The sequence below is a fragment of the Sediminibacterium sp. genome (genome assembly GCF_051861365.1).
Taxonomy (GTDB): Bacteria; Bacteroidota; Bacteroidia; order Chitinophagales; family Chitinophagaceae; genus Sediminibacterium.
In genome coordinates, this window is sequence record NZ_JBHYCW010000024.1 from 1 (window position 1) to 55,840 (window position 55,840).

Sequence of the window (55,840 nt, forward strand, 5' to 3'; positions counted from 1 at the left end):
AGCTAAAAAACTCAATGATCCACTACTGAAAGCTTATGATTTGATGTTTGCGGAAAATAATCCATCCGGCGTTAAAGCATTTATGTTTGAACAGGGATTGATACAAAATGAAGTTCGACTTCCAGTTGTTCCATTGAGTGGTGGATTACATGATGCTATAAAAAAGTATTTGGGTAAATAGGTTATCCATCTTTAAAATAATAAAAGAAGCCGCCTCAATTAGTTAATTAGGCGGCTTTTTATTGATCGGTCTTTTAAAATAATTGATGATGGAGCCGCTGATTTTTTATGATTGTTATGATATGCGCAGATATAAAATCATAACCCATCATATTCAATGGATTCCTATGGAAAAAACTGTGCCCCATCAGCATATCACTGATACCTCTACCCCTTTTGCAACTCAAACAAAGTAATCTCCGGTCTTACATTCAATCGCACCTGCCATAAATGACCCAATGCTCTATTGATATATAAAGTCCTGTCATTACTCAACGAAAATTGTCCGGCTGAATATTTTCTGTTTTTCACCGGAAGTATCAACGGAGGGAGAAAGGGCGGCTTTACTTGTCCACCATGGGTATGGCCTGATAATATCCAGCTATTATATTGTCCCCATATATCTACATCGCATACATCAGGATTATGGCATAATACAATTGTTGCTTTTGTTGGGTCGAAATGTTGCATTGCTTTTTGAGGATTGAAATTCAATCCCCAATAATCATCAAAACCAATAAAATGTAAGCCGCTGATTGCTGTGGTTTCATTTCGTAAGACCTTAACGCCATTATTACTGAGCTTGGAGACAATATGATCTGCTACATCAGCCTCCGCCCATTTGATCCCATAATCATGATTACCTAAAATACCAAGGGTGGCTATTTTTCCTTTTACCAAATGTCCGAATACCTCATCCAATACATGGTAGAGCACTTTGCCCTTATGTGTACTTACATAATCACCGGTATACACCACAAAATCGGGATTGAAGGCTTTGGCTTTATTGAATGATTTGATGATAAATTGATGATCAAATTTTTTACCCACATGTATATCACTGATCTGCATGAGCGTTTTACCAACCAGATCATCCGGTAAATTTTTTATAGGCATTTTAACCTTTACAAATTCCAACCAAAAAGGCTCTATTTGCCAAGCATATAAACCAGTTACCAATCCAACACCGGTTAGTCCGAAGAAAGTTCGTTTAATGAATTTACGTCTGTTCAAATGCTGATAATTTGATGCTGCTATAACTCGTACTAGCAATTTACCTATATATCATTTAGCATGAACAGATGAAAGAAGATATCAGCTCGTAAGCTATTTTTTTAACGCTTCCTTTAGCGTTTTCTGCAGATGTGAGTATGCTTTTGCCATTAGTTTACTATACGATACGTCTTCGAAACATGTGATCATGGCTGTTTCTCTATGAATGAGATTCATCACCATGATATCATTTTCTTTCATAGAAAGATCGATATGATAGTATTTGAGAATCGCTTTTAACTTGGTGGTATTGCGCATTTGATATTCAGTTGACCCAGCGCAAGTTAATCGCTTATGATTAATTGTCTTTTTTTACCGGAGCTATTTTATAATCACTCAAATTAATTCCTTTCACGCCCTTTCCTTTTTTTGGAGTAGTATCTGTAATAATGGGTGTAGGTAATTTTTTGGTCTCATTGATAGCAGCGGAGACAGGAGATTGAATCACAGGCTCCGGTTCTTTGGTAAAGTTGGCAGCAGGCTCGGGCTCTGCAACAATTACAGGTGTGGAATCTTTGGATAATGCAGGATCCTGAATAGACATATCTGCCTTATCGGTGAATATGACTTCACTATCAGCATTGTTCGCCGGACCTTTCAGACTGTTAACAGAATCCATGATTTCAACGGGTTGCTGACGATTGGTTTCTGATGCTTCATTTTGAATTGCATACGGACGTGTCAAGAAATAAATACCCGCTACAGCAGCGAGAAAAATATAGAAAAATTTATTGCCCGGAAAGAAGAAACCCGGGTGTGATGAAGCCCCGGTATCTGTTGAACCGTATTCATCGGTAGGCATTTCCACATCCAGCTGCTGCTCTATTCGAGCCCAGATCGCATCGATCTTTGCGGGCGCGGACAGTTCCTGCAGTTTGGCTGCTATCAGCTGTTCGTATGTGGTAGGTTGATTCATTTTATTTAATAAGTGTGATCGCTTGTTGTAATTTTTTTCTGGCTTCACTCAAGTGCCATTTGGATGTTCCTTCACTGATCTGCAGCTGCGCTGCAATTTCACGGTGATTGTACCCTTCAACTGCATACAACACAAAGACGGCATGTGTGGCAGGCGGCAATTTTTGTATCAATTCCATTAATTCTTCCACCCCCATTTTTTCGAGTGCTCGATTATCAATGGCGGATTCTTCTACAGTTTCCAATTCTACATTTTCACTGAATCGCTCTCTGGACTTAATATGATCGAGTCCTTCATGCACAACTATTTTTTTGATCCAACCATGCAAAGAACCTTTTGCTGCATCGAATGTGTGGAGATATTTAAAAATTTTCACGAAAGCATGACTCATGATATCTTCTGCATCCGCCTCATCGCGCGAGTAGCGTAATGCAATATTCATGGCAAATGAATAAAATTCACGGTATAAGGCTTCCTGTGCTTTCCTTTGATTGGCAACACAGTCTTTGATCAATAAGCCGATATCGTCTATTGCTGTTATCATTACTGCATTATACCTGAATCGCGTTCCAGGAAAACATCCTGTTTTCTTTTTAATAAAATGGCTGAAGCCAGTGAAGAAATAATCATTTTATCGGAAGCCTCTAGATCATTAACAATCCAGATTTGATTATCCATGATATCAATAATACCTACTACCCCATCCTCCCATTTCAATTCATAGCCGGTATGAATAGGTCCGCCTAAAACTTTACCTTCTTTACCCGAATTGGTTTCTCTCTTGCTGAGATACAAGGGTTTTATTTCTATGCGATCTTTACCATTGGTAGCATAGCCAAGATCACGTGTTTGTGGACGTTCGAACAACTTTTGTTTGTCTTTTTTTGCATCAAACTGATTTACCATCACCAATGACCAGGCTTCTCCTTTATTGAAGTTAAGTGGAACAATAGTAGCAGAAAAAGCATAGTCATAACTATTGGTTCGCGAAATATTATTCAGCCAATCAATATTTGATTTGTAAATAATTTGCTTCTCCGAAAATTTTTCTTGAGCAAATACTTCTGTAATCAGTTTGGCATCTTGAATCGTATATTGAAAACGATTTTTTTCATTAAAGCGGGCTTTATCTGAATGAATATCAAATGCACTGAGAATAATATCTTCCGGCTTGATACTAAATCTAGTGAACCGATTACCGGATGAAAAATCCCAACCTCTTTGTACCGTAGAAGTTACATAGCTGCCAAAGCTGAGTTGTTCATTGAACTTCCAGCCATTCAATCCATATACTTTCATTTTCGTAGCCTGAGAACTGAATTGATCTGGCACGGCAACTTTTACGGCAGTACAAGAGACCAATGTAAAAGTGCTGACTAGTATGATAATTAGTTTGTTCATTTTTTTGAGTTTGCAAAGGTATCTGTGAGAAAATGAACAGGGAACAAGTTCCCTGTTCATGGGTAATTAATAGTGATAAGTGGTTTTTGTAGTGTATAAAATATTGGTTGAATTGTACGCTTTATGATCTTTTAACAATTCTATCGGATATCCATCACCATCATACATGTATCTATAGTTAACTGGATCTGATATCGGATAACTGCCATAATATTCCTTGGATGACCAGTTCACATTATTTTTAGACTGTCTGGAAAGAAATATATCCGGCCAGTTCATGTGTGCATAGGGATTGATATTGGTGTCGTAGTTATATCTGCCAATCTCGCTGTTATGATGATTGGTGGTAGCCACTCCCTGACACAAATTTCCTCTGTTGAATAACATAGCATATTGCATTGTAATGTTATTGTGAGAGTATTGGTAAGAGATATTGGTTTCAACTCCATTAGCTGTTGGCATTCTTGTTACCGTAGCCCTTGTAATTACACCTGAGATATCATCTTTTCGCATCGCTATAATCTTCCCTTGTTGATCATAGTTGAAAGAAAGTTGCTCTACCAAAGTACTAGCAGAATCAAATTTATTAATCCTAGTCACTTGATTACCCGTATAGGTCAACCATTCAGACATAGCAGTGTAAATAACACCTTGCTTATTTTTTTTGTAGTACATCACTCTTTCTAATTTCCCTTGCGTATCGTAGATGTATTCTGTACTGCTTTTTGCGACGTACTGTCCATTGATCAACACATACTCCATTTCCTTTTTTAGCTTTCTGGCTGCTTTTCCGCCACCAATCAGATACAGCATATTTTCTTGAACATTCGCTTTATCCAATACCATTTTATCACTCATGTTCCACTTTATCAGTTCCAATTCATGGTGAGAAGACTGTCTATGAATCTTAACTTCATTTGCACCCGGTTTCAATGAAATTTGTTGAACACGTGCCTTACCATTATCCCATGAAATGATATTGAGTCTTGCAGGCACACTATCATAGGTGATATCTCCAATACGAATAACGGCTCTCACCTGAATGGTGATCAAACTATCTGCTTCGTTCTCGTTCCCACCATTACCTGGTTGTTGTGTGGGTTGTCCGGGTATGGGTTTTTGAGGTGTAAATACATCTCTCTTATTACAGGCTGTCATGGCCAACACGAGTATTAAGACTTTTAAAATGTTAATCATCATCTTTGTCATTTTTGCTCTTTTTTACGATTGAATAATTGCTTTTATTATCATAGTACCTGAGCTGAATGAAAAAGGGTTGGGTAGTTTTTTCTTGTTAACATAATTTTAACAAAAGACCTATAATTATAAAAAAGACCCGCTTTTCAGCGGGTCTTGGCATTAAGCAATTGGTATGGTTTAAGGGAGATTAACGAATTTTCATTAACTGCACTACTTTTCTGTCTGTCCCCTGTGTCAACTCAACAAAATAAGTACCCGGTGCATATTGATGACCGATTTGGACAGTACTATTGGGTTGGTTATTTGCCCTGCTATCTACCATTCTTCCGGTTGCATCAGTAACACGCAATTGAATTGTTTGTGAGCGCTGACTTTGCAATTTCAATGTGAAGAATGAGGTAGATGGATTACCGATTACCTGAACGGTAAATGGATTCTCCTTTTTCTTTTCTTCATCAGAAGTAAATTGAATAGAAGTAAAGCCATTGGAAACATATACTGGTTGTGAGCCACAGGTATAACTGCTCCATATAACATAAGGAATCGTACTTTGAATTTCTTCAGCGATAAAGAATCCGCTCATGCTAACATTAGCATTCATGTTATTGTTCCAACCCTTTTCACTGGATAAAAGGATGGCGCCATTAGGTAGGTACACATTTCCGGTGAATTGTATATTCGATCCTTTTACATTAAAAAATTCATCATCGCTATTCAGATCACCTAGATAAAATGTTGCTTTATGTTGATCAGGATTCACGCGTGTGTTCCCACTGATCTGAACTTTATTACTGATGCGTATACTGGTTCCATTAGCAAAACGAACTGTTGTAAAATTGGTCTGTACACCTGCCTGCACATTGAGTTCAGCAATATCCAATACTGTTTGTGTAAATCTTACTTTTGCTCCTTCTTCTATATTGATGATTCCAAAAATATTGCCATTCAATATTACATCTGCACCTTTTCTAACAGTCAAACTATTATAATTAGCAGCTAAGGTCACAACAGTATTCCTATTGACTGTATAATTAGAAAGACTTCGTGTAGATACTGTATTTTTTTGCATAGTGGGTAATGTTACCAATGCAGTTCCAGTAATAACGGAAGCCAGTTGAATACCTGAACCATTGCGAACAATGGCAGGCGCTTTTACAAATGATCCGGAAGAAGCTACACTACTATTCGCTTCAAAACTAGCTACTCCATTGGTACCGGATACACCTACACTACCACTGGCAACTCTATTCCCTACCCCCAATGCTAGTTTAGTGGAAGCCAGTAAAGTATAATTTCCTGCAACTGTTTGTTTTTGATAAGCATAAGTAACAGGAGTAGATACACAACCATTCTTATCCGTGACTTGAAGTTGATAAACACCATCAGGATTCGTGAGTCCTAAGTTTAGGATGGCTTGTGTACCGACGGTATTGCCGGCCAAACTCCATTGATAGGAAGACCATGATGATCCATTTACCGTTAATGAAAGTTGATTACAAAATGCATCCGGACTGCTTACTGTATAAGTAGCTGCGGCAGCAGGTTGTATGGTAACATCATAAGCATACGATCTGCTGTTACCATGAATATCAGTAACAGTATAGGTTACGGTAGAAACTCCGATATTGAAGACTCCACTTGCTTCTACTCCTGTACCGGTTCTATTGGTAGCGCCGGAAACGATATAGTTGATACTACTGATCCCACAATTATCGGACACGCTCAATGCAGGTAATGTATAAGAGCCTGTTGCATTTGCACAACTTACAACCGGTGTAACCGGATGAATCGTTGGATTCTGGTTATCAATTACGGTTACAAATTGCCAGGCGGTATCGGTATTACCGTGAATATCGGTAACTGTCCAGATAACTTTTGTGGTACCAACTTCAAAGAGATTACTACTATGTACATCATTGGTGATAGACGCAATAACAGTATTACAAAAAGCTAATGGCGAGGGAACTTGAAGCTCTACCACTGCACCACAGGTATTAATATCCGATACTACACTGTAATCGAACAGTTGCGGTAAACTGGCAAGTGCTGATGGACCAGTAGCAATATTAAAAGATGTTCCCAAAACTTGATTCACAGTTGCAGCTTGCGTAGCATCACGGTAGATCGTGTAAGTATTTATGCTACCTGTACTATAACCAGAGGTAAATGCTGCCCCTCCATCTGGAAATGAATTCGCTTCTAATACTCCGGTGATAGAAGAAGGATTTGCACCGGTCAATGGATCTTGGTCAAAGAAAAAAATATGTGTTGCGCTGGTACCCAGATTACGGTTATAAAAAGTATTACAACTGATGCTTGTTGCATTGCCACGTGTACGAAGATTGGAGCCGTCAGTAGTAATACCGTCAAAAATATTTCCGGAGATCGTAGCTCCAATGACATCGATGGTTACTTGTGTATTGCCTTGTATACAACCGGAAGCACTGTTATACCCACCTGTTATTCCGATGATTTTATTATTGGTGAAGATTACATTTTTTGTTGCTGTGGTAGTGGGTCCACCACCTAATACTACCATCTGACGTGGAACATTATTGTTAGGTGCGAATTGAGTTGTCGTCGAAAAATCACAGCCTCCCGGTTCTGCTCCTACAAATGTTTTGCCGGAGAAGATGTTATCGTTAATAACAAGATTGTCAATTGCTGCATTGTATTTTGAACCTAATCCATGCTCTCCATTTGCAACGATTGTATTCCCTTCGATATAAATATTATTATGTGAGCCGTCTAGGAAAATCGCACCCGTTTCACTACCGCCATCTCCATCAAAACCTGTAATGGTGAATCCCTTACCGGATTCACCGATGGTTACATTATTAATGCCAGTGGCAATAGCAACTGTACCCACACCGGCAGCTGTGGAAGGATTGATGAATGTCACGGTTGCTCCTTCTGTAGATACCAGTTTAATACCTTGTTTATTGATATTGACTTTCTCAGTATAAGTGCCGGGTGTAACATGAATCACATCACCTGCGGCGGCGGCAGTCAATGCAGCATTGATGGTAGCCTTGGCGGAGCCTAGAGATCGTCCATCATTTGTATTGTTACCATTGATGGCAACATAGTAATGATTTTGAGCTGAAACAAGGGAAGTCAATAGCAATAATGCCAATAGACTAGGTAGTTTGCGTAAAAAAATTCTCATAAGTTGTCAATTTAGGGTTAGTAATGCAATGCACTATCAATCAATTGCATATTATTCTTTTATTCAATGGGGAAAAAACGGTTTTTTATGTGGAAAACCTCGGGTTTTTAACGGAGAAACCAATCATTAAACGATTGATACTCGTATTGTTAAGACTAAGTAGGGTGATCGTCAATTCTATAAATTAAAATGAAATATCTACAAATTTAGTAGGACTTAAGTTTTAATTAATAAAAAAATAATCTTTAAAAGATTGATTATATCATTATATATAAATTATGTAAAATAATATATATTCATTTTTTTGACAGCATTTAAGTTTTATTAACATTTACACCCGCTTGTGCAGCATTTTAGACCGATAATGGTCTTTATTTATGTGCTGACTCTTCGATTTTGCTAAACGAATGTAACAATCGACTTATTGTTAGTAAGTGTTAGAATATGAGATATAAGATGTAAAAATGAGGAACCGATTTAGAACTCGATTGTACAGAAGATTTCCTATAAAACAATGATTGATTGAGGAGACATCAAATGAAAATGATCACTGAATTTAATACCCCATAATAACCAAGACTTTTTTTCATCTAAAACAAAATGTAACCGCTACATTCTTCATGAACATGCCTTAAATTTTAAAAACTAGAACAAATGAGAAAATTCCTATCACTCTTGGGAGTCTTGATGCTATTTATAGCAACGGCTTCCGCACAAAACAAAAATGTTACCGGTAAGGTAACTGAGGCTAATGGTTCCCCTATCTCAGGTGCTACCATTAAAGCAAATGGAAGAGCCGTTGGTGCAACCAATGCTACCGGCGACTTTACCATCAGCGTTCCAAACGCTACTACATCTATTATTGTTTCATCTCTTGGATTCAACGATCGCAGCGTTACCTTAACCGGGGGTACACTAGCTATTACTTTAACGAACGCTGATGCCAATAGCGTATCTGAGGTAGTTGTAACCGGTTATACCAGCATTCAACGTAAGAAATTCTCTGGTGCTATTGCTACGGCTTCAACTAATGAAGTTAGAAAACAACCATTCGGTTCTTTTGATCAGGCACTACAGGGACAAGCTTCCGGTGTGTCTGTTGTAGCAAACTCTGGTCAACCAGGTTCATTCGCACAGGTTCGTATCAGAGGTAATGGTTCTATCAGTGGTGGTAACGTACCGCTCTATATCCTAGATGGTATTGAAATCTCTGCTGCCGATTTCGCTAGTATGAACCAGGGCGACTTTGATCGCGTGGACCTATTGAAAGATGGTGTTGCTTCTGCCATGTATGGTTCTCGTGGTGCCAACGGTGTAATTGTAATTACTACTCGCCGTGGTCGTGCCGGTACTTTACAGTTTAGTTATGATGCCCAAGTTGGCTTTAGTGATTTGCCAAAAGACAGATTACCGGTAATGAATAGTGACCAGAAAATTACTTATGAATTACAGCGGGGTAATCCATATGGTTGGACTACAGCTGAAGCAGATAGTTTACGCAAAGTAAATTTCAACTGGACTGATGCATTGTTCAGAACAGGTGTAACACAACAACACCAGTTAAGTGTAAGTGGCGGTACTGCTGCTAGCAGATTTTATGCTTCGCTTTCTTATTTAGACCAAGAGGGGATTGTAAAAACTACTGGTTTGAAAAGATATACGGCAAGAATCAATGTCGACAACAATATTAAGAATTGGAGATTTGGTGTGGGTTTACAAGCAGGTTTTTCTAAATTAAAAGGAACACCTGAAGGTAATACTGCATTGGCTAGCCCATTGAATGCTGCCCGTTGGTCAAATCCTTATGAGCGTGATAAAGATCCTCGTACAGGTCAATACCAGCAGTTTGGAGGTCCGGGTTATTTGACTTCCGGTCAACCCAATGGTGCCATGGAATTATTCTTAGATTACAATGAATCTATTCAGTTAAAGACTGTGGCTACTTCTTATTTGGAATTCCATTTCCCTTTTCTGAAAGGATTGTATGCCAGAACCAACTGGGGTATTGATTTCACCGCTAATGAGAATGTGAACTTTAATGATCCACGTACTGCGGGTGCACAAGCCAGAGCGGGTGCATTTGTAAAAGATCAAAATAGAAATTTCCGTTATACAGGAACTACTTCATTGAACTACAAACAAAATTTTGGAAAACATGAAATAGAAGGTGGTTTGTTTACGGAAGTGGTGAAAAATGATTTCAGAAGCTTTGGATTTACTGCTTATGGTTTTACCAATGGTTTTACCAATGAAGCAGGTATTACACAAGGTAGTGTTGCCAATGCCAACTTTATTCCTACTGTACGTGGTTTTGGTACCGACAATGGTATTCTTTCCTACTTCGGAATTTTTAACTATGGTTACGACAGTAAATATTATGTGACTTTAGTAGGCCGTCGTGATGGTTCATCTCGTTTCGGTTTGAACAACCGCTTTGCTAATTTCGGATCAATAGGTCTAACTTGGGTTGCTTCAAGTGAAAAATTCATGGAAAATACCAAGCTCTTTGATGACTTGCGTGTTAGAGCTAGTATCGGTACAAATGGTAATAATAATATCCCGAATAATATCGGTGATTATCCTATTCCACAATTTAGAGGTGCTACTTACGCTGGGATTAGTGGATGGACGCCGGGACAGCCTGGAAACCTCGATTTCCGCTGGGAAACCAACCGTACTATTAACTTCGGAATCGACTTTTCTATTTTGAAAAGAAGATTGAGCGGTAGTATCGAATTGTACGATAGAAAAACATCTGATCAGTTCTATAATATTACTGTTGACCCTGCTAGCAGTGGTTTTACAACCATTCCCAGTAACGTAGGTGTTCTTCGTAATCGTGGTATAGAGTTAACACTTCGCGGAGAAGTGATTAAGGCTAAAGATTTCAACTGGACGATCAGTGCTAATATTACTTATAACCAAAACAGAATTGTAGAATTATCTCAAGACTCATTGGTTCAGGGATTAACCATACTAAAAGTAGGTAAACCTTTGAATACCTTATTCCTGGTTCCATATGCAGGTGTTAACCCGGCAAATGGTAATGCACAATATCAAAAGAGAGATAAATCCATCACAATGGTATATACTCCTGCTGATAAAGTGTATCAAGGAACTTCAGATGCTCCATGGTTTGGAGGTATCACTTCTTCTTGGTCTTACAAAGGTTTTGACTTAAGTGCACAACTGAACTTTTTCCTTGATCGTGTAGTGTACAATAATGATAAAAACAACATTGTTAACCCAACTTATTACTTCGATAACATGTGGGTTGAATTGTTGAAAGAATGGAGAAATCCGGGTGATATCACCAATGTACCAAGACCTTCTTCCGGTACACTGGGTGGAACAGCTCCTGCCAATCCTTATCAGTCTCAGGTTACTCGTTTTCTTGAAGATGGTAGTTTCTGGAGATTGCGTAACGTAACCTTAGGTTATACTTTCCCAACAAAAATGCTGGGCAAAACAGGTATCCGTTCCGCAAGAATTTTTGTTCAGGGTCAGAACTGGTGGACAGCTACAAAGTATGAGAGTTTCGATCCAGAATCAACCGGTACAGCCTTGGTTGGTGCACAATATCCTGCTCTTGTACAAACAACTGTTGGTTTAAACATTGGATTTTAATCACCCTCAAAACGAATGAACATGTATAGTAAAATAATAAAAAATTCCATCGTTGCACTCGCAGCTATTACGGTGATGCAGGGGTGCTCTAAAAAGGACGTCATTGAATTGACGCCAGACTTTGCTCTCGATGCCATTACCAACCCATCGAGCATGAAACAAGTAGAAGAAGTGTTGATTGGTGCTTATGCTAGCTTAAGAGCGAATGATTATTACGGTTCTGGTAGTGGTACCGGCGCTTGTTGGTCTTTAATGCCTGATGTTATGAGTGATAACCTCTATGAGGTTTCTGCAGAAACATTGGCAAACTCAAGAGCCATGGCAGACTGGATTTATAACCAATCTACCGGTCAAATCAGAAGTATGTATACTGCTCCTTACGCAACCATCGCAAACGCGAATATTGTATTGCGTGATGTTGATAAGTTTACCACGTCGCTCAATCAGGGAGTGTCTAACAGAATTAAAGGTCAGGCTTATGCACTGCGTGCGTTAGCTCATTTTGATCTGCTGCGTTATTTTTCTCCAAAATATGATCGTAGTAGTACTACTGATTTAGCAGTGGCTTATATTAAGGAATTTGTGGTTTCTACTTCTGTAAAGCCAACAAGGGCTACTAATAAAGACTTTTATGATAATCTTTTTGCTGATATCAACCAAGCCATTACACTATTAGGCAATGTTGATAAGCCTGTTAATCCAACCAGCGGTCTGAGTCGCCCATATATGGACAGAAATGCAGCATATGCACTTTTAGCTCGTATTAATCTGTATGCAGGCAACTGGGCTGAAGCAGCTACTGCAGCAACCAATGCAATCAACGGTCGTCCATTAGCTACTACACAAGCTGCTTTCTCCGGTATGTACAACCAAACCAATGTTGGTGAACTGATTTTCAATGTTCAGTTTGAGTCTGGTCAATTTGGACCTTCATTTCTGGTATTTTTCGCCACCAGTAATAGAAGCTATTTTAGACCTGTGCCCGATATTGCAACTGCTGCCGGTACAAGTGGTTTGATTCAGAATAATGATGTACGCTATCAGGCCTATTTTACAAGTGTTCCTGCAGCAGGTACCACTACTCCAAATCTGGCTGTAACTAAGTATAGAGGAAAAGCCGGTTTGGTAGACGGAACCGCTAACTATCCTGTATTCCGTACGGGTGAAATGTATTTGATCCGTGCTGAAGCCAATGCCCGTTTAGGGGGTGCAAATGAAGTTTCTGCATTGGCCGATTTGAATACATTACGCGCAGCTCGTATCAGTGGGTATACACCTGTGGTATTAACAGGTACTGCATTGATCAATGCGATTGCTGATGAAAGAAGAAGAGAAATGTTTGGTGAAGGTCATCGCTTTTTTGATCTGAAACGTACTACAAGAACTGTTTCTCGCGGTGCTCCTTGTGGAACAAATATTTCTGCTTCAGGTGCTTGTACACTTGCAGCAACTGCAAGAGAATGGGCAATGCCAATCCCAGAAGATTTTTTGAATGCTAATCGTAGTCTTGTTCAAAATCCAGGATACTAATTAGATTTAAAAATTGTTATAATAAAACCCCCGTTCACTATGTTGAACGGGGGTTTTATTATAAGACCTACGAACAAAAGGCATGCACTACTATCGTACTTTCTCCCATACTGTATAAGACTTTTTATTTAAAAATTCCCAAGTACCCACAATCATAGCCAGATTCGCCCACACAAAATAAAAAGGCAAATAAAAGAAACGCGGAACAAATTTGAATTGGATGAGTAACCCTCCCAATAATGCCCATCCATAAAATACAAAACACCAAAAAAGTAATCCCGACAATGGAAGCGCAATCCCATCGCTATCCATGAATGCAACAATAAGCGGCATGAGCACTACTAAATAAGGAACTACCAGCCAACGTAACAATTTTCGGTTGATGAATTGTAATATAGGAATCGGTCTTTTGATCAAAAGACTCCACCAATGAACCATCTTTAGCATTTGTATACTACCCGCAGCAATACGAACTTTTCTTTTCCACTCTTTGGATATTGAAAAGGAATAAGCCTCCACCCCATAAGCTTTTTCTTCATAAGCAATACGATATCCTTGATCTATCACTTGTAGACTCATGTAGAGATCATCGCAAATAATACTTTCAGGCATTGGCTTTACTAATGCCGTTCTGAGCGCAAACAATTCACCTACCGCTCCTGTAACAGAATGAACAGATGCATCTGATTTTCTTATGATAGATTCATATCTCCAATACAATCCTTCCACTGCTACTGCACCCTTCTCTTTACCATCTGACACTTTTTTTTCACCTGCCACCGCTCCTACCAAAGGATCCTTAAAATGATGTACAAGATGATGTAAAGCATCTTTGTTCAATAATATATTGGCATCCGTAAATATCACAATGCCCGGTAATACAGCAGAAAGTACACGATTGATTGCGGCTGCTTTTCCATGACGGTCTGGTTGATGAAATAATTGTACTTCCGGATAATGAGCTAGCAATTTTTCGGAGCCATCTGTTGATCCATCAGTGACTACCCAAATAGATTTCTTCTCTTTAGGATATTCGAGCGATAAGGTATTTTTAATCTTAGCTTCCAAATAATTCAACTCATTATAAGCCGCAATAATGATCGTTACCATTGGAGAATCCAGTGAATCATCAAACTTTTTTACTTTCCACTTACGAAATGGCTCTACCATTTTCGAAACTAAAAAAATCAAAAAAGGATAGCCTATATAAGTATAAGCGATGATCCCAATTGATATGTAAAAAAGGTTTGCCATAATTATGCTAATGGAGGCATGAATATATAATCTACTACATCTTCACCCTGATAGGAAACCAGTAGCCCCTGCATATTGACATACATCACACGATAACCCAATGATGTTAGTAAATGCAAACATTGTTCCTTTTTACGATCATTCCACAATTCAGCCATGATAAGAGGTTGATACTTTTGAATGGTTTGAATTCCGCCTTGAAGCACTTCCCATTCATGATTTTCGACATCGATTTTTAAACCTATTAAGATTTCATCAGGGTACTGCTTCATCAACTGATCCAACGTAATTGCAGGTACTTGGTGTAACTCCCCTTCTCTCTCTTTTTGTATTTCCAATGAGGCCAGTCCATGTTGCAGTACCCCCTCTTTCAATGGAACTTTCATTTCTGCCCATCCATCTTTATCACTGATTGCTTTTTTAACAATATCAATATTCATGATTTTTTTATACCTAAAAAACCGTTTGATAACAGTTACATGTAATGGTATGGGCTCAATAGCTATGATTTTCCAAGAACTGTTTTCTTGAGCCAAATAAGCAGACATAACTCCCAAATTAGCTCCGATATCCAAAACAAGTCCACGATCAGGTAGCAGATGGGAGAATGCTCGAAAAGTGCCTTCATAGTGCTTACCCCGCATGCGTGTTAAATTGATATGAGCCATGAATAAAAGCCAGTTTTCCCTTCCCAATATTAGCTGGCCGGCCCTGAACAATACCCTCTTTATATGCCTATTTGTAAGCATCAACAATATTAAGTAAGATTTCCCCTCAAATACCGGCCTGTTTGAAGAATATCCACATAAAGCAGCAGCTACTACTTCGGGGGCAGTCTTTATTTATCTTTACCCACTAAACTTAACTTTTGCTATGCTTAAAGTAGGCGTATTTGGCGTTGGTCACCTGGGCAAATTTCACCTGAATAACTGGAAAGAAATCAAAGACGTAAAAATCGTTGGCTTCTTTGATCCGAATAATGACAATGCAAAAATTGCAGTAGAAGAATATGGACTGAAAAGATTTTCCGATGAAGAAAAACTCATTGACGCATGTGATGCCATAGATGTGGTAACGCCTACCGACCATCATTTTGCTATTTGTATGATGGCCATCAGAAAGGGCAAACATGTCTTTGTTGAAAAACCTCTGGCACATACTATTCAAGAGGGTCGGGATCTTGTGAATATGGTTCGTGAGGCCAATGTGAAATTACAAGTTGGACATGTAGAAAGATTCAATCCTGCTTATCTGGCCATTCAACAGCATCCATTAAATCCGATGTTCATAGAAGTACATCGTTTGGCCCAATTTAATCCTCGGGGTACTGAAGTGAGTGTGATATTGGATTTAATGATCCACGATATTGATATCATCCTCAGTCTAGTAAAAAGTGATGTCAAACAAATTTCAGCCAGTGGCGTTGCCGTCATGACTGAAACACCTGATATCGCGAATGTGCGTATTGAGTTTCATAATGGTTGTGTGGCTAATTTGACAAGTAGTCGTATCAGTATGAAGAAAATGCGCAAAATGCGTTTATTCCAGAAAGATGCATATATCGGTATTGATTTCCTCGAAAAGAAAACAGAAATCATCAAACTGAAGCAGCCGGATGATCAACACGTATTTTCTTTTGATATCGATACACAACAGGGCAAGAAAACCATTGCTATAGCCAGTCCAATCGTACCTCAAGCCAACGCCATCAAACTGGAGTTAGAGTCCTTCACAGATGCAATATTGAACAATAAGCCTACTGTTGTGAGCGAAATTGATGGCTTCCTTGCTATGGAAGTAGCACATCAAATACTGGATAAAATTAATAATACCAGTATCCTGGTTTAGAACATGTACAGGCGCAATAACAAAATAGCTTGGTGGTATATCCTCTCCGACTACTTGTTTGCAGCTTTGAGTACCTATATTTTTAGCATTGCTGTTTCAAAAGAAATTTTGATTACTTCTTTTGAAACACAAAATCATGGGTCATATACAACAATTATTACCCCATTTTTCTGGTTGCTGTTTTTTGCATTCGTAGGGAGCTATCAACAATCATTGTATGAAAAATCTAGACTGAATGAAATGACAGCCACGTTCATTCATGTGCTATTGGGGACTTTTATTATATGCACCATCACTGCTGTAGACACAACAGATTTCTTTGCTTATTTCCTCTCTTATTTTACAATTAGCTTTCTTTTATTATTCACAGGTAGGCTCCTCATTCTTCATACAGTTAAAAGAGCGATTCTAAAAGGTAAAATCATCTTTAATACACTCATCATTGGTAACAACCAATACGCAGTTCAAGCCTATCGAGAGATACAAAAAAATTTCAGGTACTTAGGTATCCATGTCACAGGTTATATTACCACGGGTGCTGACAAAGGAAATGGGCTCAGTAAATGGTTACCGAATTTGGGCACGATCGCAAATCTTCAAGTATTGATTACAGAAAAACAGATCGATAAAGTGATATTGGCACTTGATAAAAATGAACAGACTGCTATTGACGATATACTCTATCGATTATCAGATAGTGAAACTGATATCAAATTAGTAGCAGATACTTTAGACATTCTTTCCGGGTCTGTTAAAACCAACAATGTTTTTACCGCTTCGCTGATTGATATTCGAACCAACCCATTAAGCCCCTGGCAACAAAATGTAAAACGATTAATAGATATTCTGATTTCGTTAATAGTATTGATTTTATTATCACCTCTGTATGTATTTATTGCTATACGAATAGCAGTATCTTCAGAAGGTGATGTCTTTTATACACAGCAAAGGATCGGATATAAAGGAAAGCCATTCTTGATTTATAAATTCCGGAGTATGGTAGCCGACGCAGAAAAACAAGGTCCGATGTTATCCAGTGATAATGATCCTCGTATTACAAAATGGGGAAAGTTTATGCGGAAATGGAGACTCGATGAATTACCTCAGTTCTGGAATATTCTGAAAGGCGACATGAGTTTGATTGGACCCCGACCTGAGCGTAAAGTTTACATCGATCAGATCAATATTAAAACCCCTTATTATCGGTATTTGTTACAAATGAAACCCGGACTCACTTCCTGGGGAATGGTACAGTTTGGTTATGCTTCTTCAGTTGAAGAAATGATTGAAAGAATGAAGTATGATCTGATTTATATTGAGAATGCTTCCCTCTTACTTGATTTTAAAATCATGATACATACTTTGAGGATTATTCTTTCCGGGAAGGGGAAATAGATTGCCACTGAGGAAACAGAGAAGCACTGAATCGTTCTGTGTATTTCTGTGCCCTCAGTGGCAATAAATTATAAAACCCCTTTCGTCGAAGGCAAATGATTCGAGAATGGATCCCGCTTCACAGCCATACGAATGGCTTTAGCAAATGCTTTGAAAATAGCTTCAATCTTATGATGCTCATTATCACCTGAGCAAGAAATATTCAGATTACACTTAGCTGCATCACTAAAAGATTTGAAGAAATGAAAAAACATTTCAGTTGGCATTTCTCCTACTTTTTCTCTTTTAAACTCAGCATCCCAAACAATCCAGTTTCTTCCTCCAAAATCAATCAACACTTTAGCTTCTGCCTCATCCATTGGTATCGCAAATCCATACCGCTCCATACCGCGCTTATCAATCAACGCTTTTGCAAAAGCCTCGCCCAACGCTATACCGGTATCTTCAATGGTATGATGATCATCTATATGTAAATCTCCGCTTGTATGAATGGTCAAATCAATCTTTCCATGTCTAGCAATCTGATCCAGCATGTGATCAAAAAAACCAAGACCGGTATGGATATCAGCACGTCCTGATCCATCCAGATTCAATGCGATATTGATCTTTGTTTCATTGGTATTGCGTTCATGATGCACAACACGTATTCCCAATTTCAGAAAAGTATAAATCTCCTGCCAGCTATCTGTTTCCAATGCAATCACAGGTCTTAATGTTTGCTCTTGCTCGGGTGTTAATTCATGCAAGGGTGATTTCAGATAAATGGCTTTACAGCCTAGATTTTTAGCCAGCTGAATATCGCTCCAACGATCACCAATCACAAAAGATCTGGTTAAGTCAAATTGATCTGTATTGAAAAAATGTTGTAGTAAAGCAGTACCCGGTTTACGTGTGGGTTGATTTTCAGCGGCGAAAGTTCTATCAATGATCATCTCATCAAAAACAAACCCTTCTCCTTCCAATGTCCGTAACATGAGATTGTGATAAGGAAAAAAAGTTGCTTCCGGATAACTATCCGTACCCAATCCATCCTGATTGGTCACCATCACTTTGTAATAATCAAATGATGCAGCAATCTGTGACAACGCACTGATACTCCCCTTTACAAAAGAAGTTTTATCAATACTATCAATTTGAAAATCAATCGGTGGTTCTTGCAGTACCACACCATCTCGGTCAATAAATAATACCGGTCTCATTGTTTATTTAATTTTTGTTCTGGCCGCTTTTACTTCTACTGCCGTTACAAGAGAAGCTTTGTTACCCCAACTATTCCTGATATAATTTAATACATCAGCAATTTGTGTATCTGTCAAATCAGGATTGGCAGACATATTATTATCATAATACTCTCCATCAATCTCAACTCGATCCGTCATACCCTTGATAATGATACGCACCAATTTTAATTTATCATTTCCTTTCACAGTAGATGCCCCATCCAATGGCGGATTGAGTCGCGGAACCCCACTTCCATCTGCTTGATGACAAGCCATACAGCGTTGCAGATAAATGATTTTACCCCGATCCATAGAGGCTTTGATTGCAGGCTGAACTGTATTTGTAGCCGACCTACTTACAAGTGCTGAACTTAATACGAGAATCAAACTCAAGCAATACACATATTTCATATGATTGATTATTTGGCGTTATATACAATTCTGTAAATGGTTCCTTTAACATCATCAGATATATAGAGCGATCCATCAGGACCTTCTGTCAATCCGCAAGGTCTGTGTTTGGCATCACGTGGATTTTTAACCATTTCTGTACCGGAAAATCCATTTGCAAATACTTCCCATTGTCCGGAAGGTTTGCCATTCTCAAAAGGAATAAACACTACATAATATCCTTCCTGTGGCAAGGGTGAACGGTTCCATGATCCATGAAATGCAACAAAAGCCCCATTCTTGTATTTTGCCGGGAATTGATTTCCGGTATAAAACAACAGTGCATTTGGAGCCATATGAGCAGGGAAAGCTACAATTGGGTCAATAGCTTTTTCTCCTCCTGCTTTCTTTCCATCACCACCATATTCAGGCGACAATACTTTCTTTTTTTGAAAATGATCATAATACACATAGGGCCACCCTGCATCATCGCCTTTATTAATCGCATACATGGTTTCAGAAGGAAGTTCTGCGCTTACAGTAGTATCGAACATGTCGGGATACAAAGTGTACAACATATCTCTTCCATGCATGGTCACATACAGCTTGTTTTGTTGTTGATTCCAATCAAGTCCTACAACATTTCTCAATCCCGTTGCATACCGCACACCATTGTGGTATCCTTGATCTGTCTGATCAATTTTAAACTGCCAAATGCCTCCGGCTGAATCCAGAATGGGACAAGGATACATTCCTTTCGAACCTTTGGTACGATCTACTTCTTGGCAAGAATTAGAAGGTGCTCCGATATTCACATAAATATTACCGGCATTATCCAAAGCAATGGATTTGGATGCATGTTGACGTTTATCCCATAGACCTTTTACAATTCTTTGAGGGTTATTAGGGTTAGTAACTTTCCCATTTTCATCTAATTGATATCGAAAGACATCTTCATTCGAAGATGCATACAAATAATTGTCTTTTATGGCGATGCCGGTTCCAATATAGTTGCCAAAACTTGTTTCGATTTCCATTTTACCATCCTTATTTGCATCTGTGAGATAAACAATTCCTTTGCCTCCTACCAATCGTTCCAACTTGACATAAATTCCACCTTGCTTGGTCGCTACAATATGTCTGGCTCTACCCAAATTATCCGCAGCAATCAAAGCACCAAATCCTGAAGGCAATGTAAGTCCTGCATTATCTGCATCAGCTACTGCCTGATTAGTAATATTAACTTTTGTAGAATCATTCGCATTTGATACAAATGATAAGGAAGTAAGTAAGAAAATGAGAAACATTTTTTTCATATGATGCTGAATTTGAGATGAATTTACAAATGAAAACATAGAGTTGATTAGTTTGTTTGCGAAACATACCATTCCTGCATGGCATCTACCAATTGGGTATTTTCTTGTTCAGTGCCGACTGTAATCCGTAAACAGTTGTCACATAATTGTACATTGCTTCTATCGCGCAATACAATACCCTTCGTCAATAGGAACTCGTACACTTTTCTTGCATCTGCAATTTTTACCAATATAAAATTGGCATCAGAAGGATATACGGTTTCTACAGTTGGCATAGAGGAAAAAACTTCTACCAATGCCTCACGCATATCTACCAATAACTTGATCATATCATTCACCTGCCCTACTTCCTCTAGTGCTTTTAATACAAGTTCTTGTGTAGCTTGGTTAATATTGTAAGGCGGCTTTACCTTATTCATGACTTCAATAATTGCTTTAGATGCAAAAGTCATTCCAAGCCGCAATCCCGCTAATCCCCAGGCCTTACTAAGCGTTTGTAAGACAACCAGATTGGGGTATTCTTTTAATTCCTGTACAAACGATTTTTGTCTAGCGAAGTTGATATAGGCCTCATCAATCACCACAATTCCATTAAAGTTATTCAAGACCATTTCAATATCGGTACGATTCAAAGAATTACCAGTTGGATTATTGGGTGAACAGAGCCAAATGAGCTTAGTGTTTGCATCGATCAAATTTTCTAAATGAACCAGATCCAATTGAAAATCCGGTAGCAATGGTGCCTTACGAATGTCAACATCGTTAATATGTGCACTCACTTCATACATACCGTATGTAGGTGGACAAATAATCACATTATCTTTTCCCGGTTCACAAAAGCATCGAAATAAAATATCAATACATTCATCGCTACCATTCCCTAGAAAAATATGTTCAGGCAGTATTCCTTTGATTGTGCTCAGCTTTTGTTTAATGAGTTGCTGATGTGGATCCGGATATCGGTTATACCATTTCAGCAATGGTGATCCCAAACTATTTTCATTAGCATCTAAAAATACTTTCGCTTCACCACTAAATTCATCACGTGCTGATGAATAAGGCGTTAACTTTTTAATATTTTCTCTGGTGAGTTGATCCAGGTTAAACATATTGCTGAATTATAAATGATGTTAAATTTATAAACGTATCGTTACTGCTTTTTTATGTGCATCCAATCCTTCTGCAGCAGCCATGGCTGTTACAGTAGGTGCAATAGCTGTTAATCCCTCTTTCGTAAGTCGCTGGTAAGTGATCTTCTTGACAAAAGAATCCAAGCTCACACCACTATATGCTCTTGCAAAACCATTGGTTGGTAAGGTATGATTGGTTCCGCTGGCATAGTCGCCAACACTTTCCGGGGAATAATTACCTAAGAACACAGAACCTGCATTGGTAATTTTTTCAGCGATCCATTCATCTTGCTCGCAAGCTATGATCAAGTGTTCAGCAGCATATTCATTGACCAGATCAATTGCGTCATCCATATTCTTGACAAAAATAGCTTTGCTGTTTTCCAACGCTTTAGCCGCCATCTCTTTTCGTGATAACTGTTTCAATTGTACTGACAGCTCTTGTATGACCGCATCAATCAACTGGTTATCTGTTGATACCAATAATACCTGACTATCTGCACCATGCTCAGCCTGACTCAACAAATCTGCCGCAACAAAAGAGGGATTCGCACTCGCATCCGCAAGTACACAAACTTCACTAGGTCCGGCAGGCATATCAATGGCGGTTCCTTCCTGTTGTACCAATTGTTTGGCGCAGGTTACATATTGATTACCCGGACCAAATATTTTATACACGCTCGGAACCGTTTCAGTACCATAAGCCATCGCAGCTATAGCTTGAACACCACCCACTTTAAAAATCTTATGAACCCCTGTTAAACTAGCCGCATATAAAATAGCAGGATTTAATTTGCCTTCCTTATCCGGTGGTGAACAAAGAATTACTTCCTTACATCCTGCAATTTGGGCAGGAATGGCGAGCATCAATATGGTAGAAAACAACGGTGCGGTACCACCGGGAATATATAATCCCACTTTATCTATTCCTACCGACTTTCTCCAGCAGCGAACACCTTTCATGGTTTCCACCACTTCAATAGCAGCTTTTTGCTTCTCATGAAAAACACGAATATTGTTGGCTGCTTGTTTAATCGCTCTTTTCAGATCATCGGGTACTTGTTGTATAGCTGATGCAATTTCTTCATCCGTTACTACAAGTGATGATAATTGAACACCGTCAAATTGGCGGGTGAATTGCAATACTGCTTTATCACTATCCTGTTTTACGACATCCAACACTCCTTTAACTTGCTGCTCCAATGTAGCCGTGTCAATAACAGGCCGTTGAAGAATATGACCCCATGTACTTCTTTCTGGCAATTCAATTCTTTTCATACTTCTCTTTTAGCTATACAATCATTTTTTCAATCGGCACTACTAATATTCCCTGGGCACCTGCTGCTTTCAATTGCTCAATGATATCCCAGAACTCATTTTCATTGAGTACACTATGAACACTACTCCATCCCGGATCAGCCAATGGCAATACGGTTGGACTCTTCATACCGGGTAGTAAAGCGATGATTTCAGCAAGTTTATCATTCGGTGCATTCAACAAAATGTATTTATTGTTTTTTGCTTTTTTTACTGATTGAATGCGGAATAACAAACGATTCAACAATTGTGTTTTGGCATCCTCTAATCCATTGTTACGGATCAATACTGCCTGCGATTGTAAAATGGTTTCAGCTTCTTTCAATCCATTCATGAAAAGCGTAGAGCCGCTGCTCACCAAATCACAAATAGCATCTGCCAAGCCAATACCGGGTGCAATTTCAACACTACCACTGATTTCATGTATTTCGGCAATAACATTTTTCTCCTTCAGAAAGTTTTCTACAATCACTGGGTAACTGGTGGCGATCTTTTTACCATTGAGAAAAGAGGCATCCGTATATTCTTCGCCCCTACGTACTGCCATGCTCAAGCGGCATTTACCAAAACCCAATTTCTCAACAACAGTTACTTTTTTTCTTTTTTCATACACCACATTCTCACCAACAAACCCAATATCAGCTACAGCATCTTCCACATATTGCGGGATATCATCATCTCTCAAAAAATATACTTCAATGGGAAAGTTGGTGGCTTCAGCTTTGAGTTTGTTTACACCATTACTGATATCGATACCACATTCCTTCAACAAACGAATGGAATCATCGTGTAAACGACCACTTTTTTGAATTGCGAGCTTTAGTTTCATAGTATTCTGTTAAAATAAAAAAGGCTTACCTCTTGGTAAGCCTTTCAATGTTTTATGTTTGGCACAAAACACCAACAGCCTACCCAATGGGTAAGTAATGATGGTGGTGGATATGTGCGAATTGTTTCATGAGATGCAAAAGTACAGGCATCTTCATTCCCCTGCAAATTTTTTTCACCCGATCATCCATTTGACCGGTATTCCTGCCCCGTAATACCTAACTTACAAGTCCCAAATTGCAGCCTATGTTAAAAACAATGTTATTTGCCGTTCTGTCATTGACCTGCTTGACAGCTATTTCCCAGAAAAGAAAGTTGATTTGGAGCGATGAATTCAATAAAAATGGCCTGCCCGATTCTACCAAATGGAGCTATGATGTTGGTGGACATGGATGGGGAAATAATGAATTGCAATACTATACCTCCCAACAGCTGAAGAATGCAAGGGTTGAAAAAGGCATGTTGGTTATAGAAGCCCACAAAGAAAAAATGGGTGAGAACGATTATACTTCTGCCCGACTTGTTACCAAAGGAAAAGCCGATTGGAAATATGTACGTATAGAAGTACGTGCCAAATTACCCAAAGGAGTAGGTACCTGGCCTGCAATATGGATGTTAGGTACCACGCCAAAAATTACCTGGCCTGATGATGGAGAGATCGATATTATGGAACATGTTGGTTATAACCAAGGAACGATTCATGCTTCCACACATACAAAGAAATATTTTCACAGCATCGGTACCCAGATGACTGCTACTGTGAGTGTTCCCGATTGCAGTGAGAAATTCCATGTATATGCTTTAGAATGGAATGAAGAAAACATCACTGTACTCGTAGATAACAAGCCTTACTTCACTTTCAAAAATGAACATACAGGAAATGATGCATGGCCATTTGACAAACCCTTCCATTTACTCTTGAATATTGCTGTAGGGGGATCATGGGGCGGACAAAAAGGGGTAGATGAAAAAGTATTTCCACAGAAAATGTGGATCGACTATGTACGTGTTTATCAATAATGACAAATTTTCAAAACCAACACCGATAAAACCAATTATTATGAGAAAATTGTTCTTTAGTTTTCTTATCACAGGTGCATCTTTTACAGCATTATATGCACAGGATGATAACAGCTATCGCACACCTGCCAAAGAAGTGATGGAACTGTTACTGGCAAAACCAACTCCTTCTGTAAGTATTGATGGTAAAGCAGAATGGATATTGCTTAGTGAGCGGAACAGTTATCCAACCGTAGAAGAACTCGGACAACCGGAGATACGTGTTGCCGGATTAAGAATCAATCCCAACAATTTTGCTCCTAGCAGACAAAATTTTATCAATAATTTTTCCCTACAGAATATCAAAACAGGTGTAAGTACACAGGTTACCGGTTTACCTGCCAATTTATTAGCGGGCAATGTGAGTTGGAGTCCTTCTGAAACCAAAATTGCATTTACTAATACTACAGGTTCTAGGGTAGACCTCTATGTGATTGATGTAGCCAGCAAAAAAGCGACTAAAATCAATAAACAAGCATTGAATACGGTTTTGGGAACCTCTTATACTTGGGTAGATGATAATACTATTATTTATAAAGCAGCTACACAATCTGCATCCAATGCTCCAAAGCGTCCTATCACTCCTAAAGGACCTACCGTCCAACAGAATTTAGGTAAAGCAGCACCAAGTCCTACTTATCAGGATTTGATCAAATCGCCTTTTGATGAACAACTTTTTGAATTTTATGCGAATGGTCAACTGATACAAAATAAAAACGGAATAGAAACCAATCTGGGTAAATCAGGTATTGTTTCAACATTCAGCTTATCTCCGGATAAAAAATATATGATGGTAAGAACCATTCGTAAACCATTCTCTTATTTGGTTACGGCCAATGGATTCCCTTCTACCATTACTATCCAAGATCTCACAGGAAAAGTGGTTAAAGTATTAGCTGAATTACCTTCTTCTGAAGGAACACCGTCGGGCTATGATAATACACAAAATGTTCCGCGTGGATTTGATTGGAGAGATGATGAGGCTGCTACCATTACTTGGGCTATGCCGCTGGATAGTGGATTGATCAAAAAACAAGTGGAGTATCATGATGCTGTTTATGCATTGAGTACACCTTTCACAGGTGAAGCCAAAGAATTGTTTAAAACCAAAACACGTTATGCCGGTACGACTTGGGGTGATGCTACGCTAGCATTGGTGCAGGAGGTATTGAGATCAAAACAAACTATTCGTGTTAGCCGATACAATAGCACAACAGGGGCTTTGGAATTATTGATTGAAAGAAATCAGACCGATGCTTATAATAATCCGGGATCACCTGTATTAACCAAGAATAAATTCGGTAGATCGGTAATTCAAACCACCGATAATGGTACTAAAATTTTGATGAACAATACCACCGGTTCTTCTCCAAAAGGTGATCTTCCTTTCCTTGCTAAATTTGATTTGTCTACCAAGAAAAACGAGATCATATGGCGTTGTGCCGAAGGTGTTTATGAAACCGTGAATGAAGTGATTGATGCCGATAAACTGGTTTTATTAACACGTCGTGAATCACAAACAGAAGTACCCAACTACTATATTAAAAATTTGGTTCTACGCATTGCCGACAGAGCCATTACGAAGTTCGCCAACCCGTATCCACAACTGGAAGGTGTAACCAAGGAAAAAGTAAAGTACAAAAGAGCAGATGGCGTAGACCTTACCGGTGAACTATATTTACCAAAGGGCTATAATAAAGAGAAAGACGGTCCATTGCCATTGATTATTTGGGCTTATCCGCGTGAGTTCAACAGCGCTGCTGATGCTGCTCAAATCAGAGGTAGCCAATATCGTTTTACTACTTTAAGCTGGGGCTCTCCTATTTATTATGTAACTCAAGGTTATGCAGTATTAGACAATGCTGAAATGCCCATCGTAGCAGCTTCTGCGGATAAAAAACCGAATGATAATTTTGTTGCTCAGTTAAAGATGAATGCAGAAGCAGCGATTAATCATTTATCTGGATTGGGTGTTGCCGATAAAAATCGTGTGGGTGTAGGTGGACATAGCTATGGTGCTTTTATGACTGCTAACTTATTAGCACATACCAACTTGTTCAAAGCAGGTGTTGCCAGAAGTGGTGCGTATAACAGAACCTTAACTCCTTTTGGCTTCCAGAATGAAGACCGTACTTACTGGCAGGCTCCTCAGTTGTATTATGAAATGAGTCCATTCAGCTATGCTGATAAGATCAAAACACCGATCTTATTGATTCATGGTGATAGTGATGATAACACAGGAACCTACCCAATTAATAGTGAACGATTATACGCAGCTATTAAAGGACATGGCGGTACGGTACGCTTTGTATTCTTACCTTATGAAGCACATGGCTATCGTGGAAAGGAGAATGTGTTGCACACTTTATGGGAGCAACAACAATGGTTAGATAAATATGTGAAAGGAGCGAAATAAGTTTCACTATAGTTACAAAAAGAGCCATCCTGAATTTTTGAGGATGGCTCTTTTTGTAACTATAGGATATCATACTATAAAATTTATCCCTAAAATACTATGAGCACTTATTACTCCAGGGCCAAATGGCCCCGTCCCCGCTTCCGGGCTGCATTGGCCTCTGACCCCAATGAGACCCGTCCGCGTGGACTGATTTAGAATCATTAATCTTATCTGACTTAAACTACAGCTTTCAAAAAGTTTCAAATAATTTTTCAGTACTATTTATTTTTTGAGTAATTTGTCAATTGTTGCTTCAAATTCTTTCTTCAACAACTCATATCTAGATCCTGTTCCCGGACCTTCAAATCCGGCATGTATTTTAGCAACCTTACCTTGTTTATCAATAAAAATAGTGGAAGGAAAAGACTTGATCTTGGTTAGCTGTGGTAATGTTTTTTCCGTTCTCAAAGTATCAGATACAGTCACACCCGTGAGTAACATCGGATACTGAACATTAAATCGCTTTTGAAATTTTCTTACGCTATTACCTGCTAAAACAGGATCTTCATAATATTCATACGCTAACGCTACTACCTCTACACCTCGTTCTTTATTCTTTCGATAATATTCACTAAGAAATGCTGTCTCATCCATACAATTCGGGCACCAGGATCCCATGATTTGAACAATGACTACTTTATTCTTAAATCGGTTATCATTAATTGAAACGGTATTCCCATTCAAATCAGGAAAAATAAAATCTAGTCGCTCTTCTCCCTCTTTTAAAAACATAGCCGCAACATCAGGCAATGTTGCCTTGTCATTTTTTACAGCTTTCCATGGCTCTATACTGGTAGCTCCTGAATAATAATGACCATTTGTAATAGATGTATCGCTATTAATAGTTGCGTTGAAATAATAGGCATGACTCCCATCAAATGTTGAGAGCTTTACACGATCACCATCTACGATACCATATAAGTATCTATAATCGCCCGTAGGAGTAATAAAGGTTCCTGAAAGGGTTTTACCTTGTTGTACAAATTCTGCAATGGCAGGTCTGGGGGAACCGTCTGCCCTAAAAAAAGTCACTTCCCATTTTCCTGAGATATTGGCAATTGGTTGATCATTGGTTTCAAATCTTGTAGCGGTTCCGGCAAGTGCTTCAAATGGCATGTCAATAAAACCTGCTGTGGCTGCCTTGGTCCAAATACCCGAGAGTTGGTTATTTCCTTTTTTGACCAATTTAAAATAGGATTTAAATACCGGCATGGCCACTAATATGGAGTCTCCTTTTATAGTAATATCATCTACTTGAATCTGCTCTTCGCCATTTTTAATGATCCAGTGAAGGCTATCACCGGAATTGATCACCTCAAAGTTGAAAATAATATGATTTCCATCTTCACGAAATAGTTTAGCCTGCCACTCCCCCGCTTGTAAATTTTCATTTTGTTTTACTCCATAGCTCATCATAAAAATGATTAGACCCAAGTATATATATTTCATATTGCTGATTTGCCTTGCAAAAATACAATTAGTCTACTAAATAACTATGTTAATCATCAGAGACTCCCGAAATCGTAAAAAGTCATTTCAAATAGATATTATTACTGTACGGTTACAAAGAATGCGATGCAATGTTTATCTTACGGAAAATCCAAACCATCATGAGAGCTTCTCTATTGTTCTTCATGTGTTTTTATTGTTTGTCACTTTTTGCCCAAGATCATTACTTGCTGGTAGGTACATATACTACGGGTAAGAGTAAAGGCGTGTATGTATTCAGGTTTAACTCCCAAAATGGAGAAATTCAATGGGTTAGCAGTACCGATAGTGCTACCAATCCCTCATTTCTGGCAGTATCACCTGATAAACAAAAAATTTATACAGTCAATGAGACAGGAGGTGAACAACCCGGTTATGTCAGTGCATATGAGTTTGACGCGGCTACCGGACAATTATATTACATAAACAGTCAGCCAACAGGCGGCGACCATCCTTGTTATGTAACAGTAGATAAAACAGGGAAATGGGTCATCACCGGAAATTATACCGGAGGAAACATCAGTGTATTTGCCGTTGCCAGCGATGGTAGTCTCAAACATTATGTACAAAAGATTCAACATACAGGTAGTAGTATCAATAAAAGCAGACAAGATAAGCCGCATGTTCATGGAACTTTTTTTTCTCCGGATGAGAAATATCTTTTGGTACCGGATTTGGGAACTGACAAACTGATGATGTATCTATTTAATCCCAATAACAAACAACCATTAAAGCCAGCGGCCATGCCTTTCGCTGCTTCTGCTCCCGGAAGCGGCCCTCGTCATCTTGATTTTCATCCCAACCAAAAATTTGTGTATCTGTTGGAAGAGTTAACGGGTACTATCAAAGCTTATCGTTATACCAACGGTTATTTAACAGGGATTCAGCAAATAGCAACACATCCCAAAGATTTCTCCGGACAAGCGGGCAGTGCTGATATTCATGTATCGCCTGATGGCAAATTTTTGTACGCGTCTAATCGAGGCGAAGAAAATAATCTTGCCATTTTTTCCATTGATCAAAACACGGGAAAGCTTATTACTGTTGGTTACCAACCTATTCCCGGAGCAGGTCCTAGAAACTTTATTATAGAACCGGGTGGCAACTTTTTATTAGTAGCCAATCAGCGAACCAACAATATTGTTACATATCGTATCAACAAAGAAACAGGGCTACTACAACAATTGATCCGACAAACAGAAGTGCCGAGTCCTGTTTGCTTGAAGCTAATACCCATTCAAGAATAATTTTAATCCCTCTATATGCAAAACTGGAAAATAAAAACATCTTTATTTCTTAACTATTTTGTATTTGCCATACTGCTCAATAGCGTAGGCACTGTTATTCTTCAAGTACAGCAAAACTTTGGTGTTTCAGAAAGTGCAGCTTCCACACTCGAAGCTTTTAAGGATTTAAGCATTGCGGCGGTATCTTTTCTAATCTCCTCTTATATTGTCCGAATCGGATATAAAAATGCCATGCTGATTGCATTAGGATTCATTAGTGTTATTTGTTTCATCATGCCTTTCACAGCCAGTTTCCTAACCACCAAATTATTGTTTGCAGCAGTGGGGTCCTCATTTGCGCTGATTAAAATGTCTGTGTACAGTACAATCGGGTTAGTAACAAAAAATGAAAAAGAGCATATTAGCTTGATGAACTTTATTGAGTCTTTTTTCATGATCGGTATTCTCACAGGCTATTTTATTTTCAGTTATTTTGTAGATGATGCAAACCCTCAATCTACTCAATGGTTGAATGTATATTATCTGCTAGGCGGTATTTCATTGGCTGCTTTTTTACTACTGCTCTCTGCCTCATTAGATGAATCATCCATCCAATCGAAAGAGCAAAAGTCTATGTTGAGTGAGTTTAAAGAAATGTTCAAATTAATGGTGAAGCCTATCGTATTGGTATTTGTACTCTGTGCATTTTTTTATGTACTGATCGAACAAAGTATCATGAGTTGGTTACCGACTTTTAATAACAAAGTATTACTGCTACCTGCAGCATTGAGTATTCAGATGGCGAGTATACTCGCGGGTTCTACTGCATTGGGGCGCTTCTTTGCCGGGTTAGTATTGAAAAAACTGAACTGGCTGATCATATTGATCTCCTGTTTGTTATTAGCTGCAGCATTGGTATTAGTGGCCATTCCTTTGGCTGAAAAAACTACCGGACAACCCATTACCGGTTGGGCTACCGCTCCTATTGCTGCATTTGTATTTCCTATGATCGGGTTATTATTGGCTCCAATTTATCCTGCAGTAAATTCTGTTATACTCAGTACGCTACCTACAAAACAACATGGACTCATGTCTGGATTGATCATCATTTTTTCCGCATTAGGTGGTACAACCGGATCTATCATTACAGGAAATATATTTGAACATTATGACGGTAAACAAGCATTTTATTTTTCCTTAATTCCCATGGCCATATTAATTGTATGTCTATTCTTGTTTAATAGACTACAACGAAAAGAAAAAAATAGTATACAATCTAACTGATGAAGCCTAATAGTTACTTACATATTGAATCCTTATCGCCATTATATGAAGATGTGCAGCAGTCTGGTATTTTTACTGATTCAAAATATTTTGTAGATGCTTTACCAAAATCAAGTGTGACAAATATTCTAGAACGGTATGCTACTGATAGTAAGCAAACTTCATTTAGTTTATTAAAGTTTATACAAGAAAATTTCATATTACCACAAGCACAACAAGAGGAGTATTCATCTGATAATAAATCTATGGATACTCACCTGAATGAATTGTGGAATGTCTTACAAAGAAACCCCGATGAAACAGGGGGTACATTGATACCTCTACCCTATCCATACATTGTTCCGGGAGGAAGATTCCGGGAAATCTATTATTGGGATAGTTATTTTACCATGTTAGGTTTACAAAAGAGTGGCAGACTGGATTTAATAGAAAACATGGTGAAAAATTTTGCTTTTCTGATTCAAACCATTGGACATATCCCCAATGGTAACAGAACTTATTATATCAGCCGATCTCAGCCACCATTTTTTAGTATGATGGTTGGTATTCTACACGCAGCCAAAGGCGACAAGATACTTGAGGCATATTTACCTGCACTTGAAAAAGAATACAATTTCTGGATGGATGGTGTAGACCAACTTTCACCTGAATTACCCACTTATCGAAGGGTGGTACTGATGCCTGATGGTTCAGTATTAAACAGGTATTGGGATGATAATCCCTCACCCAGACCCGAAGCATACATAGAAGATCATCATATAGCAAAAATCTCCAACAAAGAGCCAGAGGAAGTTTATAGGAATATTCGTGCAGCTGCTGAATCGGGTTGGGATTTCAGTAGCCGATGGTTTGCAGATGCACAAGAGATGCATACGATACAGACAACTGATATTATTCCTGTTGATTTAAATTGTCTTTTGTTACATCTGGAGAAAACTTTACTAGCCTGTTATCAGCAAAATAAAAATCATGATGCTGTACAGGTTTTCACAAAGAAAATAGAGAACCGTCACACCGCCATTCAAGAATACTGTTGGAATGAGACAAAGGGATTTTATTTTGACTACCACACTCAACAGCAAAAAAATACCGATCGCATTACCATGGCTGGATGCTTTCCATTGTTCCTAGCTGTTGCTGATGATGAACAAGCCGCCGCAGTGGCAGTGATGATCAAAGAACAACTGCTTTCAGAAGGGGGAGTATTGACAACCACCCTTCAAACCGGTCAGCAATGGGATGCACCCAATGGCTGGGCCCCACTACAATGGGTTGCTTATAAAGGATTGAGTAATTACCAGCATCAGGAACTCGCAGATGAAATAAAAAAGAGATGGATGCGCTTAAATGAAACCACTTACCAACAGACCGGGAAAATGATGGAGAAGTATAACGTACAAGATATATATGTAAAAGCCGGTGGCGGTGAATATCCCAATCAAGATGGATTTGGCTGGACGAATGGTGTGTACTTAGCGATGAGGGACGAAACAGAGAAACATGAAATAAGAAATATGAAATAAAGAAAATCAAAGATCAAGATACAAGAACCACGCAATTCACTTACACTTGTGGCTTGCAGCTTGTAACTTGTAGCTTTCTTGTACCCTGCTTCTTTATTCTTGTGCCTTTTTCTTATCTATCTGACTTAACAACCCACCCACAATGGCAATAGCCATACCTAACATCAGAAAAAGATATTGCAAGATATACTCTTCTCCGATGATGATCATTTGAGCAATCACCAAAACACAAATAATAGCTCCTTGCAACACTACCACCGTATGAAAGTGCCTGATTCTTTTTACAACGGTGAAGATGGTGATGATACCTAATACACCGATAGATAATAAAATGATCCATCCGGGAGTAGAGAAATCTTTAAACATGGTTCCATTGAGAAAATAAACAGGTATGCTGAGTGTACTTCCGGTAGGATCAGTAATCAGATGATATCCCACAAACAAAGCTGCTGTTACAGCCAGTACAAGCATGGCAATGGTTAATTGGCGAGCCGCTTTCATAGACAGAGTTTAGCGTTATAGAAACTAGATGACATTAAATTAAACAGAAATAAAGCCTTTTGCAAGAGCTAGGCTAAAAACCTGCATAAAATGTCAATTACAAGCAGCTTTATCACTTAGTCACTCGACATATCTATTTTATTCAATTACTGCTGCCTTTTCGTAGCCACCACTTCAATATCAAAAACCAATACTTTATTCGGTGGAATATCTTTGCTCCTCGTTCTAATACCATAAGCTTGGGCTGAAGGAATGATGACCCTTACTTTACCACCCACCCTACATTTAGGTAGCGCGAGTTGCCAACCTTTAATCAATCTTCTTAACGGAAAAGTGGCAGGATTATCTTTCGTCTGATCGAAGATGGAACCATCTGTTAACAAAGAACCCTTGTAATGAACAGTAACCGTATCTGTGACGGCTACAAAATCACCGGTACCCTGTTGCATAATATAATAATAAACCGATTCAATACTTCCAGTTGTATCCATCTTACCTGTCTTAACAGCCATGGTGATTTCTTGCATATCTTTTTTTGCCTGCGCTAAACTATCTGCATCCTTAGTGTAATCAATAATGGGCGCTTTGGATGTATGGGTTCTTTTCAAATGAACATCGGATTTTGCTTCCTGTTTTGTAATACCTCCATTCCATAAATAAAACTGTTCATTGGTTACACCTGCACCTATATCAAAACGATCTCCGGCTCTACCGGTCGCATCAGTCGTAAATACTGCCTCGGTGAGTGCTACCCATCTGCCATTCTGTTGTTGCACCCATTGGTTGCCAAATAAAGCCTTACGTTGTAAATGCCCGATACTTCCTACAAAGTTTTCATTGGACGAATATAAATTCTGCAAACGTTTTCCATCTTTTGGTGCACGAAAAGCAGCGATCAATTTCCATCGTTGCAGTTCAGGAACAAAAAAGTAACCGGTATAGATAGTAGTTTGTGAGGCACTATCCGGTAAAGCAGTTAACAAAAATTGATAGGTTTGCCCTGCTTTCCAATCATACCCCCAGTGACTATGTCCACCGGTACCTTCATTACCAAAATCATTGGTTACAACACCATCACCCTTTGCCAGCAACTTTACTTTTTCTTCTTCCGCTACTTTATTTCGATCAACTGCTTCATTGCCGGTATCCCAAACAGAAAAAATGACCCTCCTTTCTTTTTCGCTATTGACTTGAATACCAAAATAGCCTCTGGAAAATCCATTGGCCATATAAAAACTGGGTAGATGATCATATCCATTTGGAACCGTTAGTTCATTATAAAAGCTGATTGCCCGAATAGTATCTGCCAATGGATACCTGAGTTGAACAGAAGCTGCATGTACTCTTGACTTTTGATTAGACCGTAATTCTTGTGCAGAAATTTTAAAAAAGCTGAAAAATAAAAAGTAGAATAAAGCAATAAAGCAGCGCATGTGTTTGGTTTTAATAGTACCAAACTTAGTGAAACATGATGAGAGTGGTGTTTTATTGCCACAGAAGGCACAGAAAAGTACAGAAAAATATTCAGTGCAGCTCCTGTGCTCTCAGTGGCAATATCTACTCAATACTCAAATCTTATTATGCAGAAAATCTCTAAACCAGTATCCCGACTGTTTAATTGTCCGAAGTTGTGTTTCAAAATCTACATGCACCAATCCGAAACGTGCTTGATAACCTTCAGCCCATTCAAAATTATCAGTGAGTGTCCAAGCAAAATAACCACCGATATTGATCCCTTCTTTTTTCGCACGTAATGCAGCATTTAAATATTGCTGGAAATATTGAACACGATCAGCATCATTGATAACACCTTGTGATATATGATCTTTAAATGCAGCACCACTTTCGGAAATGATGATTTGCTTGACCCCTCCATACAACCAAAAACGCTTGATCATTCTGTAAAAACTATCCGGGTTAATCTCCCAACCCATGGCAGTATGGGAAACTTTTCGAGTAACGGCTTTTACCTCTGATGCTTGTACAAAAGGAATCAGTGGATTGTATTTTACAGTCGTACTGAAATAATTTTGTATCCCAATAAAGTCAAAATTAAACTGCATCCTTTCTGTATACTTCCATGCTTTGTTATGGAGGTGCAACTTATCCAACAAGGCAAATCCTTGTTCCTGAGGATAGCCTCTTCCCAATAATGGTTCAATAAATAATCGATTCAACAAGATATCTGCTCTTCTTGCAGCTTTTACATCTTCTTCTTTTTGGGTAAAAGGCATGACTTCACTACAAGAAAAACTAGTACCAATATTAGCACGAGGAATATTGGCTCTGATGATTCTACCACCTTCAGCCTGACAAAGAACGGCATTGTGTACTGCCGGTAAGAAATGGCTGAGACCTGTCTTTCCCGGAGCATGTTTACCCAGCATATAACCCAATGAGGTAAAACCCATGGGTTCATTCAATACAATCCAGTTTTTTACACGATCACCAAAAGCTTCTGTACAAACTTGAACAAATCTGGTAAACCATTTCAGCATCTGATGACTTGCCCAGCCTCCGTCTTTTTGCAGTGCTGCAGGCAGATCCCAATGGTATAATGTTACAAAGGGTACCAATCCAAGTTGTAAACATTCATCGATCACACGATCATAAAAAGCAATCCCTTCCTTATTAACTTTCCCTATTCCTTCGGGCAGCATACGGCTCCAGGAAATAGAAAACCTAAAACAATTAAAACCCATCGCTTTCACTAACATGAGATCATCTTTATATCGGTAATAAAAATCACAGGCAACAGAGGGTTTCCCATTGCCTTTGATCTTACCCTGCCGTTTTGCAAACTGATCCCAAATAGATGGACCTCGGCCATCTATATTCCAAGCACCTTCATTTTGTGCTGCTGAAATGGCTACACCCCATAAAAAGTCTTTACCGAATGATTGTTTGAGCAATGCGTGCTGTTGATGCAAAAGCTGAATTTTCTACGAAATTCATCCATTAGCTCAATGCTTCCATATTAAGGATTTGTTATGTACTTAAAACAGCCGAACAATGATTTTGGTGCATTACTGCTTAATTTCTAGGGTATTTGTACATTTAGCCTATGATTAGCTACAACCCAAAAGACTGGCTTCGGTTTTTATTTACTTTTCATCGTACGGATACAGTTAGACAACTCTTTCCGCTAATCGTGTTTATTGGCTTGTACTCTTGGGGTATTGTATACCTCGAATCGAACTATTTAAAATTGACACAGAATAGTTATGCAAAGAATATTACCACTATGCATAGCTTATTAGGATTTGCGATTTCTATGCTGTTGGTGTTCAGAACCAATACCGCTTATGACAGATGGTGGGAAGGAAGAAAATTATGGGGGGCATTGGTGAATAATAGTCGAAATCTTGCAGTCAAATTAAACAGCATTCTTTCAAGAGAAGATGAAAAAAACAGAAGTTTTTTCAAAAAAATTATTCCTCTTTTTGCCAGTGAGCTTTGTATTCATCTTCAAAATGAAAAAACAAGGTTGGCATTGGATACAGATCCTCATCCTGAAATTATAGGATTTGACAGCAGTAAACATATCCCCAATCAAATCGTTGCACTGATGATGAATAAAGTGCATTTATTACACCGTGACAAATCGATTTCTGATTATCAGTTGCTTTTTTTGAACAATGAATTACAATCCTTTTTAGATATCTGTGGAGCATGTGAGCGGATAAAAAATACACCTATACCTTATTCATATAGTGCATTCATCAAGAAATTCATTTTCTTTTATGTAATTACACTACCACTTGGCTTTGCGTTGAGCTTAGGTTATCTCACTATTCCGGTCGTCATCTTTATCTTTTATGTTTTAGCGAGTTTGGAGATTATTGCAGAGGAAATCGAAGATCCGTTTGGAAAAGATGACAATGATCTACCCATGCAAAAAATAGCCACGAACATCGGAAAAAATGTGGAGGATATTTTACATTAACATTGCTTATTCACCAGTAAAGTCAAAATTCTGCTTGCCATATTTCCCATTTCGCTTCCCTTCAATACTGGCATACATGTTTTGTTTGATTCTTCTATACGCAATGCGCTGGGGGAAATCATGTGAAGGATTTTCACTAATAAATTCTGTTCCACGAATAAATATCACTTTAAATGGTACTGCGTTACCGCCATTCTGATTCATAACTGTGGGTGTATAATACCAATCCCCATTTCGGTAAGCAAATTCAATTTTTTCCTGTGTAATACTATCACCGGCTGTTTTTACAAATACACTACGTCCTTGTAGTGTGCTATCATCTTTTGTTTGCCAGATTTCTACGATTGTACCTTGAGGAGTATTGATTTTCCAGGTTCCTACCATCCACTGAACAGCAGTTATACGCTGACTAAAACTCACAATACTAAAGATCAGAAAAAGTAAAAAAAAGAGGTATTTTTTCATACAGCAAAGAGTTGGAATAGATCATGAAGAACTGCGATCATTGATATGCAACGCGACTACTAAAATAACTTTTTCAGATTCAGTTACGGTAAAATAAAATGTAGGTTACAAAATTGAATGAAGTCTAGATGTACGATGAATTGTATTTCAGCTACAAGAATTCACAAGTACCTTTTAATCAATCAATTAAGTATTTACTCAGTAAAAAGTATTTAAATATTTTATTATTTATATTTGTCTATTGCAATCGTTCATACGATTGATACCATAACTAAACTCTTTGTATGATGCTATTTTTTGTTGATCGGAATCAGCAGCATTGGACGCCAATTACAGGGGACATAGAAAGCTATTGCCGATAAAATATCCTATGCATAAAAAATATTCCTAAGTAAACCCTTCACAAAATGACCAGCATTAAAATTATCATAGCGGATGACCATGATATATTTAGACATGGATTAAGAGATATTCTTGTGACGAACCCTTCTTATGAAGTCATCGCTAGCTGTAGAAATGGACAGGAATTAATCGAGGCGTCAAAAAATTATCAGCCTGATCTTATTATCACCGATCTCAAAATGCCGGGAATTAATGGAATAGAAGCTATTCGAACAATACACCTTATCCAACCTGACATTCGCTTTTTGGCACTTTCACATTTTGACAGTGAATTCATGATTGCATCGGCATTGGATGCGGGAGTAACCGGATATTTAACAAAAGATGTTAATAAAGAGGAGTTATTTGTAGCTATTGATTCCGTTTACAAAAAGCAAATTTTTTATAGTAACAGTACTGCTCATAAACTTGCTTTAATGGCAAAACGAGGAGTTTATAATTCATTTTCGCAAGATACTAAACCGCTCTTTTCGGAAACAGAGAAAAAAATGATTGCATTCATATGTGATGATAAAAGCTGTAAAGAGATTGCACAAGAACTTTCATTGAGTGTTAGAACAATTGAGACTTATCGATCTATTATTTTTAAGAAAATGAATGTAAATAGTTCGGCCGGCATGACCATTTTTGCTATCAAAAATGGTCTTTACCAATATGAACAAGTATGATCCTTATGTAGCTTCAAACCATATCGGTTTTGTATCATCAGGATCTGCATTATAGTTAATGAAAAGCTCCTCTCCTGCTTTCACCGGCTTAACAGTCTTAATCTGTATCAGCTCATGTTCAAAATCCATCTCATAAATACAGTTGGCTGCATAAGAATGATTATAAACAGATACATAGCCCAAGGCTACACAAGCCCCTTTCATTTCATCTCCCCATTCAAAAATATAGTCAAACAAAAGCGTTTGTTCCACCTTAACTCTTTCTTCCGGACTCAATACCAGTACCGGAGATATTTCAATGATCGTATCGACGGCTATATCTTCAGTTGTAAAAACGCCCCTACCTCTGTTATCAGATGGACCAATGGTAAGAAAAGGGAGAATCATAAAGTGCTCTATTTCGTTGGTTTGTAAAGATACCGTTACATCTGAAAACACCTACCCTCAAATAACCTATTCAATGGAGCTTTCAGTATTACTTATTAAATTGCACATATGTCGTTGGAATTGGAACAACCGGATTTAAATGAACAGTTTGAACAACTGATCGAAAAAGAGGACAAACTGGAAATCAGAGAATTTCTGGATCATCAGAATATTAGTGATGTAGCCGGATTGATCAATGATTTTCCTGAATATGAAGCCCAGATCATTGCCAATATGGCTATACATCGTGCTGCCAGTGTTTTCAAAATCTTAGATATTGCCCAACAAAAAGATATAGTAAAGGAACTTCCTTCTTCAAAAACTGCAGAACTGCTCAATGAATTACCGGCAGATGACCGTACCGATTTTTTAGAAGAGCTACCCAAAGCTGCTATCAGAGACCTTATTAAATTATTAGATCCGGAAGAAAGAAAGATCACACTGTCCATGCTTGGATATCCGGAAGACAGTGTAGGCCGACTGATGACACCGGATTATGTGTATGTATATGCTCACAATACTGTTTCAGAAGTTTTTACAACCATCAGAAAATTCGGCAAAAACAGCGAAACCATTGATGTGATCTATGTCATAGACGAGCAAGGAGCGCTCATAGATGATATCAGAATCAGAGATGTAATTCTTGCAGCTCCTGACAAACGAATGGATGAAATAATAGATGGAAGGGTTGTTTCTTTGAATGTACATGATGACCAAGAGCATGCGAACCAGGTATTCAAAATGAATAACCGCGTAGCACTTCCGGTTGTAGATGATCATAATATTTTGCTGGGAATTGTTACTATTGATGACATGTTATGGGTGGCAAATGAAGAGTTTAGTGAGGATATGCAAAAGATCGGTGGTACGGAAGCTTTGAACGAACCTTATCTTGATATTCCTTTATTTAAACTATTCCGAAAAAGAGTGGGTTGGCTCATTGTTCTTTTCCTCGGAGAAATGCTAACGGCTACTGCAATGGGATATTTTGAAGATGAAATTGCCAAAGCTGTTGTCTTGGCACTATTTGTCCCCTTGATTATTTCAAGCGGGGGTAACAGTGGTTCTCAAGCATCCACCCTCATTATTCAAGCCATGGCTGTTGGCGAAATTGGTATTACAGATTGGTGGCGTGTACTACGTAGGGAAATTTTAAGCGGTTTATTACTGGGCGCTGTATTAGGTATGATTGGTTTTATTCGCGTAGCAGTATGGCATTCTTTTTTCCCTGCTATTTATGGTGATCACTGGATGATGATTGCTTTCACAGTTGGATTTTCATTGGTAGGTGTTGTTCTTTGGGGAACACTCTCTGGATCCATGCTGCCCATCTTCCTAAAAAAACTAGGCGCCGATCCTGCTGTATCTTCTGCACCGTTTGTAGCTACATTGGTGGATGTTACAGGATTGATTATTTATTTCAGCTTTGCTTATTTCTTTTTACAAGGACTTTTACTCTAGGATGATTGCAACCGTGCAGACATGACAAATGAGTAATGTGAATTTTGTAGCTCGAGATCATTAGCTAATTTCTGTAAAGACTTCTTTGCATACCAGGTAACAGCCAACCTAGTTAGAAAAATAGATACTAGCGCAAAAGGAACATACAAAATAATGGTAGGTATCAATCCCAATTCATGGTAGGAAATAATACCCGCGAACACCAGCAATAAATATGAGCCTAGTATATAGACAGGTAAAATATTCCAGAAATTATGTTGATTAAGGGAATAATAGCGAACAACTGTTTTCTCCAGCTCTAGATTTTGGCTGTCTGTAAAATGATAAAATTTGGCTTTGAAAATTTTCTTTCTACTTGAAAAGACACTAATATCCTTCGCAATCATTCTGATATCATTTGTGTCCGATAAAACAGTCCGCTGTGACATAATAAAAAAGATTTAATGATCAGCGGGGGGGAACTGAAAGACAAAAATACAAACAAACTTTTCAAAAAAAACTGCGAAAAGACGTAATACTCAAAAATCGGTATTACCGAAAGAAGGGAAATACATCATATACCGATACTGTTATAATTTCTCCCACAAATTTTCTTTAACAGTACTCAGCCACTCATCTTTTAATATACTCAAGATGATAGAATCTCTTCTCCCACCTTCCACTTTATTCGCATGACTTCTTAATACGCCTTCTTCCACACAACCAATACTCTTCATAGCAGCAATGCTACGTTTATTATTGATATCGGCTCTAAACTCCACACGTTCCATTCCTATTTGTTCAAAAGCAAATTGCAAGAGAAGAAATTTACAATGCTTATTCAATCCGGTTCCCTGAAATTCTTTTCCATACCAAGTGAAACCTAACTGCAAAGTTTGATGCTGTAATTGAATATCATAAAATCGAGTACTCCCGGCATAAGCCTGCTGTTTCTTATCAAAAACAATAAAAGGATATTCCGTTCCCCTTTCACGAGCTTTCACAGCAAATTCTAAATACATTTTAAGATTGTCTTCTCCTGCTGCTTTCTGCAAGGAATACGTCCATATTTCCGGTTGATTTTGGGAAAAATGCCGCAAATATTCGCAATCATCAAGTTGTAAAGGACGCAATAAAACGCATTCATTTTCTAAAACATAGTCTTTGGAAAGATCAAATATGTAAGGCATTGAATTTATTTAAGTTTATATTGAATATTTGTAACTTTTATCAGAAATACGGTAGTAAGTTACCGTTGATTATTGACCTATTAAAGTGAAAATTTATGTGCGGTATCGTTGGATATGTAGGCCATAGAGAGGCCTACCCAATTGTATTAAAAGGACTTAAAAGATTAGAGTATCGTGGTTATGACAGTTCAGGTGTTGCCTTATTGAACAATGGCAAACTAAATGTCTACAAGAAAAAGGGTAAAGTAGCAGAAATGGAAGAAGACACTTTGGGAAAAGATGTTCATTCTCACATCGGTATTGGTCACACCCGTTGGGCAACACACGGCGAACCCAGTGATCGCAATGCACACCCTCATTTATCCCAAAGCGGTGAATTGGCCATGATTCACAATGGCATCATTGAAAACTATGCCCACATTAAACAAGAGCTCCTAGCAAAAGGATACACATTTAAAAGTGATACAGATACGGAAGTCTTATTAAACTTTATCGAAGACATCAAAATCAACAATAACTGTTCTCTTGAAGAAGCATTACGAATTGCATTGAAACGTATCGTAGGTGCCTATTGCATCTTGCTGATCTCAAAAGATGATCCTGAAACCATTCTGGCAGCCAGAAAAGGTAGTCCACTCGTAATTGGTATTGGCAAAGGCGAACATTTTCTTGCCAGTGATGCTTCTCCCATTATTGAATACACCAAAGAAGTGGTGTATGTTAATGATTATGAGATCGCGATTGTTCGTCCGGATGAATTGATCCTAAAAAACTTGGGTAATGAAAAACAAACACCATTCATTACCAAGCTGGACATGGAACTAGCCGCTATTGAGAAAGGTGGTTATGATCATTTCATGCTCAAAGAGATCCATGAACAGCCGGATACCATTTTCGACTGTTTGCGCGGAAGACTGCTTCCTCAAACCGGACAGATCATTATGAGTGGTGTAGACAATCACATCGATGCATTAAAAAATGCACAGCGTATTTTAATCGTTGCCTGTGGAACCAGTTGGCATGCGGGCTTAATCGCTGAATACCAAATTGAAGAATTATGCCGAATTCCGGTTGAAGTTGAATATGCTTCTGAATTCAGGTACAGAAATCCTGTTGTTAACAAAGGTGATGTCATCATTGCCATTTCACAAAGTGGTGAAACAGCAGATACTTTAGTGGCTTTGGAAAGTGCCAAAGAAAAAGGGGCATTCATTTTTGGTGTTGTCAATGCTGTGGGTAGTAGCATCGCCAGATTGAGTCATGCCGGCGCTTATACACATGCCGGACCCGAAATTGGTGTGGCAAGTACCAAAGCCTTTACTGGACAATTGGCTGTGCTGACCATGATGGCGTTGAAAATTGGTTATGCAAAAGGCACCATTGATGAGAAACGCTACCTCGGACTTATGAAAGAATTGGAAGCGATTCCTGAAAAAGTAAAGGAAATTCTTGCCGATACTTCTAATATCCAGCGCATTGCTGCTAAATATAAAAATGCCAGTGATTTTCTTTTCTTGGGACGTGGATATAACTTCCCCGTTGCATTGGAAGGCGCTTTGAAACTGAAAGAGATTTCTTATATCCATGCAGAAGGATATCCTGCAGCAGAAATGAAGCATGGTCCCATTGCTTTGGTAGATGAAAAGTTACCTGTGGTATTTGTGGCAACAAAAGATTCTTATTATGAGAAAATTGTTTCCAACGTTCAGGAAATCAAAGCAAGAAAGGGAATGGTGATAGCTGTTGCTACACAAAACGACGACATCATACCCGGTATGGCAGATGATGTAATGTTTGTTCCGGATACCGATGAAGTGATTGCACCATTATTAAGTTGTATACCACTACAATTGCTGAGCTATTATGTAGGTGTTGAAAAAGGTCTGGATGTTGATAAGCCAAGAAACCTTGCTAAGAGTGTTACGGTTGAATAAAAGATCACAATGTGTGTTCATAAATTATGGTACAGCAGTAAAGACAAACTAGTTTCAACATGCCGCAGAATACAATAATCAAAACCCCACTTTCTTCTCTGGGTTATCATTTTATATCTCCACCTTTTTTACCAAAGGGAAAAGATGAGTATTACTTACGTAATATGCAAAACCGTAATGGTATTGCATATCGCACATTGAATGCTTATGAAATTGAGGTCTTAGTTAGAAACCGAAACACAAGCGATGACTGGAATAAAATATTGGTATCTGATGCTTTTAATCCTGAATTAGTAAAAAATTGCAAATTCTTTGGACTGGTTCGTATTGGTAAACTGGAACCATTTTGTTTGGGCTTCAGTGATTTAAAAGTGCCGGTTGGATTGTACAACTCTACTATCATTAGTTGTGATTTTGGTGATAATGTATGTATTGATAATGTCAACTATTTATCGCATTACATCATAGGAAGTGAAGTTATCATTACCAATGTCAATGAATTGGTATCTACCAATCATGCCAAATTTGGAAATGGCATCATCAAGGAAGGTGAATCAGAAGATGTAAGGATATGGATGGAGATCTGCAATGAAAATACCGGCAGAAGGGTCTTACCTTTTAATGGTATGTTAGCCGGAGATGCTTTACTATGGAGTCGTGATAAAGATGATAAAGTACTACAAGACAAGTTCAGACAATTTACCGAAGCACGTTTTGATAATAAAAGAGGTTATTATGGAAAGATTGGCGACAGAACAGTGATTAAAAACTGTAGTATCATTAAAGATGTTTGGATAGGAACAGATGCTTATATCAAAGGCGCTAATAAACTCAAAAACCTCACGATTAACTCAGGACAAGAAGGTCGAACTCAAATTGGTGAAGGATGTGAAGCGGTGAATGGTATCATTGGCTTTGGCTGTAAAATGTTTTATGGCGTAAAAGCTGTTCGTTTCATTATGGCCTCTCATTCACAATTGAAATATGGGGCCAGATTGATCAACTCATACCTTGGACACAATGCCACCATCTCTTGTTGTGAAGTATTGAATTCGTTGATCTTTCCTGCACATGAGCAACACCATAACAATTCTTTTCTCTGTGCTGCACTGGTGATGGGACAAAGTAATATTGCTGCCGGTGCTACCATTGGATCCAATCATAACAGCAGAGGTGCAGATGGTGAAATCATTATGGGACGAGGATTCTGGCCCGGATTGTGCGTGAGCCTGAAACACAATTCTGTTTTTGCCGGATTTACAATTCTAACCAAAGGCGATTATCCTTCAGAATTACATATAAAAGTTCCCTTCGCATTGGTAAGTAATGATGTCAGTAATGATCAGTTATTGGTCATGCCGGGATATTGGTTTTTATATAACATGTATGCACTGGCCAGAAATGCATGGAAGTATGTAGACAGAGATAAACGAACTGATCGTGTACAATTGATTGAATACGATTACCTCGCTCCAGACACTATCAATGAAATGTTTACGGCGCTTACCATTTTTGAAGAAGCTACAGGTCATGCCTATCATAAAGCCCAACATACAAGTCAGAAATCGTTGAGCAAAGAAGAAGCCATTGTAACCGGGAAACAATTACTCCTCAGCGCTGATAAAGTCGTTGATCAATTGGAAATAACAGTAAATGGTTTTGAAAACAGTAAAAGAAAAGTAATCTTACTAAAAACCAGAACTGCTTATCATTTATTCAGAGACCTTATTCGCTACTATGGCGCATTACATTTGGTTGCAATGGTACAAGACCAGCAGATTCGAACGATAGAAAGCATTCAAAAAATAATACCTGCTAAAAATAGCAGAAATGAATGGGTGAATTTGGGTGGACAACTCATTCCTCAATCGGAGCTTATAGAATTGAAAGAAAAGATCAAAACAGGCAAGATGAAATCTTGGGAAGATGTTCACCAGGCATATCAACAAATGGGAAGTCGATATAGTCAGCAAAAAGCATTACATGCACTGGCTGCTTTGGAAGAAATAGAAGAGCTTTCGCTTCGAAAATTAAAGCCTCAAGTATTCAAACAGTTATTAGATCATACAGTAACTGTAAAAGAATGGATGACCAAAGGCATTCATGAATCCAGAGCCAAAGATTATCAAAGTCCGTTCAGAAAAATGGTTTATGAAAGTTTTGCAGAAATGAATACTGTTATTGGTAAACTGGAAGACAATGGTTTCATCCAGCAGCAAATGAAAGAACTGGTATCATTTAAACAAAAGATCCAGTCAGTTAAAAAATTATTCAAAATAAAGGCATAAAAAAGGTAACCATTCTTTCCAAAGAAAGATGGTTACCCCGTTTTAAAATCCTAATGGATATTGGATCTTAAAACCGTAAACCTAAACCCAGCTGGATTTGCTGGTTAGTCCACTTATCTTTATTATCGATATCGTTGATATTTTGTAGTCCGATATTATATCTACCATATATACGAAGGAATTTAAAGTTCAGTTGCCCTCCCGCTACCATGGAAAAATCACCGGATTTAAAGGCAGACTCGCCATTTTGAAGCAAAGTCTTATCCTGATTCAATAATATACCAAACTGAGGACCCACATTTAAAGTAAGAATACCTGCCACAGAATAACGTAATAAGATAGGAATGGATAAATAATCCAGTTTGATCTTCTCATTGTTATTAAACGGGTTAACTTGTGAAGAATAAAGGGTATTAAAATTACTTCGCTTTGTACTTGTTTGGCTCCAAAGTACTTCGGGTTGAATTCCCCATTTTCTATTGAGATCCAGCTCTAAAAAGCCCCCAACATGATAAGAAAGGTCAAATCCGTCTTTAAATGATTGACCGGATATCTTATTGAGGTTGGTTCCCAGTTTAATACCGGCACGAGCTCCCTGAGCATTGACCAATTGGATGGTACTGAACAATAAAATGGCTGCTACTAATAACTTCTTCATAAGGTTTATTTTAATACTTCTTTCTTTCAAGCACCGTGCCAAAAATCATGGACAAGATGCAAATCCAGGTCGTAACGCTGCTCAACCATTTATTATTGTATTTGTTTAACGATATATGGAATTTTTAACAAATCAGGAGATAGACCGTATTATAGAAATGGCATGGGAAGACCGTACCCCTTTTGAGGCCATTTTATTCCAGTTTGGTTTGAAGGAAAAGGATGTAATCGAACTGATGCGTACCCACAGCAAAAAAAGCAGTTTTAAAATGTGGCGTAAAAGAATGGCGGGTAGATTTACCAAACACTCAAAACTGAGAGTAGAAGATGTTAGCAGGTTCAAATGTTCACGTCAAAGAACCATCAGCATGAACAAAATCAGTAAACGGTAATAAATTATCCTATTACTTTGCTTAAAATTCTATCTATGAATATTCTTTTAGCCCTAATCTTATCCTTTGCTTTTTCATCACTCATTGCCCAACACCAGCACATTTCAGGTGATGGTTATGCTGATAGTGTTAACAAGGGGTTGATTGCTAAGGATACCATGAAAGGCAGTCCGAAAAGAGTAGCGATGAAGTCAATTGGAAACACCCATATTCATATCGAATACGGATCTCCGGGTGTAAAGGGAAGAATGATTTGGGGCGGATTGGTAGCTTATGATCAAGTATGGGCAACCGGTGCACATAATGCCACTTCTATTGATTTTTCTACAGATGTAACCATTGGAGGAAAGAAAATCACCAAAGGGAAATATGCGCTTTTTACGATTCCCGGTAAAACCGAATGGACCATCATCATCAATACCAACTACCAACAACATCTTGCCGATGCGTATAATGTTTCAGAAGATATCGTACGCGTAAAAGTAAAACCCATAAAAAAGGCACAAGCTACCCAAAGACTCACCTATTCAGTAATACCGTCAGGTAAAGATGCAGGTGTAATGATCGAATGGGAATACTTGAAAGTAGTACTGCCAATAAAAGTATCTTGAGTGAGTAGTGTGTAGTGAGTAGTCAGTAAATCATTCTACTAAATAGTCAATATTTTCTCTATGGACTATTAACTGTGGACCATCAACGATCTGCTATGAACCATTGGCTATGGACCATGGACCACTATCCACCCAACTCAATCACCGTAATCTCCGGCAATATCCCTACTCTGCCTGGGTAACCGATAAAACCAAATCCTCGGTTGACGTATAGTTTTTGGTTTCCTTCCTCATATAAACCTGCCCATTGTTTGTACATCCACTGAACAGGGCTCCACTTGAAATAAGGATTCTCCAATCCGAATTGCATTCCATGGGTATGTCCGGATAACATCAGATCAATATCCGGATATTCCGTTCTGATTTGTACATCCCAATGACTGGGGTCATGACTCAATAATATCTTAAAGGGAATCTGTTCCGTTCCCGGGTGAGCTAAATCCATTTTACCATATTTAGGAAAACGTCCTTTAGCACCCCAATTTTCGATTCCAAGTAAAGCTATATGTTGACCACCTTTTTCAAATGCCACATGTTCATTCATAAGTAAGCGCCAGCCCATATCCGCATGTGTTTTTTTTAAAGCCTCGAGATTGGCAGCTTTTTCTTCACGGGTAGGCCAGGAAACATAGTCACCATAATCATGATTACCCAAAGTGCTAAACACTCCCATAGGAGCCTGTAGACGAGCAAAAACAGATTTGTATTCTTCCATTTCAGAAGCCCGATCATTGACAAGGTCACCGGTAAATACGATGAGATCAGGTTTTTCCTGAAGAATCATATCAATTCCATGTTCCACCGCTTTCTTATTTTGAAAGCTGCCACTATGGATATCACTGATATGAACCATTTTCATTCCGCGAAAAGATTCAGGGAGATTAGGAAATGAAAGTTTCAGTCTTTTAACTTGATAATTGTATTTATTACTAAACCCATACAATAAAGTACCAAATAAGGAACCCCCAACGCCCAATCCCAGCCAACTTAAAAAAGTAGAACGCGGAATACCTCCACCATTATCGCTCATATACTGAGCGCCGGTACCGGGAAATATTTTACTCATCAACCATAAGGCTATACGTCTGAGGTCATCGGTCAAAAAGAAAAGTGCGGCTATCAGTTTGGCAAAAAATAACCCCACCAGTATTGCGAAAATATAATTCCGATAAAATTTAGAGTTCTGTAAGAGTTGTATATAAGGGAAAGATAACAGCGCGAGCAAGGTTAGCACTGAGAGTACCCAATATCCGATATGAATGATCATTCGGGTTTTGTCGGAGAGGGTCTGTGTGACCGTTCTAACCGCCTGAAATACATAAAAATCGAGTAAAAGCATGATGAGGGCTATCACCCACAGAGTACCGGCATTACGCATGAGAAAGTTTTAATGTGTAGACGTACAGTGAATAAAAATATTGCATTTTACATGAAGCCATAGAATAGCCATCAAAAACCATTCATCCTTAACAAATTAACCACCAAACGGTTGAATCTGCTTCACACACAAAATTGTCCGATAAAACCATTGGCCATGGACTATGGACTATATGCTATTCTTATGGATAAGATTCTTTCAAAAGATGTCTTTGAAACCGTATTTTTGGCGTCCTTCAAAGAAATGTGGCTATGAAATTGACTTATTACGGACATTCCTGTTTTCAAGTGGAAATCAAAGGAAAAAAGATCCTTTTTGATCCTTTTATCACCTATAATGAGTTGGCAAAAGATATTGACGTGAATAGTATTGAAGCCGACTATATCTTTTTATCACATGGACATGCGGATCATATTGCCGATTCTGTTGGCATTGCAAAAAGAACCGGTTGTACAGTGGTAAGTGCATGGGAAATTCATGAATGGATGACTAAACAAGGTATTGAGAAATCACACCCAATGAATACGGGTGGAAAATGGAATTTTGATTTTGGAACGGTGAAATGTGTCGTTGCACAACACAGCAGTGGTTTACCGGATGGTAGTTATGGCGGTAATCCGATGGGGTTTCTTTTCATGACAGAAGAAGCTAATTTTTACTACAGTGGTGATACTGCACTTACATTGGATATGCAATTGATTCCTTCCTGGGCTCAACTTAATTTCTCTGTACTACCCTTGGGTGATAATTTTACCATGGATGTCGATGATGCTGTTCGTTGTGCTGATTTTGTGCAATGTAACCGTGTAGTTGGCGTACATTACAATACATTCGGTTTTATTAAAATTGATACGGATGCTGCAGTACAAGCATTCAAAGCAGTCGGAAAAGAATTATTATTGCCGGGTATCGGAACAACCATTGACCTTTAAAATATAAATATTCCGTTTTGCGGAAGCATAAGAATCATTATGGCGAGAATAATCGGAGTTGCCAATCAAAAAGGGGGTGTAGGTAAAACTACTACTGCTATTAATGTTGCCGCCAGTTTAGCTGTGCTGGAATTCAAAACATTATTGGTGGATGCAGATCCACAGGCCAATAGTACCACCGGTGTTGGATTTGACCTGCACAATATTACCAGCAGCTTATACGATTGCATGGTCAATAATGCCATTGCTGCTGACGTGATCCTGAAAAGTGAAATCCCGAACCTTGATATCATTCCATCACATATTGACCTGGTAGGTGCTGAGATCGAAATGATCAACTATCCGAACCGTGAAAATGTAATGAAAGGGATCTTAGATGCAGTAAAAGATCGTTACGATTTTATCATTATCGACTGCTCTCCTTCTTTGGGATTAATCACTGTGAATTCATTGGTAGCTTCCGATAGTGTGATCGTACCTGTTCAATGCGAGTTCTTTGCATTGGAGGGATTGGGTAAACTACTCAATACGATTAAAATTGTACAAAGTCGTCTCAATCCTGAATTACAAATTGAAGGTATTCTAATGACGATGTATGATGGTCGTTTACGTTTATGTAATCAAGTAGTAAGTGAAGTAAGAAGACATTTTGATGAAATGGTTTTTTCTACCATCATTCACAGAAATACGAGACTGAGTGAATCACCGAGTGTAGGCAAACCCGTAATTCTGTATGATGCTGAAAGTAAAGGTGCCATCAACTACTTAAATCTCGCCAAAGAAATCTTACAGAACAATGGCTTGACTAAGATGTCGAATGAAGAGAGAATTATTGAATAGACCATAGTCCATGGACCATGGTCTATGGACTAAAAAACGATTACCATGACCAACCCAAAACAAAATAAAGAATTGATCGGTAAAGGGCTTCGCTCTTTGTTGCAGAATATTGATGCTGATCTCAAAACCACTAGTGGTGCTTTGAAGACAGATGTGGTAGAACAGGTTACAACGATCAACAGGATTGCATTAAGTGATATTCAGATCAATCCTAAACAGCCTAGACGAGATTTTGATGAGCAGGCTTTGAATGAATTGGCAGAGTCATTGAAAATTCATGATATTATTCAACCTTTAACGGTATCTAAGTTATCGGGTAATAAATACCAATTGATCGCAGGGGAACGTCGTTTTCGGGCTGCAAAAATTGCCGGACTCAAAGATGTTCCAGTATATATACGTCAAGCCAATGATCAGCAATTATTGGAATTGGCATTACTGGAAAACTTACAACGTGAAAATCTGAATGCTGTTGAAATTGCTTTGAGTTATAAGCGAATGATGGATGAGTTGAACTATACGCAAGAACAGGTAGCGGAAAGAATGGGAAAAGAGAGAAGTACAGTTACCAACTATATTCGTTTATTAAAATTACCCCCAGATATTCAGTTAGCTGTTCGTAGCGGACAACTCAGTATGGGGCATGCCAGGGCTTTGATTAATATTGACACCATCGATAAACAGCTTTTTGTTTATAAAGAAATTCAACAAAAGGGTCTGAGTGTACGACAAACAGAAGAACTAGTCAGAAAAATGTACCAGGCAGAGAAAGCTGATACTGTTAAAACTTCTGCAAAAACCGATCTTCCACCCGCTTACAAAAAGATTGAAGATAACTTAGCATCACATTTCGCTACCAAGGTGAAAATGGTTCATAATAAAAAGGGCTATGGCAGTATCACCATCGAGTATTTTTCACTGGAAGAGTTGAATAAAATTCTCGAAGCCATGAATGTAACGGTGAGTTAATCAATACATGAGTGTATTTCGTTTATTCATACCACTATTGTTGACATGTTGTATCGCAACCACTCTTTTCGCACAGTATGATAAAGAGCAAATGGCTGCTACACAGCTCATTGGTCGAGATACCAGTATCTCATTAAAAGACAGTGTACAAAAAGCCGCCACCCCAAAAAAACATATACCCAGAATAGCCACCAGACGCTCTTTGTTGATACCGGGTTGGGGACAAGCATATAATAAGCAGTACTGGAAAATACCAGTAGTATATGGCATTTTAGCCATCCCCACAGTAGCGTATGTGTACAATAATAGCATGTACAAAAAAACAAAGTTTGCTTATGAAGCCTTGTTTAAAGCACAACTGGCTCCACCGAATAATGATAGTACCGATTACCGATTGATTGATCCGCAACTTCGTGGACTCAGCATCTCATCGGTACAGAGTTATCGAAATGCATTTCGCCGAGACAGGGACTATTCAATCTTATGGTTCATATTGGCATGGGGGCTTCAGGTAGCAGATGCTACTGTATTTGCCCATTTGAAAGAATTCGATGTAAGTGATGATCTGACCATGCAAATTAGTCCCACTTTTAACCCACAAACAAGAACACCAGGTTTCGGATTGGTGATGAGTCTGAAAAATCCGGACAAAAAGCCAAAGCAGGCACGTTAAGCATCACGTCTGATAAAAATTTGTTTCTTGCCGATTTACAAATAAGTTTGCTGCAAAAGCAGAAATCATGAACATTATTCTTGTTGGGTATGGAAAAATGGGGAAAGCCATTGAAGAAATTGCAGTGAAGAAAGGTCATACCATTTCTCTAAAGGTTGATATCGATAATGCAGATGAACTGAATGCTGTCAATGCTGCAAAAGCTGATGTAGCCATTGAATTTACAGGTCCGCATAGCGCTTTTAACAATGTAATGAAATGCCTTGAGCTAGGCATTCCTGTTGTTTGTGGTTCTACAGGATGGCTGGAACATTATGAAGAAGCCAAAGAATATTGTGAAGTCAATAATAGAACACTTGTTTATGCAAGCAACTATAGTATAGGGGTGAATTTATTCTTTGAAGTCAACAAGCAACTGGCAAAATTGATGAGTCAACATCCAGATTACAATGTTTTCATGGAGGAGATTCATCATACACAAAAAAAAGATGCTCCTAGTGGTACAGCCATTACATTGGCAGAGCAGATATTGGAATCGATGCCTCAAAAGAAAAAATGGGTCAACGAATTTTCAAATGATCCATCTGTATTATCCATTCTCTCTGAGCGTATAGATCCGGCACCCGGTACACATAAAATAAAATATACTTCTGCTATTGATGATATCGAAATCATCCATACCGCTCATAACCGAGCCGGATTTGCAGGAGGGGCAGTTCTTGCGGCAGAATACGCAGCTGCAAATAAAGGCGTTTGGAGTATGAAAGATGTTTTAGGACTTTAATCAAATCTGTTGGGTGCATTAAAAATTACATTCTTCTGTTTTTTTTATATTTTGTATCAAGGATAGGACTCCTATAAAATGATACCATATGTTATCTAAAAAAACACAATATGCGTTTAAAGCCCTTACCTTTATGGCTGAACGCAAAAAAGAAGGTCCGATTCTGATTGCAGAAATTGCAAGTAAAAAGAAGATCCCTTTAAAATTTCTTGAAAACATTCTACTTGAGCTGAAAAAAGCCGGTTTACTGGAAAGCAAGAAAGGGAAAGGCGGAGGATACTTTTTCAATGTAGAGCCGAATAAAATCCCCCTTGCTAAAGTGATGCGTTTAATTGAAGGTCCAATAGCCTTACTACCTTGTGTAAGTCTCAATTTCTATGAAAAATGCCATGACTGCAATGAGAAAAAATGTGGTCTCAATAAAGTGTTGATTGAAGTGCGTGATAATACCTTGAAAGTATTGGAAAACAAAACTGTTGCCGATCTGGCAGTATTATAAACAAACCTCTAAAACAAAACTGAAATGAAAAAAATGCTTTTCCTTTTACTGTGTATTCCTTTTATAAGTGAGGCACAGGTTCCCATTCTCAGTGGAAAAAATATTGTTAAACTGAATGTAAGTTCATTAGTAGCTAAAAACTTTCATATTACTTATGAGCGCAAATTAACTGGTCGCATCTCTGCTTCTTTAGGTTTCAGAACCATGGGAAAAAGCACTGTACCCTTTAAAAGTGTACTTGAAAATGTATTTGATGGAACAGATTTTAATATCAATGACTTCAAAATCGGTAATACAGCTTTTACTCCTGAAGTTCGATTCTATCTTGGAAAGGGCAACTTGAGAGGCTTTTATGTAGCTCCATACATGCGTTTTGCATCTTTTGATATTACTGCACCGATAAACTACACCTATAATAATGGTTCAGGTAATACAACAGAATCAGCACCAATGTCAGGTAAAATTACATCTACCAGTGGCGGTATTATGTTTGGTACCCAACATAGAATCTTCAAGGTATTGACACTAGATATTTGGATCATTGGTGGTCACTATGGAAGCAGTAAAGGAACGCTTAGTGTAACAAGAAATTTCTCGACACAACAAGAGCGTGATGCCTTGAAGCAGGAACTGGATAATATAGACGCTCCTCCGTTTAAGTTTAAAAATGCAACCGTAACATCTACAGGTGCAAGTATTCAATCAGACGGTCCATGGGCAGGTATTCGTGGATTGGGTATTAACCTCGGTTTTAGGTTCTAAACAAGTTTAGTGTTATAAAAGAATAGCCGCAAACTAACAAGTTGCGGCTATTTTATTGTTTACCCCCCGGTAAATGATGAGCAGTACTGAACTACCATCATATCTTATGATACAGCACGACTTACTTTCGTTGCTTGATAAATAGTTATTTTTTCAAATTTTTAAGCATATCCTCTGTCATCTTAGCCAAATCAAATTCAGGTTTCCATCCCCAATCACGGGTGGCCACACTATCATCTATACTTTGAGGCCAACTATCTGCAATCTGCTGTCTGTAGTCTGGCGCGTAAGCCATGGTAAATTCAGGTATATGTCGAATAATTTCAGTGCCAATTTCTTTTGGTGAAAAACTCATTCCGGATAAGTTATAGGAAGTTCTTACCGATATTTTTTCTGCAGGAGCTTCCATCAACTCTAATGTCGCCCTGATGGCATCAGGCATGTACATCATCGGCAAATAAGTGTCTTCCTTGAGAAAGCATTGGTATTTCTTATGCTCTAATGCTTCATGATAAATTTCAACTGCATAATCTGTAGTACCGCCACCGGGTGCAGATTTATAGCTGATCAAACCGGGATATCTCAAACTGCGTACATCTACCCCATATCGTTGAAAATAATAATTGCACCAGAACTCACCCGCATACTTACTGATACCATAAACTGTTGTGGGTTCAATAATGGTTTGTTGCGGACAATCTTGCTTGGGAGAAGTAGGACCGAATACTGCAATACTACTCGGCCAATAAACTTTGGTCAATTTCTCTTCACGTGCAATATCCAGAACATTCAATAGGCCTTGCATATTGAGATGCCAGGCTAGGTTTGGATTTTTTTCTCCTGTTGCAGAAAGGATCGCTGCCAATAAATAAATCTGGGTAATATTTTGACGAATCACCTGCACATGCAACATCTCTTTATTCATCACATCCATACTCACATACGGACCCGTACCTTCCAATAATGGATTCTGTTCACGTAGATCTGAAGCGATGACATTATTATTTCCATACAGCTTTCGCAAAGCCAATGTCAATTCCACTCCAATCTGACCCGAAGCACCTATGACTAAAATTTTTTCTTTTTGCTGAGACATGCAATCATTTTTAGAGCAACAAAGAAAGAGAAAAAAGGGGAATAGTCCATGGTCCATAGTTGTCAATTACATAAAAAAGGTTGACCTTTTTTGTTATCTAATAACCATTGGGCATATTGGAGCCCGCGGTTCTGTG

50 protein-coding genes are annotated in these 55,840 nt (G+C 38.4%); 24 read left to right on the top strand and 26 right to left on the bottom strand.

Annotated features, from left to right (window positions below):
- A partial coding sequence (locus ACTIEV_RS11290) for a dihydrodipicolinate synthase family protein (RefSeq protein WP_439516490.1) occupies positions 1–181 on the top strand: 181 nt, incomplete at its 5' end.
- A 206-nt stretch (positions 182–387) separates the two neighbouring features.
- Here the strand turns inward: ACTIEV_RS11290 and ACTIEV_RS11295 are convergent.
- The 7 genes from ACTIEV_RS11295 to ACTIEV_RS11325 form a co-directional block, all read right to left on the bottom strand.
- Positions 388–1,233, bottom strand: a complete 846-nt coding sequence (locus tag ACTIEV_RS11295) for a metallophosphoesterase (RefSeq protein ID WP_439516491.1) — start codon at positions 1,231–1,233, stop codon at positions 388–390.
- A 93-nt stretch (positions 1,234–1,326) separates the two neighbouring features.
- A complete protein-coding gene (locus ACTIEV_RS11300) occupies positions 1,327–1,530 on the bottom strand; it encodes a hypothetical protein (RefSeq protein ID WP_322196318.1) in 204 nt (67 codons plus the stop codon).
- Between the two features lie 40 nt (positions 1,531–1,570).
- On the bottom strand, positions 1,571–2,188 hold the full coding sequence (locus ACTIEV_RS11305; protein WP_439516492.1) for a hypothetical protein: 618 nt from the start codon (positions 2,186–2,188) through the stop codon (positions 1,571–1,573).
- A gap of 1 nt (position 2,189) precedes the next feature.
- The gene (locus tag ACTIEV_RS11310; RefSeq protein WP_439516493.1) at positions 2,190–2,732 is read right to left on the bottom strand and encodes an RNA polymerase sigma factor; all 543 of its coding nucleotides are present in this window, start codon (positions 2,730–2,732) and stop codon (positions 2,190–2,192) included.
- Positions 2,732–3,589 (bottom strand): hypothetical protein, encoded by an 858-nt coding sequence (locus ACTIEV_RS11315; RefSeq protein WP_439516494.1) that lies wholly within the window; start codon positions 3,587–3,589, stop codon positions 2,732–2,734. The genes ACTIEV_RS11310 and ACTIEV_RS11315 overlap by 1 nt, the downstream gene beginning before the upstream one ends.
- A 66-nt stretch (positions 3,590–3,655) precedes the next feature.
- Positions 3,656–4,789, bottom strand: a complete 1,134-nt coding sequence (locus ACTIEV_RS11320; RefSeq protein WP_439516495.1) for a hypothetical protein — start codon at positions 4,787–4,789, stop codon at positions 3,656–3,658.
- 187 nt (positions 4,790–4,976) lie between these two features.
- Positions 4,977–7,958: a T9SS type A sorting domain-containing protein gene (locus ACTIEV_RS11325; RefSeq protein WP_439516496.1), complete on the bottom strand. Its 2,982-nt coding sequence runs from the start codon at positions 7,956–7,958 to the stop codon at positions 4,977–4,979.
- Positions 7,959–8,612: 654 nt separating this feature from the next.
- Between ACTIEV_RS11325 and ACTIEV_RS11330 the strand changes: the two genes are divergently transcribed.
- Complete coding sequence (locus tag ACTIEV_RS11330) at positions 8,613–11,585, top strand: SusC/RagA family TonB-linked outer membrane protein (protein WP_322196316.1); 2,973 nt, start codon at positions 8,613–8,615, stop codon at positions 11,583–11,585.
- 21 nt (positions 11,586–11,606) lie between these two features.
- A complete protein-coding gene (locus ACTIEV_RS11335) occupies positions 11,607–13,115 on the top strand; it encodes a RagB/SusD family nutrient uptake outer membrane protein (protein WP_322196315.1) in 1,509 nt (502 codons plus the stop codon).
- Positions 13,116–13,205: 90 nt separating this feature from the next.
- Here the strand turns inward: ACTIEV_RS11335 and ACTIEV_RS11340 are convergent, their stop codons facing one another.
- Together ACTIEV_RS11340 and ACTIEV_RS11345 are read right to left on the bottom strand one after the other, a co-directional pair.
- Positions 13,206–14,285 (bottom strand): glycosyltransferase family 2 protein, encoded by a 1,080-nt coding sequence (locus ACTIEV_RS11340; protein WP_322196314.1) that lies wholly within the window; start codon positions 14,283–14,285, stop codon positions 13,206–13,208.
- Between the two features lie 86 nt (positions 14,286–14,371).
- Positions 14,372–15,037, bottom strand: a complete 666-nt coding sequence (locus ACTIEV_RS11345) for an FkbM family methyltransferase (RefSeq protein WP_322196313.1) — start codon at positions 15,035–15,037, stop codon at positions 14,372–14,374.
- A gap of 205 nt (positions 15,038–15,242) precedes the next feature.
- Here ACTIEV_RS11345 and ACTIEV_RS11350 point away from each other — a divergent pair, with 205 nt between their 5' ends.
- Entirely contained in the window at positions 15,243–16,217 is a 975-nt protein-coding gene (locus ACTIEV_RS11350) for a Gfo/Idh/MocA family oxidoreductase (RefSeq protein WP_322196312.1), read from the top strand.
- A gap of 3 nt (positions 16,218–16,220) precedes the next feature.
- A complete protein-coding gene (locus ACTIEV_RS11355; protein ID WP_322196311.1) occupies positions 16,221–17,612 on the top strand; it encodes a sugar transferase in 1,392 nt (463 codons plus the stop codon).
- Between the two features lie 68 nt (positions 17,613–17,680).
- On the opposite strand, the gene hisB is transcribed toward ACTIEV_RS11355, so the two are convergent.
- From hisB to hisG, 6 genes are read right to left on the bottom strand one after another with little or no spacing between them, the layout of a single operon-like run.
- Positions 17,681–18,811 carry a bifunctional histidinol-phosphatase/imidazoleglycerol-phosphate dehydratase HisB gene (gene hisB / locus ACTIEV_RS11360; protein ID WP_322196310.1) on the bottom strand — a complete coding sequence of 377 codons (1,131 nt, stop codon included), beginning with the start codon at positions 18,809–18,811 and terminating at the stop codon, positions 17,681–17,683.
- 3 nt (positions 18,812–18,814) lie between these two features.
- Positions 18,815–19,243 (bottom strand): c-type cytochrome, encoded by a 429-nt coding sequence (locus tag ACTIEV_RS11365; RefSeq protein ID WP_322196309.1) that lies wholly within the window; start codon positions 19,241–19,243, stop codon positions 18,815–18,817.
- Positions 19,244–19,251: 8 nt separating this feature from the next.
- On the bottom strand, positions 19,252–20,538 hold the full coding sequence (locus ACTIEV_RS11370) for a PQQ-dependent sugar dehydrogenase (protein ID WP_322196308.1): 1,287 nt from the start codon (positions 20,536–20,538) through the stop codon (positions 19,252–19,254).
- Between the two features lie 47 nt (positions 20,539–20,585).
- Positions 20,586–21,647 carry a histidinol-phosphate transaminase gene (hisC, locus tag ACTIEV_RS11375; RefSeq protein ID WP_322196307.1) on the bottom strand — a complete coding sequence of 354 codons (1,062 nt, stop codon included), beginning with the start codon at positions 21,645–21,647 and terminating at the stop codon, positions 20,586–20,588.
- A 27-nt stretch (positions 21,648–21,674) separates the two neighbouring features.
- Entirely contained in the window at positions 21,675–22,946 is a 1,272-nt protein-coding gene (gene hisD / locus ACTIEV_RS11380; RefSeq protein ID WP_322196306.1) for a histidinol dehydrogenase, read from the bottom strand.
- A gap of 13 nt (positions 22,947–22,959) precedes the next feature.
- A complete protein-coding gene (gene hisG / locus ACTIEV_RS11385) occupies positions 22,960–23,814 on the bottom strand; it encodes an ATP phosphoribosyltransferase (RefSeq protein ID WP_322196305.1) in 855 nt (284 codons plus the stop codon).
- 245 nt (positions 23,815–24,059) lie between these two features.
- Here hisG and ACTIEV_RS11390 point away from each other — a divergent pair, with 245 nt between their 5' ends.
- Entirely contained in the window at positions 24,060–24,833 is a 774-nt protein-coding gene (locus tag ACTIEV_RS11390) for a glycoside hydrolase family 16 protein (RefSeq protein WP_322196304.1), read from the top strand.
- A gap of 40 nt (positions 24,834–24,873) precedes the next feature.
- A complete protein-coding gene (locus ACTIEV_RS11395; protein ID WP_322196303.1) occupies positions 24,874–27,288 on the top strand; it encodes a S9 family peptidase in 2,415 nt (804 codons plus the stop codon).
- Positions 27,289–27,552: 264 nt separating this feature from the next.
- On the opposite strand, the gene ACTIEV_RS11400 is transcribed toward ACTIEV_RS11395, so the two are convergent.
- Positions 27,553–28,779, bottom strand: a complete 1,227-nt coding sequence (locus tag ACTIEV_RS11400; protein WP_439516497.1) for a peroxiredoxin family protein — start codon at positions 28,777–28,779, stop codon at positions 27,553–27,555.
- A gap of 161 nt (positions 28,780–28,940) precedes the next feature.
- Here ACTIEV_RS11400 and ACTIEV_RS11405 point away from each other — a divergent pair, with 161 nt between their 5' ends.
- From ACTIEV_RS11405 to treF, 3 genes are read left to right on the top strand one after another with little or no spacing between them, the layout of a single operon-like run.
- Positions 28,941–30,065 carry a lactonase family protein gene (locus ACTIEV_RS11405; protein ID WP_322196301.1) on the top strand — a complete coding sequence of 375 codons (1,125 nt, stop codon included), beginning with the start codon at positions 28,941–28,943 and terminating at the stop codon, positions 30,063–30,065.
- 15 nt (positions 30,066–30,080) lie between these two features.
- Entirely contained in the window at positions 30,081–31,328 is a 1,248-nt protein-coding gene (locus tag ACTIEV_RS11410) for an MFS transporter (protein ID WP_322196300.1), read from the top strand.
- Complete coding sequence (gene treF / locus ACTIEV_RS11415; RefSeq protein ID WP_322196299.1) at positions 31,328–32,851, top strand: alpha,alpha-trehalase TreF; 1,524 nt, start codon at positions 31,328–31,330, stop codon at positions 32,849–32,851. Before ACTIEV_RS11410 ends, treF begins: the two co-directional genes overlap by 1 nt.
- 93 nt (positions 32,852–32,944) lie before the next feature.
- Here treF and ACTIEV_RS11420 read toward each other — a convergent pair whose 3' ends face one another.
- The 3 genes from ACTIEV_RS11420 to ACTIEV_RS11430 all read right to left on the bottom strand — a co-directional run bounded on the left by ACTIEV_RS11420 (position 32,945) and on the right by ACTIEV_RS11430 (position 36,282).
- Positions 32,945–33,352, bottom strand: a complete 408-nt coding sequence (locus tag ACTIEV_RS11420) for a hypothetical protein (RefSeq protein WP_322196298.1) — start codon at positions 33,350–33,352, stop codon at positions 32,945–32,947.
- A gap of 146 nt (positions 33,353–33,498) precedes the next feature.
- A complete protein-coding gene (locus ACTIEV_RS11425; RefSeq protein ID WP_322196297.1) occupies positions 33,499–34,785 on the bottom strand; it encodes a DUF3472 domain-containing protein in 1,287 nt (428 codons plus the stop codon).
- A gap of 135 nt (positions 34,786–34,920) precedes the next feature.
- Positions 34,921–36,282 (bottom strand): GH1 family beta-glucosidase, encoded by a 1,362-nt coding sequence (locus ACTIEV_RS11430; RefSeq protein ID WP_322196296.1) that lies wholly within the window; start codon positions 36,280–36,282, stop codon positions 34,921–34,923.
- A gap of 134 nt (positions 36,283–36,416) precedes the next feature.
- Between ACTIEV_RS11430 and ACTIEV_RS11435 the strand changes: the two genes are divergently transcribed.
- Positions 36,417–37,298: a bestrophin family protein gene (locus ACTIEV_RS11435; RefSeq protein WP_322196295.1), complete on the top strand. Its 882-nt coding sequence runs from the start codon at positions 36,417–36,419 to the stop codon at positions 37,296–37,298.
- Between the two features lie 6 nt (positions 37,299–37,304).
- On the opposite strand, the gene ACTIEV_RS11440 is transcribed toward ACTIEV_RS11435, so the two are convergent.
- Positions 37,305–37,763 (bottom strand): DUF6265 family protein, encoded by a 459-nt coding sequence (locus tag ACTIEV_RS11440; protein WP_322196294.1) that lies wholly within the window; start codon positions 37,761–37,763, stop codon positions 37,305–37,307.
- A 407-nt stretch (positions 37,764–38,170) separates the two neighbouring features.
- Between ACTIEV_RS11440 and ACTIEV_RS11445 the strand changes: the two genes are divergently transcribed.
- A complete protein-coding gene (locus ACTIEV_RS11445) occupies positions 38,171–38,833 on the top strand; it encodes a response regulator transcription factor (protein ID WP_322196293.1) in 663 nt (220 codons plus the stop codon).
- 3 nt (positions 38,834–38,836) lie between these two features.
- Here the strand turns inward: ACTIEV_RS11445 and ACTIEV_RS11450 are convergent, their stop codons facing one another.
- Entirely contained in the window at positions 38,837–39,220 is a 384-nt protein-coding gene (locus ACTIEV_RS11450; RefSeq protein ID WP_322196292.1) for an SET domain-containing protein, read from the bottom strand.
- 108 nt (positions 39,221–39,328) lie between these two features.
- On the opposite strand from ACTIEV_RS11450, the gene mgtE reads away from it, so the two are divergent.
- Positions 39,329–40,720 (top strand): magnesium transporter, encoded by a 1,392-nt coding sequence (gene mgtE / locus ACTIEV_RS11455; protein ID WP_322196291.1) that lies wholly within the window; start codon positions 39,329–39,331, stop codon positions 40,718–40,720.
- Here the strand turns inward: mgtE and ACTIEV_RS11460 are convergent.
- Together ACTIEV_RS11460 and ACTIEV_RS11465 are read right to left on the bottom strand one after the other, a co-directional pair.
- On the bottom strand, positions 40,717–41,148 hold the full coding sequence (locus ACTIEV_RS11460; protein ID WP_322196290.1) for a hypothetical protein: 432 nt from the start codon (positions 41,146–41,148) through the stop codon (positions 40,717–40,719). The genes mgtE and ACTIEV_RS11460 overlap by 4 nt on opposite strands.
- A gap of 141 nt (positions 41,149–41,289) precedes the next feature.
- Positions 41,290–41,889: a GNAT family N-acetyltransferase gene (locus ACTIEV_RS11465; RefSeq protein ID WP_322196289.1), complete on the bottom strand. Its 600-nt coding sequence runs from the start codon at positions 41,887–41,889 to the stop codon at positions 41,290–41,292.
- 95 nt (positions 41,890–41,984) lie between these two features.
- On the opposite strand from ACTIEV_RS11465, the gene glmS reads away from it, so the two are divergent.
- Both glmS and ACTIEV_RS11475 read left to right on the top strand, forming a co-directional pair.
- Positions 41,985–43,823, top strand: coding sequence for a glutamine--fructose-6-phosphate transaminase (isomerizing) (gene glmS / locus ACTIEV_RS11470; RefSeq protein ID WP_322196288.1), 1,839 nt, complete (start codon positions 41,985–41,987; stop codon positions 43,821–43,823).
- Positions 43,824–43,882: 59 nt separating this feature from the next.
- Entirely contained in the window at positions 43,883–46,111 is a 2,229-nt protein-coding gene (locus tag ACTIEV_RS11475; protein WP_322196287.1) for a DUF4954 family protein, read from the top strand.
- 67 nt (positions 46,112–46,178) lie between these two features.
- Here the strand turns inward: ACTIEV_RS11475 and ACTIEV_RS11480 are convergent, their stop codons facing one another.
- Positions 46,179–46,769, bottom strand: coding sequence for a porin family protein (locus ACTIEV_RS11480; protein ID WP_322196286.1), 591 nt, complete (start codon positions 46,767–46,769; stop codon positions 46,179–46,181).
- Between the two features lie 115 nt (positions 46,770–46,884).
- On the opposite strand from ACTIEV_RS11480, the gene ACTIEV_RS11485 reads away from it, so the two are divergent.
- A complete protein-coding gene (locus ACTIEV_RS11485) occupies positions 46,885–47,160 on the top strand; it encodes a TIGR03643 family protein (RefSeq protein ID WP_322196285.1) in 276 nt (91 codons plus the stop codon).
- A gap of 35 nt (positions 47,161–47,195) precedes the next feature.
- On the top strand, positions 47,196–47,771 hold the full coding sequence (locus ACTIEV_RS11490) for a DUF2911 domain-containing protein (RefSeq protein ID WP_322196284.1): 576 nt from the start codon (positions 47,196–47,198) through the stop codon (positions 47,769–47,771).
- Positions 47,772–47,895: 124 nt separating this feature from the next.
- On the opposite strand, the gene ACTIEV_RS11495 is transcribed toward ACTIEV_RS11490, so the two are convergent.
- Positions 47,896–49,149 (bottom strand): metallophosphoesterase, encoded by a 1,254-nt coding sequence (locus ACTIEV_RS11495; RefSeq protein ID WP_322196283.1) that lies wholly within the window; start codon positions 49,147–49,149, stop codon positions 47,896–47,898.
- Positions 49,150–49,400: 251 nt separating this feature from the next.
- Here ACTIEV_RS11495 and ACTIEV_RS11500 point away from each other — a divergent pair, with 251 nt between their 5' ends.
- From ACTIEV_RS11500 to ACTIEV_RS11530, 7 genes are all read left to right on the top strand, one after another.
- Complete coding sequence (locus tag ACTIEV_RS11500) at positions 49,401–50,081, top strand: metal-dependent hydrolase (RefSeq protein WP_322196282.1); 681 nt, start codon at positions 49,401–49,403, stop codon at positions 50,079–50,081.
- A 39-nt stretch (positions 50,082–50,120) separates the two neighbouring features.
- Positions 50,121–50,921 carry a ParA family protein gene (locus tag ACTIEV_RS11505; protein WP_178886767.1) on the top strand — a complete coding sequence of 267 codons (801 nt, stop codon included), beginning with the start codon at positions 50,121–50,123 and terminating at the stop codon, positions 50,919–50,921.
- 45 nt (positions 50,922–50,966) lie between these two features.
- The gene (locus ACTIEV_RS11510) at positions 50,967–51,890 is read left to right on the top strand and encodes a ParB/RepB/Spo0J family partition protein (RefSeq protein ID WP_250686084.1); all 924 of its coding nucleotides are present in this window, start codon (positions 50,967–50,969) and stop codon (positions 51,888–51,890) included.
- A 7-nt stretch (positions 51,891–51,897) separates the two neighbouring features.
- The gene (locus tag ACTIEV_RS11515) at positions 51,898–52,563 is read left to right on the top strand and encodes a DUF5683 domain-containing protein (protein WP_322196281.1); all 666 of its coding nucleotides are present in this window, start codon (positions 51,898–51,900) and stop codon (positions 52,561–52,563) included.
- Between the two features lie 67 nt (positions 52,564–52,630).
- Positions 52,631–53,347: a 4-hydroxy-tetrahydrodipicolinate reductase gene (gene dapB, locus ACTIEV_RS11520; RefSeq protein ID WP_322196280.1), complete on the top strand. Its 717-nt coding sequence runs from the start codon at positions 52,631–52,633 to the stop codon at positions 53,345–53,347.
- An 88-nt stretch (positions 53,348–53,435) separates the two neighbouring features.
- Positions 53,436–53,846, top strand: coding sequence for an RrF2 family transcriptional regulator (locus tag ACTIEV_RS11525; RefSeq protein ID WP_322196279.1), 411 nt, complete (start codon positions 53,436–53,438; stop codon positions 53,844–53,846).
- A gap of 24 nt (positions 53,847–53,870) precedes the next feature.
- Positions 53,871–54,608 (top strand): hypothetical protein, encoded by a 738-nt coding sequence (locus ACTIEV_RS11530; protein WP_322196278.1) that lies wholly within the window; start codon positions 53,871–53,873, stop codon positions 54,606–54,608.
- 145 nt (positions 54,609–54,753) lie between these two features.
- On the opposite strand, the gene ACTIEV_RS11535 is transcribed toward ACTIEV_RS11530, so the two are convergent.
- Positions 54,754–55,704, bottom strand: coding sequence for an NAD-dependent epimerase/dehydratase family protein (locus ACTIEV_RS11535; RefSeq protein WP_322196277.1), 951 nt, complete (start codon positions 55,702–55,704; stop codon positions 54,754–54,756).
- Positions 55,705–55,840 lie beyond the last annotated feature (136 nt).

Bases quoted from the DNA above. Each gene is read 5' to 3' on its own strand.
- ACTIEV_RS11300 (WP_322196318.1), bottom strand. From the start codon at position 1,530: ATGCGCAATACCACCAAGTTAAAAGCGATTCTCAAATACTATCATATC.
- ACTIEV_RS11305 (WP_439516492.1), bottom strand. From the start codon at position 2,188: ATGAATCAACCTACCACATACGAACAGCTGATAGCAGCCAAACTGCAG.
- ACTIEV_RS11310 (WP_439516493.1), bottom strand. From the start codon at position 2,732: ATGATAACAGCAATAGACGATATCGGCTTATTGATCAAAGACTGTGTT.
- ACTIEV_RS11315 (WP_439516494.1), bottom strand. From the start codon at position 3,589: ATGAACAAACTAATTATCATACTAGTCAGCACTTTTACATTGGTCTCT.
- ACTIEV_RS11320 (WP_439516495.1), bottom strand. From the start codon at position 4,789: ATGATGATTAACATTTTAAAAGTCTTAATACTCGTGTTGGCCATGACA.
- ACTIEV_RS11325 (WP_439516496.1), bottom strand. From the start codon at position 7,958: ATGAGAATTTTTTTACGCAAACTACCTAGTCTATTGGCATTATTGCTA.
- ACTIEV_RS11330 (WP_322196316.1), top strand. From the start codon at position 8,613: ATGAGAAAATTCCTATCACTCTTGGGAGTCTTGATGCTATTTATAGCA.
- ACTIEV_RS11335 (WP_322196315.1), top strand. From the start codon at position 11,607: ATGTATAGTAAAATAATAAAAAATTCCATCGTTGCACTCGCAGCTATT.
- ACTIEV_RS11340 (WP_322196314.1), bottom strand. From the start codon at position 14,285: ATGGTAGAGCCATTTCGTAAGTGGAAAGTAAAAAAGTTTGATGATTCA.
- ACTIEV_RS11345 (WP_322196313.1), bottom strand. From the start codon at position 15,037: ATGGCTCATATCAATTTAACACGCATGCGGGGTAAGCACTATGAAGGC.
- ACTIEV_RS11350 (WP_322196312.1), top strand. From the start codon at position 15,243: ATGCTTAAAGTAGGCGTATTTGGCGTTGGTCACCTGGGCAAATTTCAC.
- ACTIEV_RS11355 (WP_322196311.1), top strand. From the start codon at position 16,221: ATGTACAGGCGCAATAACAAAATAGCTTGGTGGTATATCCTCTCCGAC.
- hisB (WP_322196310.1), bottom strand. From the start codon at position 18,811: ATGAGACCGGTATTATTTATTGACCGAGATGGTGTGGTACTGCAAGAA.
- ACTIEV_RS11365 (WP_322196309.1), bottom strand. From the start codon at position 19,243: ATGAAATATGTGTATTGCTTGAGTTTGATTCTCGTATTAAGTTCAGCA.
- ACTIEV_RS11370 (WP_322196308.1), bottom strand. From the start codon at position 20,538: ATGAAAAAAATGTTTCTCATTTTCTTACTTACTTCCTTATCATTTGTA.
- hisC (WP_322196307.1), bottom strand. From the start codon at position 21,647: ATGTTTAACCTGGATCAACTCACCAGAGAAAATATTAAAAAGTTAACG.
- hisD (WP_322196306.1), bottom strand. From the start codon at position 22,946: ATGAAAAGAATTGAATTGCCAGAAAGAAGTACATGGGGTCATATTCTT.
- hisG (WP_322196305.1), bottom strand. From the start codon at position 23,814: ATGAAACTAAAGCTCGCAATTCAAAAAAGTGGTCGTTTACACGATGAT.
- ACTIEV_RS11390 (WP_322196304.1), top strand. From the start codon at position 24,060: ATGTTAAAAACAATGTTATTTGCCGTTCTGTCATTGACCTGCTTGACA.
- ACTIEV_RS11395 (WP_322196303.1), top strand. From the start codon at position 24,874: ATGAGAAAATTGTTCTTTAGTTTTCTTATCACAGGTGCATCTTTTACA.
- ACTIEV_RS11400 (WP_439516497.1), bottom strand. From the start codon at position 28,779: ATGAAATATATATACTTGGGTCTAATCATTTTTATGATGAGCTATGGA.
- ACTIEV_RS11405 (WP_322196301.1), top strand. From the start codon at position 28,941: ATGAGAGCTTCTCTATTGTTCTTCATGTGTTTTTATTGTTTGTCACTT.
- ACTIEV_RS11410 (WP_322196300.1), top strand. From the start codon at position 30,081: ATGCAAAACTGGAAAATAAAAACATCTTTATTTCTTAACTATTTTGTA.
- treF (WP_322196299.1), top strand. From the start codon at position 31,328: ATGAAGCCTAATAGTTACTTACATATTGAATCCTTATCGCCATTATAT.
- ACTIEV_RS11420 (WP_322196298.1), bottom strand. From the start codon at position 33,352: ATGAAAGCGGCTCGCCAATTAACCATTGCCATGCTTGTACTGGCTGTA.
- ACTIEV_RS11425 (WP_322196297.1), bottom strand. From the start codon at position 34,785: ATGCGCTGCTTTATTGCTTTATTCTACTTTTTATTTTTCAGCTTTTTT.
- ACTIEV_RS11435 (WP_322196295.1), top strand. From the start codon at position 36,417: ATGATTAGCTACAACCCAAAAGACTGGCTTCGGTTTTTATTTACTTTT.
- ACTIEV_RS11440 (WP_322196294.1), bottom strand. From the start codon at position 37,763: ATGAAAAAATACCTCTTTTTTTTACTTTTTCTGATCTTTAGTATTGTG.
- ACTIEV_RS11445 (WP_322196293.1), top strand. From the start codon at position 38,171: ATGACCAGCATTAAAATTATCATAGCGGATGACCATGATATATTTAGA.
- ACTIEV_RS11450 (WP_322196292.1), bottom strand. From the start codon at position 39,220: ATGATTCTCCCTTTTCTTACCATTGGTCCATCTGATAACAGAGGTAGG.
- mgtE (WP_322196291.1), top strand. From the start codon at position 39,329: ATGTCGTTGGAATTGGAACAACCGGATTTAAATGAACAGTTTGAACAA.
- ACTIEV_RS11460 (WP_322196290.1), bottom strand. From the start codon at position 41,148: ATGTCACAGCGGACTGTTTTATCGGACACAAATGATATCAGAATGATT.
- ACTIEV_RS11465 (WP_322196289.1), bottom strand. From the start codon at position 41,889: ATGCCTTACATATTTGATCTTTCCAAAGACTATGTTTTAGAAAATGAA.
- glmS (WP_322196288.1), top strand. From the start codon at position 41,985: ATGTGCGGTATCGTTGGATATGTAGGCCATAGAGAGGCCTACCCAATT.
- ACTIEV_RS11475 (WP_322196287.1), top strand. From the start codon at position 43,883: ATGCCGCAGAATACAATAATCAAAACCCCACTTTCTTCTCTGGGTTAT.
- ACTIEV_RS11480 (WP_322196286.1), bottom strand. From the start codon at position 46,769: ATGAAGAAGTTATTAGTAGCAGCCATTTTATTGTTCAGTACCATCCAA.
- ACTIEV_RS11485 (WP_322196285.1), top strand. From the start codon at position 46,885: ATGGAATTTTTAACAAATCAGGAGATAGACCGTATTATAGAAATGGCA.
- ACTIEV_RS11490 (WP_322196284.1), top strand. From the start codon at position 47,196: ATGAATATTCTTTTAGCCCTAATCTTATCCTTTGCTTTTTCATCACTC.
- ACTIEV_RS11495 (WP_322196283.1), bottom strand. From the start codon at position 49,149: ATGCGTAATGCCGGTACTCTGTGGGTGATAGCCCTCATCATGCTTTTA.
- ACTIEV_RS11500 (WP_322196282.1), top strand. From the start codon at position 49,401: ATGAAATTGACTTATTACGGACATTCCTGTTTTCAAGTGGAAATCAAA.
- ACTIEV_RS11505 (WP_178886767.1), top strand. From the start codon at position 50,121: ATGGCGAGAATAATCGGAGTTGCCAATCAAAAAGGGGGTGTAGGTAAA.
- ACTIEV_RS11510 (WP_250686084.1), top strand. From the start codon at position 50,967: ATGACCAACCCAAAACAAAATAAAGAATTGATCGGTAAAGGGCTTCGC.
- ACTIEV_RS11515 (WP_322196281.1), top strand. From the start codon at position 51,898: ATGAGTGTATTTCGTTTATTCATACCACTATTGTTGACATGTTGTATC.
- dapB (WP_322196280.1), top strand. From the start codon at position 52,631: ATGAACATTATTCTTGTTGGGTATGGAAAAATGGGGAAAGCCATTGAA.
- ACTIEV_RS11525 (WP_322196279.1), top strand. From the start codon at position 53,436: ATGTTATCTAAAAAAACACAATATGCGTTTAAAGCCCTTACCTTTATG.
- ACTIEV_RS11530 (WP_322196278.1), top strand. From the start codon at position 53,871: ATGAAAAAAATGCTTTTCCTTTTACTGTGTATTCCTTTTATAAGTGAG.
- ACTIEV_RS11535 (WP_322196277.1), bottom strand. From the start codon at position 55,704: ATGTCTCAGCAAAAAGAAAAAATTTTAGTCATAGGTGCTTCGGGTCAG.